The following is a 46,201-nucleotide window of genomic DNA, read 5'->3' on the forward strand; positions in this document are numbered from 1 at the left end:
TATTAAAGGTTAGGGAGCGCAATGGTTCATTTCGGTTGAATTTGGTCTCTTTATTCATCCGATTATTTTCATTGCCGCCTTTCACCGGAAAACCAAACGGTTCTCCGGAAACAATAAAAAGTGGGCCGAGCGGTTTCTCATTTCCGCCAAGGTCCTCTTTGCCCGGACGCAGCTGCGTTTCTAGGGAGGGAGACGGCGTCATGGCTCTCAGCTGTGCCGATGGCCGAAAGACCGGCCGACACTCTGCGCGCTCGCACGCACTGGGCGCACGTTCCGCATACGCCGCGCCAAGCACCATGACGCAGCCGTTCGCGCTCGCCGAACGCCCTCCTTCACAACAAAAATAACGGCCGCAGCCAGGAGCGCGGCACCCGATACGTCGAATGAAATAGAGCGAACTCAATCGCTCAATATACGGCAAGGGAGGAAAAACTGTCTGAGGCACCCATTCTCGAGCTCCGCAACGTCACGAGGAAATTCGGCGGCCTGACTGCGGTCGACGATCTCTCCTTTTCCGTTCGGCGCAACAGCATCCATGGCCTGATCGGGCCGAACGGGGCGGGCAAGACAACCACGTTCAGCCTGATCAGCGGCTATTACAAACCAACAAGCGGAAGCATCTTCTACGAGGGCGCGGACGTCTCGGGCGTCAAAACGAGCCACCTCGCGCAGCGCGGCCTCGTCCGCACCTTCCAGGGCACCACGCTCTTTCACGAGTTTAGCGTCTTCGAGAACGTCCGGATCGGGTGCCATCGCGCCGCGCGGTCCGGGCTCCTTTCGCGCATTACAGGCTCCGATGCGGCTCTCGAGCGCGAGGCCAATCGGCGGGCTCAGGAAGCGCTCGAGCTGTTCGATCTCGGGCCCTACGCCGACGAGCCCACATCGCGGCTTCCACACGGGCACCAGCGTGCGCTCGGCATGGCTGTGGCGTTCGCGGCCGCGCCCACGCTGATCCTGCTCGACGAGCCGTTCACCGGCATGAACCCCGAAGAGACGCGCCGCATGATGCAGCACGTGCGGCGCGTGCGCGACGAGCACGGCATCACCGTCATGCTGGTCGAGCACGACATGCAGGCCGTGATGGGATTGTGCGAGCAGATCACGGTCATGAACTTCGGACAGCGCCTGACGGAAGGGTGCCCCGACGAGGTGCGGACCGACAAGCGCGTGATCGAGGCCTATCTGGGACGTGAAGACGATGCTGCTTGAGTTCCACGACATCCACGTCCACTACCAGAAGGTCGCGGCGCTCAAGGGCGTGAGCATATCGGTTCCGGCCGGCGGCATCGTTACCATCGTCGGCGCCAACGGGGCCGGCAAGAGCACGACGCTGCGCTGCATCTCCGGCCTCGTGCGCCCGTCCAAGGGCGAGATCCGCTTCAATGGCGAGCGCATCGATCAACTGCCGCCCGAAAAGATCGTCGCACGCGGCATCGCGCACGTGCCCGAGGGGCGGCGCATCTTCCCCGACCTCACCGTCGAGGAGAACCTGCGCATCGGGGCGTTCCTGCGCACCGACACGGACGGGATCGAGCGCGATCTCGAAAACATCTTCGAGCGCTTCCCTCGCCTGAGAGAGCGGCGGACCCAATGGGCGCGCAGCATGTCGGGCGGCGAGCAGCAGATGGTCGCCATCGGACGCGCGATGATGTCCGGGCCGAAGCTGCTCCTGCTCGACGAGCCGTCGATGGGCCTCTCGCCCGTCATGGTGCAGGAGATGGCGCGCATCATCTCCGACATCTCCGCCGCCGGCGTGCCGGTCATCCTCGTGGAGCAGAACGCGGGCCTCGCGCTCAAGCTCGCCTCCTACGCCTATGTGCTCGAGATCGGCAGCATCGCGCTCGAGGGCGCGGCGGCGGAGCTCAGGTCCAACGATCATGTGCGGAGGGCCTACCTTGGAGGATGAGGCACGGATCGTCCGCGAATTGATCGCCGGCGGCTGGAGCGACGCCGATCTCGAATGGGAGCGCCTGAGCCTGCAGGCGCTTTCAGATCTCGGCGAAGGCCGCGAGCAGGACGCGTTCGCGGCCATACGCGAAGCGCTCTATCTGGCCCGCACCTACTTCGCCTCCGGCGATCCCCGGCTCGCCGCAAGCCTGACCAGCCAGGCGGCCGCACTGGCCGCCGCGGACCCGAGCGCGGCCGTCGATGTCGTCGTAGGGGCCGCCAAGCAAGCCTGGCAGGACTGCGAAGACGCTCTCGAGAAAATGAGCCCGCCGCAACGAGCGCGCTCCTCGCTCTTTCATCTGCGCATGGAATATCGCCACCGCGCGACCTACGCCGAACGCTGGCGCGACGAGAACCGAAGGCAGCTTTCCGAGCTGCGCACATGCCTCGCAAGGGTGGAGACGCCGGTGGTGATCGAACGGGCCGAGGCGCGCGAGCGCATCGCGCATTGGACGCGCGAGCGCCCGACAAACCTCGACGACGGGGGACGGCTGCTCGCCGCATTCGTCCTCCTGGCCGCAAGGCCAGCTCACGGTGCTCCACGTCCGGAAGACAACGCAGGCCTGCGCTGAGACGGGGAGGAAAGACGAACGCGCGTGCAGGCCTTGTTCTGAAAACGACAATCATAAAGCAGCGGGAACGCCGGAGACGAACATCTCCATACGCAAGACCCGCGCACTAGCGGAGGAAACTGCGATGACGACTGAAACCAAGTTCCAAATAAGCAGAAGGTCGCTGCTTGCCAGCACCGCCGTCTCGGCGCTGCTGCCGGTGGTCGGCTTTCCACGGGTGTCGCTGGCGGCGCAAGACGTCGTCAAAATCGGCTTTCTCGCCCCCCTCACCGGCCCTGTCGCGGCATGGGGCAAACCGGGCCTCGACGGCTGCCACATCTGGGCCGACTGGGTGAACGCCGCGGGCGGCCTCGAGATCGGCGGCAAAGCCTACAAGGTCGAGATGGTCTCCTACGACGACGAGGACGACGCGGGCAAGGCACGCGTCGGCGCCACCAAGCTCATCCGCGAGAACGATGTCAAGTTCATCATGATGCTCGGCGGCAACTCCTGGCCCGGCGTCGAGGAGATCTCCGCACGCCAGGGCATGCTGTTCTCGACGCTGCTCCCGAGCGATCTTTCTCCGGACACCAAGTCCCTTATCGCGCCCTGCGAGGTGCATCCGATCTATAACGTCACCGGCGTCGACTGGCTCGCCGCCAACAAGCCGGAGCTCAAGACAGCCGTCGTCTGCGCGCAGGACGACGCGCTCGGCAAGCCGTCGGTCGCCACCTATCTCGCGGCCTTCGAGGCTGCCGGCATCAAGATGGCGAGCCCGCCGCTGTTCTTCGATCCCGACACGAAGGACTTCGCCCCGGTGATGACGCAGCTCCTGGCCAACAAGCCGGACATTCTGTGTCTCGACACCTGCTATGCCGACTACGTGCACCCGCTCATCGAGCAGGCCTTTCAGCAGGGCTACAAGGGGCAGATCATCTCCTGCACGCTCGACTTCTACCAGCGGCTCGTCGAGCGGACGTCGAAGGAGTTCATGGAAGGCGTGATCTTCCAGTTCCCCGACTTCGACGATCCAGCTCTCAACGATCCGCGCATCAACTTCCGCGAACCGAACAAGTTCTACGCCGAATACGTGAAGCGCTATGGCGCCACCGAATGGTCGGCCGTGTCGTGGGAATACTCGTCGATCCTCGACCTGTGGGCGGACGCGGCACAACGGGCCGGCAGCGTCGAGCCGGCCGCCGTCCTCGCCGCCATGAAGGAGGGCGGCAAGGGCAAACACGCCTTCGGCGAAGCGCGCTGGTGGGGCAAGGAACTGTTCGGCATCGACAACGCGCTCGTCGGCGAATGGCCCGTGGTGGTGATCCGCGACGGCAAGGCGACCATTGCCGAGTTCCGCTCCATCACGGACTGGTGGGACAAGAACAGCGAGCTGATGGTGAAGCACATGACCGATCTCGGCCAGATGTGGAGCCAGCGCACCTGAGCGGCGCCCGGGGCCGGGTACGCGTATCCGGCCTCTCCTGATCCATGGCTGCAAACGGGGAGCGATAAGAAGCGCCGATGTCAGGTTTCCTACTTCAAACTGTCTTCAATGCGTCCTACGCCGCAAGCTACATGGCGCTGATCGCCGTCGGCCTCGTGCTGATTTTCGGCGTCATGGGCGTCATCAATTTCGCCCATGGCGAGCTCTACATGGCAGGCGCCTATACCGTCGTCTTCCTCTATGCGGGCTTCGGCTGGCCATTTCTCGTCGCCATCGCGGCGGGCCTCGTCTTCGTCGGGTGCCTCGGCATTCTGATGGAGCTCACCCTCTTCCAGCCTCTGCGAACAAACCCGCTAGGTGGGCTGATCGCTTCAATCGGCTTCCTGCTGATGATGCAGTCGCTCGCCGTCCTGGGTTTCGGGCTTCGCAACCAGCACATCCCGCCGGTGTCCCAGGGCGGCATAACTTTGGGAGACGCGTTCCTCACTTATGAGCGGCTTTTCGTGATCGTTGCCGCCATCGGTCTCCTCGGATCGCTTTGGATCTTCCTCAGGCGCAGCAAGTTCGGCTGGGCGCTCCGCGCCTGCGCACAGGATCGGGAGGCCGCAACGCTGCAAGGCATCTCGATCAACCAGACGGCGCGCTACGCGATGTTCATCGGCGCAGGCCTCGCCGGCGTGGCGGGTGCACTAACGGCGCCGCTCGTGCCGCCCTCTCCCTACATGGGGCACACCGTGATCGTCACCGCCTTCATCATCATCATCGTCGGCGGGATCGGAAGTCTCGAGGGTGCGGTGGTCGCCGCCATCCTCTACGCCTTCGTCCATACCTTCGTCACGACGTTCTACGACGGCGTCATCGCCAACATCGTCGGTCTTTTGCTCATGCTCGCGGTTCTCGTCGTCAAGCCGCAGGGCCTTTTCGGAGTACGGGAACGTGCTTGAGAAGAACTCGATCGGCCCCATGGGCCTTCTTGCCATCCTCGTGCTCGGGGCCCTCATCATCGCGGCGCCGCATCTCCTGAGTTTCTCGCAACAGGAGCTGCTGGTTCTTCTCACCATCAACGTTCTTGTGGTGGCGAGTTACAGGCTTTTGACGCTCACCGGCGAATGGTCCCTCGCGCACGTGGTGATGATGGGCGTGGGCGCCTACGGCAGCGCGCTTTGCGCGAAGAGCCTCGGCTTTCCGGTGCCCATCGCCATGATCGCGGGCGCCCTGGTGGCCGGCGCGACGGCCGGCCTCCTGAGCTTCCCGCTCTTCCGCATGAAGGGCTTCTACTTCCTGATCGGCTCGTTCGCCGCCGGCGAAGTGATCCGGCTCATGTGGAAGCGTTTCACCGACCCCTTCGGCGGGCCCAAGGGCATCCAGCGCATTCCGGGCTTTCCGGAAATCGATCTCGGGTTCGTGCGCATCGATTTCTTCGATCCCGCGAACTACTATTATTTGGCACTCATCGTCGTACTCGTCTCGCTATGGGTGCTCTACCGGGTCGAGAGATCGCGCATCGGGCTCACGTTCCATGCGATCCACTGGCAGGACAAGCTGGCGGAATCGGTGGGCGTCGATACCTTCCGTTACCGGATGCTGGCCTTTGTCATTGCGTCCTTCTTCGCCGGACTCGCGGGCGCGCTCTATGCGCACTACCTCGTCACCGTGAACCCCAACCAGTTCAACGTCGACACCATGGTCTACGTGCTGATCTGGGCCATCGTCGGGGGCACGACACGCTGGTATGGGCCGATCCTCGGTGTGGTCATCCTGACCTTCATCGACGAGATCATCCTGCGCTCGCTCGGTGCCGATCAGATCCGGCCGCTCCTCTACGGCGGTATCCTGATTCTCTCCATCCTGTTCCTGCCGCAGGGGCTCGAGAGCCTTGTCATCAGGGCTCAAGAGGCCTGGCGCGGGCGGAGCGCAAGCGAGAATGGGGTCGCGCCGGCCGCCTCGGCGACGGAACCGCGCTCATAGCCAAACCAGAGCCATTCCTCCCTGGCTCGTAAGCCGGATGGAATGGCTCTGGCGCTCTCTCCAGCGCCTCTCGATCCGAGAGGATCGCATGCTCCCAGACATCGAACGCGGATCGTTACGACGGGCCGCGCTTTTGCATTCGTTGGGCATTTCCCGATGTCGCCTGCGAGCAGGTTTCTTTCATAGCGCGCTGGCCCGTTTGCACATCGGCCGCCGGAAGAGTGGCGGCCGCTCCAGAGCCGTTCCGCTTTAGGTGGAATCGGGGAACGGCTCTAAGTTTTTTGCTTCTTCGTGCTTCTTATCGGACACCTAGCTTGCATGGCTCCGCCATGACCGGATCCCACTTTTCCGGACGTACTCTAACAGCCCAAGCCAAGTTGCGACCGGCGCGAGCAACGCGCCTTTTGATCCCGCACCCCTTCCTGCTCAGGCTCGCAAAAAAGAAAGAGCACGGCCGCATGTGCGACCGTGCTCCAGTTCGTACCGGAAGGAGAAGGAGGGGGAGGCCTCAGGCAGGTGCCCAAGGACTCCGCGGCACGAATATTTAGCCGATGACTTCGCGATCCGTGATCTTGGGGAAGGTCTCGTGACCCCAGACCTGACGCTCGCGGATCCACGGCTGCGCCCGCTGCGGGTTCTTGGATTCGAATTCCCGGGCAATGCGGTGACCTTCGAAGATGGCCTGTGCGATCAGCCCCGGCGCGTAGCAGTCGCCGGCCTGATAGATCGCCTGCACTTCCTTCTTCTCCCACTCGGACCGGCGAGCGGAGAGCTCGCGCCAGAGGCTGTCGTTGCAGATGCGGCCCGTCGCCACGACGATGGTGTCGAACGGCAACTCGACCACATCCGTCCCGGCGCGACGCGGCAGATCGCCAGTCTTCGGCCCTGCGTTGCGCTTGTAGCCATCGCGGTAGAGATAGTAGGCGGTCGCCTTGCCCGGCTCCACTTTCTCCAGCCAGTGGCTCGTGATCTCGTGAATTCCCTTCTCGTACATCATGCGATGCAGGTTCGGGGCCTCGAGCGTGAAGTGCGTGTAGGGAGCGATACCGCCAAGAGCCGTCAGGATCTTCACCTTCTTGCCTCGGTCGGCAAGGTACTCGGCGAGCGAGACGCCGGTGAAGTAGCCGTCTCCGTCGATGACGAGGACGTTGTCGCCGACCGGCTTGTTCTCCATCAGGAGTTGCTCGGGCGTGCAGACGTATGGCAGCGACGCATCGATGCCCGCAACCGGCGAGTGATTGACGAAGTTGTTGCCGTTGGTTGCCCAATGAGACCCCGTCGCCAGCACCACCTTGTCGGCACCGTAATCGAGGATCTGGTCGGCGGTCATCTTGCCGACACCGACATGCACGTCCACGTTCTTAAGCTTGTCGAGCTGCACCTGACGGTAGGTTACGACGCGACCCCACTCGGCAAGGCCCGGATACTTCACGACCTTGCGGATACGCCCGCCGATTTCACCCTCCGCCTCGCGCAGGTGCACGTCGTAGCCGCGCTCACCGAGCACGCGCGCGCACTCCATACCGGCCGGACCCGCGCCGACAACGAGGACCGAGCTCTTGGATGGGGTCTTCGTAAACTTTTCGGGATGCCAGCCGCGGCGATACTCTTCGTTGGCAGTGGCGTTTTGCGTGCAGATCATCGGCGGGCCGCCGATCTCCCAGCGGGAGATGCACACGTTGCAGCCGATGCACTCGCGGATGTCCTCGTAACGGCCTTGCTCAATCTTGCTTGGAATGAAGGGATCGGCGATCGACGGCCGGGCGAAACCGAGAATGTCGAGCCGGCCCTCGTGGATGCGGGCCGCCATGTCGTCCGGGCTCGTCTCACGGCTGACGCCGAGAACCGGCACCTTGGCCGCCTTCTTGGCGCCGTCCGTCCAATTGCGCTGGTGGCCCGCCTTGTAGAAGCGAGAGGGACCGGCGTCCTCGCCCCATTCTGCGATATCGCCGACGTTGAGATCCCAAAGATCTACGACACCCTCGCGGCCCGCCAACTCGACGAACTTCACGCCCTCGTCGAGAGCTTCGACGCCATCGACGCCATACAGCGTGTCGACAGCAAAGCGCGCGGCGATCGCCGCCTCGTGGCCGACGGCGGCCTTCACCTTACCCAGGGTCTCGATCCAGAAGCGGGCGCGGTTCTCGAACGAGCCGCCGTAGCCATCCGTGCGCTTGTTGTAGAATTTGGAGAGGAACTGCAGCGGCAGGTAGCTGTGTGCGCCATAGACGTAGACGATGTCGAATCCGGCCCGCACGGCGCGCTTGGCTGCTTCGACGTAGAGGTTCTGCAGGTGGTTGATGTCGTCGACATCGGCCTCATGGCAGTAGCTCAGGTATTCGAACTCGGAGGCCTGGGCCGAGGGACCGTAGGGAACGGCGCGCGATTCCATGCACGGCGCGTGGGCACCGCCGTACCAAAGCTCGATGCCGGCGAGCGCGCCATGCTTATGCAGGCTGTCGGTCATATGCCGGAGATTGATGACGTCGCCCTCGTCCCAGATGCGGGCCGAGACGCGGTGGCAGTCATCTGATTCCGGTGAAATGGAGCAGTATTCGGTGCACACCGCGCCCCAGCCGCCCTCGGCTTTCATGCCGCGGTGGCCGGCCTGCGTACCCGGCTTCTCGGACCCAGCGCCGATGCAATGGGGCACCTGATAAAAGCGATTTTTCATTGTCTTAGGGCCGATCTGGATCGGCTCAAAGAGAATGTCGTGTTTTGGGTTTCTCGCCATTTAGAATCCTCCCGACTGCTATGGAATTATGTTTTTGCGCAAAATGGACCATTGCGAACCATTTTGGTCCATTATTGTGTTATTTTTTATTTTATAGTTCTAAGGAATTGGCTTGCGCAACCTTCTTTTTTATACTGGCAAAACTTTTTAGGAGGAAAATGATGTGATTTTGCGGCGCAAGATCAGTATCTTCGATACATATGGCACCCAAATCGGCGCAAGCCTCCTCGCAGTATCAGCGGCTTATAATGGGTCTAATATGGTTCATTATGGTATTGATTTGTACATTGGCTGATTTATTTTGGCAGTGCAGCGAGGATGGAAACCGGCGGACCCAGCGCCGGCCAGCAACCGCCGAGGCGTGGGGATTGACGTGCAAGAGAACGGACACTGCATCCGTCTCCGCTCAGCGGCACGGGCAAGCCAGGTGCAAGGGAGCCCACGCCGAAAGCTGGACCAAGTTCGGAGGAGGAGCACAATGACGGCCCCACACACGTGAGAGCAAAGGGCCGTCGTTTTCCGCGTCAGACTCCGTCAGAGAGCCGGCGCGCAACCGTCATCGAAGTCAGGGAGGGATGACAAACATGGCTCACGACAGCGCGAACGATGCTCCCCCGTGGGAGCAGGACACCCACAATCATCCGCTGATCAAGGGGCGCGTGAAGGTTGCCGCGTGCGAGATATTCAATCAGATCCTGGCCGGCCAATACTCCTACGGCACGCGCCTCTCCGCGGAGCGCGAACTCGCCAACGAGCTCAAGGTCTCGCGGCTGGTCATTCGCCAGGCGATCGATTTTCTCGAAACGTACGACGTCGTGAAAAGACGCCCCAACAGCGGCACCTTCGTCACCTATCGCGCCTCCCCGCAGAGGCCCGAGGTTCGAAACGGCATGCACGCGCAGTCAAGCTACGTGGCCGACGTCAACTCGATCATCAAGTCGGCCTCGCCATTTGAAATGAACGTGATGTGCTCGATTCTCGAGCCCGAGATGGTCAGGCTCGCCGCCCTCTACATGTCGGTCCGCGACCTCGAGGATCTCCATTCCATTTTGGAGGAGATCGAGAGCATCGTGACGGACGCCGAGCTGTTTGCCGAGAAGGAGAAGCTGTTCATGACGGCGATTGCGGAAGGAACGCATAACCGCCTCATGATCACCATCTACCGGATCATCACGATGGTGAGGCGCCAGCCGCAATGGTGCATGACGCGCGTCCAGACGCTGACGCCGGAGCGAATTGCCGAGTGCCAAGCGAGGTTCCGGTCGATCTACCAGGCTCTGGCCAATCGCGACATCGAAAGTGCGGTGGAATTCATGAAGCTCATCATCGTGAGCTACCAGGACGACCTACTGAGCTCGTGATCGCAGGGCGTAAGCACTCTAGCGGCTCGACACGAGCCTCTGCTCGCGCTGGTCCCACATGAGGCCGAGGGCGCGCATGTGCCGAATGAGTATCGGGCCGTTCCGCTCCCACCAGTCGAGCGTCGACCCGAACTCCACGATGCGGGCCCGGCCATCCCGGATTACGACGACCGGCCAGTCGCCGACGAGAGCATTGTCGACGCCGAACAGCTCGCGCCCCCACCAATGCGCCTCGCCGAACACATGCTTGCCCCTGCCTCCGACCTTCATCATGGCCAGGACCGTTTGCGGGTCGCACGTGCGCGCACGCACGACCGCCGATTTCCACATTTCGAGGATGGATGCGTATTCCCACGACACGGCGCTCCACGTTCCAGGAAAGCGCCTGCAGAACTCCTCGTAAAACCTCCGGGGATCGGCGAAATTTATTCTCGGCGCAGCGAGCAGCGGATCGTCGAAATCTGGGAACTGGAAGACGAACCTGCTCATGAATTCCGGGCTCGTTTTTCTTACGAGCTCCGGGTAGTCGTCGCAGGTGCAGGAGATGATACGCCCTGTAAAACCGTGGCGGAAGGCCTCGATCGTGATGGCGTGGACGAAGGGCGTATAGGCAGTGTCCAGGCAGAGGATGTCCGGCTTCCGCGCGAGAAGATCGGCGACGATGGATGAGAAATCCGTGGTCTCGACGGGGAAGAACCGCTCTCCAACACAGCGGATCCCTTCAGCCTCGAACGCCGCGCGGTAGGTCGCGATGGACGGCAGGGTCTGCGCATCGTTCTGGGTGCACAACGCATAGGTCTGGAGCGAAGGGTCGCTGCGAGCAAGCCAGGAGACACCCGTTACGTTGTAGATCGGATGAACCTCGCAGGGCGCCAGAAGCGTGCGCGCATCGGGCGAAAGATCGCTCGGAAAAAGCGTCGTCACGAGCGATTTGCGCTCGTTGATGAAATCCCGGAGCGGACGCGAGAAATCCCGCGCCCCGAGCATGATGAGCAACTGGATGTCGTGGTCTACGTAAAGACGGCGAGCGCCCTCGAGCGCCTTCTCGTGGTTGAATTCCGTATCGAACGGAATGATGTCCACCGCGTAGTGCCGGTCGCCGACCTTGAGGCCGCCGCGGGCGTTGAGCCATTCCTTCCATATGATGCAGCCATGATAGCCCGGCTCGCCCCAGGATTTCAGTGGCCCCGAGAGGGGGGCAAGAAAGCCGACATGCAAAACACCCTTTTGGGCTACGGACTGGCGAGGAAGGACGAGCGACAGGGTGGAGGTGAGCGGGCTTCTGAATCGCATGGGGCTGGGTCGCACTTATCGAGCAGGTGAGCCTGATCCGGTGGTGACATGATGCCCATCAAGGGAGCGGGGTCTCAATCGTCGTGCACACCTCTTTGAACCGGCGATCAAAGGCCGCGCCCGCACCGCTTCAGCGCTTGAGCGACCTTTATCATCCTCCGGCGCGACCGGCCACAGAAACACGCCGGGCCATCCGGGCCATCGCCCCAACCATAAGGCATAAAGAAAGGCCCCACGCTTTATGGGACCTTTCTATTGTTCAATCCTGCTCAAGCAGGAGAACGACCTTGTCGTCGTCAGGATCAACGATCGCGATCTGATCCTCAACAACGAAATAGCGGCAGGCGCCGAGCTTACCCACACGCTCGACCACAGGATTGGGGAACGCCTGCAGCTTGATATCGTGGGGCACATCCCAGCCGACCGCCACGCCAGAGACGTCCACCTCATCCATGATCCGGACGGACTGGAGAATGGCGGTTCGATCTCCGTCGCTCAGTGTGAGATCCGCGGCGCAAGCGCCGCCACCACGCGTGTCGCTAGCGTGGGTCCTGCCGCCCGACGCCGGAAGAACAGCAACGATCTCATACGTATCCGGATCGCAGATCACATAGTCGTCCTCGACATAGGCGACCAGATAGCCGCGATACTCCGGCACAATCGCGATCACGGCAGCGGGAATGGGCGCAAACGCCCATCCGCGCGGCGCATGAGCGCCAACACGGATGTCGATGTCGACCTTTGTCTCATGCTTCAGATCGTGATCGGAGCGGAATGCCGATTGCACACGGTCGCGTTTCTCGCCCGAGAGCTGGACATTCTTGGCCTCACCCTTTCTCTCGCCCGCGTCGCCCTTCTCCGAAGCCCGCTTTCGCGCCTCACCTTTGGATTCGGCTTCGTTCTTTGATTCGCCTGTGCGCCGCTCGTCCTTCCGCTGGGCGTCGTTCTTACCATCGCGGTCGGAACGGTCAGCATTCTTGCGATCTCGTGTTTCAGCGTCGCGCGTAGACTTCGCATCAGACTTGTCATTGCTGCGCTCGGCCGCACGATCCGGCCGTTCGTCACTATGTTTCTGGCCAGGTTCGTGACGTCTCGTCCGATCGGATTTTTCGGAGTCGACTCGTCGATTTCCCTGGTCTGATTTCTCTTGGGCTTTGCGTTCGCTCGCATCAGTGGGCATTCCTTCGCGTTCCCCGCGGGCACCATCGCGGGAGTGTTCCGTCGGCGCCGCGTCGCTAGCGGGCGCGCGCTCAAGGTCTTGCGATCCGGATTTTTGTTTATCGTTCATGTCCTGCGCCGATACGCAGAGCGTTCCGGCCAGCAGCCAAGCGGCCACGAGGCCGAATGATTGCAGCTTCATCATCGAGCTCCTTTTTTATCCGCACTTCATCCGCTGGCCGGCACAACGGGATTGTTCCCTAAGCGGGCGAGAGCCAGGCGGGTTCCATGTTCGTTTCCAGACGCACGCGAGGCGGCTCCTTCGCTCCGGCGGCATGTGGAACGCTCGTCGCCGGCATACGTTGTGCGACCGAGGTCGGGGCGTTATCCGCCTTACAGGGAAGCGATGATCATGAAAGCCGTAGCAATCGCCCTCGTGGCCATGAGCGCCACATCCACCTTGGCCTTCGCCCAGGACGCCTACATCGTGGATGAGGATGACACGTACGTGGACTCCCCCGATCTTTATGCAGATCCGGATCCTGATCTTGCTGTCGGAACTCGGGTTTATGGTTGGACGGAAACCAGACCGGACGACTGCGGCACGTTCAAATACTGGAACGGCGACTATTGCGCCGACGCCCGCTTTGAACCACCCCGGACCGAACCCGCGGAGTAAGCCGCCGCTGCGTGAATGAGGTTGGCGGGCGCCGCACGGGGTCTCGCCGCTGCAATGATGAAGCGAAAGTAGGAACAGAAGGCCGCCAGGTGGGGGGATGGTGGCCTTTTGGCCTCGGTCCCTGCAATGGCTGGCTGGGGCGGGAGGGTTCGAACCTCCGCATGGCGGAATCAAAATCCGCTGCCTTACCACTTGGCTACGCCCCAATGGAAAGGGCCGTCCTACACGCTGTCGCGCGGGCTCGCAAGTCGGCTCGGCTGCGTCACGGGTGTTCTCCGCTTGACGCCGGACGACGGCAAAGAAAAAGCGCAACGGTCGCTTGCCCTCTCCCGGCGCGGTCGCTATAAGTCCGCCTCGTCCCCCGGCCCCACTCAGCAGCCGGGGGCTTCTTTAAGCCGTCGAGGACATTCAGTCGGGCGGAGCGTAGCGCAGCCTGGTAGCGCACTTGCTTCGGGAGCAAGGGGTCGGGAGTTCGAATCTCCCCGCTCCGACCAATGTCCTCAATCGGCACGGAACGTATCAGCCGACAATTTGGCACGCAGACCGCGGGAGACTTAATTCCGTGGCGGCGCGGGCTTTGCAGCCCGCGCGGATCAGGTCAACAGCACCCCTACTTCTTCTGCATGGTCTGCATCGCTTCCCCAACCAGTCGGCCAAGCTCCTGGGCCTGCAGGGCATAGGCTTGCATCTGCTGCTGCGCAAAGCGGCTCTGGTGGGCCAGGATTTCGGGGATGTCCTTGGCGCTCGCGAGATCGCTCGCCAACGCGAAGGCCGCCTCCGCATTCTGCTTCGCGAACTTGGTGGCGCGATCCTGCACCGCCCTGAAGCCCGCCGACATGTCGTTGGCCGGCAGAGACTTGGTCCAAAAGCTCATCGCCTGCGTCATCGCATCCATGAACTGGCCATAGGCCGCCCGGGCCTGGTCGACGTTCTTCTCGGCGAGATCGCGCACCTGCTGGGGAATTTCGAATGGATTCTGGGACATGAGCTTCTCCGGCTTTGGCTCCACGTCGGGGGGACCTCTTATTGGTAACGCCTAATGGCCCCCGCGCATACCGGCTTCTTCAGAGGCCGGCTCAGGCGTCATGGACTAGGTCACTCGGGAAGCGGGATGAATTCCTCTGCATCGGTTGGAACCGGAGAGAATCGGCGCGCCTTCCAGTCGGCCTTGGCCGCCCTGATGCGGTCTTTCGATGAGGAAACGAAGTTCCACCAGATGTGGCGCGGTCCGTCCATCGGTTCGCCGCCAAGCAGCATCAGACGGGCCGCGGATGTGGCGAGGATCGAGATGCGATCGCCGGGGCGGAAGACCAGAAGGCGGCCTGCACCGAACACATCGCCGGCGATGTCGATCTCTCCCGATGCGATATAGACGGCCCGCTCGTCATACTCGGGATCGAGCGGCAACACGGCGCCAGGGGCCAGGACCGCCTCGGCATAGAAGCAATCGTGCGGAAATTCGGCGGGCGAGCGGGCTCCATAAAGGGAGCCCATGACGAGGCGAACCCTCTTGCCCTCCCCTGTTATACGGGGAAGAGCCGCCGCGTCGTAATGGGTGAACGCGGGCGCGCCCTCCTCATGCGACTTGGGAAGCGCCGCCCAAGCCTGGATGCCGTAGAGGCTCGAGAGCGCAGCGCGTGCCTCCATGGTCGAACGCTCGGAATGGACGATGCCGCTGCCGGCCGACATGAGATTTAGCTCGCCAGGCTTGATTGCGCGCTCGGTGCCGAGACTATCACGATGCATCAGCTCGCCGGCAAAAAGGTAAGTGACGGTCGCAAGGCCGATGTGGGGATGCGGGCGCACATCGATGCCGTTGCGGATCAGGAATTCCGCCGGTCCCATCTGATCGAAGAAAATGAACGGACCGACCATCTGCTTGCCCGCGGCAGGCAGGGCGCGGCGCACAGCGAAACCGCCGATGTCGCGCGCACGCGGCACGATGATCTGCTCGATCGCATCGCACGCGGCCGCGTCGCCGGGCTTCGGATCGTCACAAGGCTGCCAGCTCATGGGGATGCTCCTCCGGGCGCGCCAATGTTCCCTCTTGCCTGACCCCCGCCCCAGGCTACCGTGGCGACAGATAGGACCCTGATGCGGAGACCACAAGACGACATGACGAATGAAGATTTGACCGCTTGGATCGATAGTGCGGCCGCCAACCTCGGCCTCGATATCGCACCCGAGTGGAAGCCGAACGTGGCAGCGTTTCTTCAGGTTGCGCGTACCATGGCCGGCCTCGTCGAAGGCACTGGAGCGGCAACCATCTCAGAGGCCGCGCCGATCTTCACGCCCCGTTGCACCGAATGACCCCTGCCGCGCTAAGAGGGGCGCGCGAGATCGCCCAGGCTGTGACGCGCGGGGATGCGTCAGCCAAAGACGTTGCACAGGCCGCGCTCGCGGCCATAGACGCCCGCGACGGCGAGATCGGCGCCTTCACCGACATCACGCGTGAGCGGGCGCTTTCCGAAGCGGATGCCGTCGATCGCGCGCGGGACGCGGGCGAGCCGCTCGGTCCGCTCCTGGGCGTGCCCTATGCGGTGAAGAACCTCTTCGGTGTCACCGGCCTTCCGACCCGGGCCGGATCGAAGATCAATGCCACCTATCCGCCTGCCATCGAGGACGCGCTCCTCGTCCAGCGAATGCGGGCCGCGGGAGCCGTGCTGCTCGGCGCGCTCAACATGGGCGAATATGCCTACGACTTCACGGGCGAGAACGCGCACTATGGCCCGTCACGCAATCCGCTCGACCCATCGCGCATGGCGGGCGGCTCCTCGGGCGGCTCGGCAGCAGCGGTGGCAGCGGGCTTCGTGCCAATTTCGCTCGGCTCGGACACCAACGGCTCGATCCGGGTGCCGGCGGCCTTCTGCGGCCTCTATGGCCTGAAACCGACCTACGGCCGCCTGCCACGCACCGGCACCTTTCCGTTCTGTGACAGCCTCGACCATCTCGGGCCCTTCGCACGCTCCGTCGCCGACCTCGCGCTCGTCTACGACGTCCTTCAGGGTCACGATGCTTCGGATCCCGTATGCGCGCGGCGCCCGATCGAAATGCTGGGATCCGAGATCGCCAAGGGACGGGATGGCCTGCGCATCGCGGTGGCGGGCGGCTACTTCCGCGCCGACGCAGAGCCGGGCGCCCTGGCGGCGCTCGATCGCGCGGCGAAAGCCCTCGACGCCGATGACGAGGTGGATATCCCGCGCGCCGCCGAGGCCCGCGCCGCCGCATTCCTGATCACCAACGCGGAAGGCAGCGCGCTTCATCTCGAAAGGCTGCGCGCATGCCCGGCCGATTTCGATCCCGATACGCGTGACCGCTTCCTCGCCGGCGCCATGCTGCCCGCATCCTGGTATGTCGCGGCACAGCGCTTCCGGCGCGTATTCGAGGCGGCGATGGCCGACCTGTTCGCGAGCTGGGACGTCATCCTCGCCCCGGCCGCGCCGACGAGCGCGCCGCGGATCGGCCAGAAGACGATCTCTATCGGCGGCAAGGACGTGCCGCTGCGCGCGCACATGGGCATCTACACTCAGCCGATCTCGTTTGTCGGCCTGCCAGTTGCGGCCGTCCCAGTGCGCGCTCCAGGCGCGATGCCCTATGGCGTGCAGGTGATCGCGGCTCCGTGGCGTGAGGATCATTGCCTGCGCGTCGCTGCCGCGCTCGAAGCAGCCGGCCTCAACGCGGCGTAGCCTCGCCGGAGAGCGCGGGGCTCAACGGTGCGCGCCGCACGCGGCGCAGGCTCGGCGACGGCGGTGCGCCGAAGGCCTGCCGGAAGGCCCGCGCGAAATGCGCCTGATCGAAAAATCCGGCGCGATGGGCGGCGTCCGTAAAGCTATGGCCGGCGACGATCCATCCGATGGCCGTCCGGAGGCGCTGCCACGTGCGGAAGCGGCGGAAAGGAACGCCGATCTCGCGCGTGAAGAGGTGCTGGAAACGCGATGGCGATAGGCCCGCCTTGCCCGCCATGTGCATCACGCCAGCCTCGTCCTCCGAGGCGGACGCCAACGATGCCACCGCGCATGCGATGCGCGGATCAAGGGCGTGTTCTCTTCCCGTCTTCGCAAACGTCAGAAGGCTGTCGATGGCGGCGCTCGTCCAACCGGCGCTGTCCCGCGCCTCGTAGATCTCGCGGATCGGCGCGATCTCGCCCTTGCCGCCAATCAGCGCTCCATCGCACTCCTCGGAGCCCGCAACGAGCGGGGCGAGCGCGTGAACGCCGGCTTCATCCGGCTCGAGATAGAGCACCGCCAGCGGCTCGTCAGCAGCGTCGAATTCGTAGGCACGGCCTGCCGGGATGACGGCCGTCCGGCAGGGTCGCCACGCGCCGCCCGCGATCCGGAGCCGGAACGGTGCGTAGAGGCCGGCGAGATAGACGGGCACGCTGTGGGCATGCGGGGCGTTGTAGCCGAGCGGCCCGGCGAACAGCGACCGGCCAGCATCGAGATGCCAGACGGGAAGCGGCCCGGCCGCGGGGTCGGAAGCGGAGGGATCCGCACGCGCCCCGGCGCATCTGGCAACACGTTCGTACAAGCGCGAACCGCCTCCAACCGCTAACGTCAGCCCTTACGCATAGCAAACGGGGAGCCATCATCTCAATGTCCATCCACGATCTTCGGCCGAGCCGCCGCTCCGTTCTCGCTGCCGCGGCGGCAGCCGCAGCCGCTCCGCTCGTGCCCGGTCTCGCCTTACCGGCCCATGCGGCCGCGCCGCTGCTCGGCAGCTGGCAGCCGCGACACTGGCGCTACAGGGTCGGCAGCTTCGAAGTGACGACGATTGCGGATTCGGAGGCGTTCATCGATGGTCCCTTCCCGCTCATCGGCGGCAACGCCGCGGAGGAGGATGTGCGGCGGCTAATGCGCGACAACTTGCTGCCGGAGGGGCGCTATCAGCCGGGCTTCTCGCCGACGCTGGTCAACACCGGGCGCGAGATCGTGCTGTTCGACACTGGCAACGGCGAGAACGGCTTCGTGAAGCGCCCTGATGGCGGGTGGCTCGCCGCCAATCTCGCACCAGCCGGCTTCAAGCCCGAGGACATTGACGTCGTGGTGCTCAGCCACGGGCACCCCGATCACGTCGGCGGCATCATGGAGGGCGGCAAGCCGCTCTTCCCCAACGCTCGTTATATCATGGGCCAGATCGAATACGATTTCTGGGCCCCGGAGGATAAGCACAGCGGCGATCTCGCAGGCATGGCCGCGGTGTTCCACGCCAACACGAAGCCGGTGCTGGAGCGATTCACGTTCGTCAAGCCCGGCGACGAGGTTGTGCCCGGCATTCGCGCCATCGAGGCCTACGGGCACACGCCCGGCCATCTCAACTTCCTGATCGAGAGCGATGGCGCGGCCATCTACTTCTGGGGCGATTGCGCCCACCATCAGGTCGCCTCGCTGGCGCGGCCAGACTGGCACTGCGTGTTCGACATCGACCCCGAGCAAAGCGCCGTGACGCGAAAACGCATCTACGACAAGGTCGCCACCGACCGCCTCCCGGTCATCGGGTATCACATGCCGTTTCCGTCGGTCGGCTATGTTGAGCGGGCAGGTGCGGGCAGCTATCGGTGGCTCCCGCACAGCTATCAGCTTAGCCCCTGACGCGGCGACGACGGGCGCTGCTACGGCGCACACCCCCATCCTGCACGCAGCGCGATTGCACCTGCCTCCGCGAAACGCTGCGTGCGCGCGCAAGTCCGTTTGGTGATCGGCCATTCGGACTTGCGGAACCTTGAGGGAACGATTAGGGTACATTCACGATTTGTTTTGGTGAGTCTCGCTCGTTCCTGGGAACAGCGTCATCAGCAGATTGCTGATCGTCCGCCATCTGCGTGAGACTCAACCGAATAGCGGCCCTGTGCGCGGCCGCGCTGTTCGAGGGTACCAAAATCCATTCATCCGGCGCCCCGACGACCGGTGCAGGCACGGAGGCAAAATGCTCACTTCGAAGCAGAAAGAGCTGCTGCTTTTTATCCATGAGCGCATGCAGGCTGACGGCGTGCCGCCATCCTTCGACGAAATGAAGGATGCGCTCAGCCTGAAGAGCAAGTCAGGCATTCACAGGCTGATCACGGCACTCGTCGAGCGGGGTTTCATCCGCCGGCTGCCCCATCGGGCGCGCGCGATCGAGGTCCTGAAGTTGCCCGAAAGCGCCACCGTTTCGGCGGCCGCGGCGACCAGCGGCGGCGAGCCCCAGCGGCGCATCGGGTTTCAGCCAAGCGTCATCGAGGGCGCGAAGGCGCGCAACATCATTGCGCCCCCCTCGCACATGCTCGACAGCCGCACCGTGTCGGTGCCGGTGATGGGCCGGATCGCGGCGGGCGTTCCGATCTCGGCCATCCAGAACCACACGCACGATATCGCCTGCCCGCCGGATCTCCTCACCAACGGCGAGCACTTCGCACTCGAGGTTAAGGGCGATTCGATGATCGAAGCCGGCATTCATGACGGCGATACGGTCATCATCCGCCGCTGCGACACGGCAGAGAATGGAGACATCGTGGTGGCGCTCGTCGAGCAGGAGGAGGCAACGCTCAAGCGGCTGCGCAAGAGAGGCTCGACGCTGGCGCTGGAAGCGGCGAACCCCGAGTTCAAGACGCGGATCTTCGGCCCCGATCAGGTCGACATTCAGGGGCGGCTCGTGGGACTCATCCGCCGCTATTGATCGCGGCCTGTCTGTCGCGCAAGTGAGTATGGCTATGGTTCGGCGCCGTGGCGTCTCTGCTCCGTAGTCCTTGCCCTTCGCCAGAGCGCTTCCGGAAAAACGGGAACCGTTTTCCGGTGACGATTGGGCCAAAAAACACTTAGAGCCGTTCCTCGAGTCCGCGTGGACCGGAACGGCTGTCACCGGTCACAGCCATCAACGTGAAGCCCGGCCGGAGACTTGCGGGCGCAGCTGAGCGGGCGGCTGGGTCCAAGGGCGTGTGCCGCGGCGATCTCGTACTGTTTCGATATGCGCCGCGCGTATTGTTCCGTCATCATCCCGCACGAGGCGGATGGCATGCGCGCCGTTACGCAGAAGGGCCCTGCGGTCGATGAGGGCGAGAGCCGGCGCGCATCCCGGGGGCGGCCGCAACTCGGTGATCACGACGGGAGACCGGCGGCAGTCCTCGGCGAGGGCGGCCGCATGACGCGAAACCGCGACGCGTGTGCCCTTCGTCTCGCCAACGCAGCCGGTGCCATCACAACGGAAAAGACGGCCGCGCAAGGCTTCGCGCGGCCGGCGTCCGTCTCCGTCATGCTGAAGCCAGCGCGAGAGATCGAAGTTTCCGGAGCGCGTGCCGGTGGCGGCGAGGCGTCCATCGGGCCCACGTGCGGCCACGAGCGCCCCGCCCCGACCGGCCAGGATGTCGGGACGCTCGCCGCCACCTGCGAGGGCCAAGCCCGCGCCTATGGCAGCGACGCCGAGGAGACGCCAGCGCGTCTGCCACAGCGTGAGCCACAGCCCGCCGGCGATCAGGAACCCGAAGCTCGCGGCCGGTATCTCAGGGACATGGAGGACCGCGCCGGGCAGGCTCGCCACCCAGTAGGCGGTCGCAGTCATGAGATCGATGCCGAGCCCCATGGCCCAAAGCGCCAAAGGCTCGAGTCCGAACGGCATCAGCACAAGCGCCATCAGCGCTCCCGGCATCACCACAAGATCGCAGATCGGAAGCGCGATCAGGTTCGCGATCAGCGCATACTGCTGGCTGACTTGGAAATGGAAGATCCCGAATGGGGCCACCGCGAGGCTGGCAATGATCGTCGAGGCCACGATGCCACCGAAGAAGAACGCCACCGAGCGGAGTACGCTACGGCCCTGCGTCTCGGCGCGGGCGCGGACGGCCTCGTAGGCGGAAATTAGCGCGACGACGGCCGCGAACGACATCTGGAACCCGGCGTCGAGCAGGCTCTCGGGCATCAGAAGGAGCACGACCAGCGCCGCGATGGCGACGTTGCGCATGGCGATCGCCTGCCGGTCGAGCATGACGGCGACAAACATGATCGTCACCATGACGAAGGCCCGGAGCGTGGCGATCGAGCCGCCTGAGATCAGGAGATAGCAAAATCCACCGACGAGCGCCGCCCCGGCTGCCCATTTCTTGATGGGATAGCGCAGCGCCACGGCCGGAACGGCGGCGAGAAGCAGGCGGAGCGAGAGAAATACGGCGCCGGCCATGATGGCCATGTGCAGGCCCGAGATCGACAGAATATGGACGAGGCCTGAGTCGCGGTAGGCATCGTTCGTGGCGTCCGTGATGGCGCCGCGCTCGCCCGTGATCAGAGAGACGGCGATGGCCCCCGTTTCGCCCGGCAACGCCGTTGTCACCCGCTCACCGATAGCGCGGCGCAGGCGCTGGAGGGCGGCCCGTGCCCTCTGCTGCAGGCTTCCTTTGTCGGCTGTCGCAACGATCTTCGGAGCCTGCACGGCAAAGCCTGTGGCCCCGATGCCCTGGAACCAGGCCCAGCGCGCAAAGTCGTAGCCGCCGGGAAGCGCCGGAATAGCGGGTGGGCGCAGCGTCGCGATGAGGCGCACGCTGTCGCCCGGCTTGAGGTCCGGATGGGACGTCATCGTACGCACACGAACCACCGCCGGCCGCGCTTCGGGGGCAAGGCCCGCAATCGCCGTGACACGGATCGTGAGGCGCTCTCCGCGGGCGGCGCGGGGCTCGATCATCTCGACCATACCCTGAATGTCGGCGCGCGGAAGATCTCGGGCGAGCACGGGCGCCCGCGTCATTTCCGTGCGCACCTTGGCGGCTGCGAATCCGAGCGACGCGGCAAAAAGCACCGATATCGCCAGACGAAGGATTCCGCTCGCCGGACCGGCCGCCAGCAGGCCGCCGGAGATGAGCGGCACGGCGAGCGCCATCCAGGTGTCCGGCTCGGTCATGAGCGAGAAATAGGCCGCGATACCAATGCCAAATGCCACGGGCAGCCAGACGAACCAGCGTGCGCGCTCCCGCTCGAGTTGCCCCGCGATCAGTCCGCCACCGAGAAGGCACCCGGCGAGCACGCGCAGTGGCGCCGGCCATCGGCCCCCGCGCACGGCGCTGTCGCCCATGAGGTCCACGCTTTCCCCCCGCGTTCAACTTTTTCCCGAGATCTGGCCTCGGGGCGCCCTGGCATGCTACATGGCGGGCCGAACCTTCGGAATACGAGCCCTGATCTCTCATGACGGACACGCAACGGAGCGAGGACGGAGCACGAGTCGTCGTGCGCTTCGCCCCCTCGCCTACCGGCTATCTGCACATCGGCGGCGCCCGTACGGCGCTTTTCAATTGGCTCTACGCCAAGGCCAAGGGGGGCAAATTCCTCCTGCGCATCGAGGACACGGACCGCGAGCGCAACAATCCCGCGGCCGTCGCCGCCATTCTCGACGGTCTTTCCTGGCTCGGCCTCGCGTGGGACGGAGAACCCGTCTCGCAGTTTTCCCGCGCAAGCCGCCACCATGAGGTGGCGATGACGCTGCTCGAGGCCGGCACTGCCTATCGCTGCTTCATGACGCCGGCCGAGATCGATGCCATGCGCAAGGAAGCAGAAGCGCAGAAGCGGCCCTTCACCGTGCAATCGCCGTGGCGCGACCGGGCTCCCGAGGAGGCGCCCGCAGGCGCGCCGTTCGCCGTGCGGCTCAAGGCGCCGCGCGAAGGCGAGACCGTGGTCGAGGATCATGTGCAGGGCCGCGTCGTGTTCCAGAACAAGGAGCTTGACGACCTCATCATCCTGAGGAGCGACGGCAGCCCGACGTACAATCTCGCAGTGGTGGTGGACGACCACGACATGGGCGTCACCCATGTGATCCGCGGCGTCGATCATCTCACGAACACGGCGCGCCAGACGCAGATCTACCGCGCCATGGACTGGCCGGTGCCGCAGTGGGCGCATGTGCCTCTCATTCACGGTGCGGATGGCGCGAAGCTCTCCAAACGCCACGGCGCGCAAGGCATCGAGGACTATCGCGCCATGGGGTATCTGCCCGAAGCGCTGCGCAACTATCTCGTGCGGCTCGGCTGGAGCCATGGCGACGACGAGATCATCGCGACTGACGATCTCATCCGTTGGTTCGACATCGACGCCATCAACAAGAGCCCGGCGCGCTTCGACTTCAAGAAGCTCGACGATCTCAACGGCCACTATCTGCGCCGTACGGCAGACCCTGAGCTCCTGAAGGCGATCCAGGATCTTCTCCCGCATCTCGACTTCGCCGCGCTCCGCTCTCTCGCGCTCGATCCCAAGGAGCCGCCGCGCTCCGATGTCGCGCTGGCGCACGAGGTCGGAAAACAAGTGCCGAGCCTCGCTTCCGGCGCCGATCTCGCACAGCGCTTCGAGGAGCACGGCTGGGACAAGCTCGCTGCCGCCCTTCCGGCGCTCAAGGAGCGCGCGAAGACGCTGGCCGAGCTCATCGGCCAGGCGCTCTTCCTCGTCGCCGAACGCCCGCTCAAGCTCGACGACAAGGCGCAGAAGCTTCTCGACGGCGATGGCAAGGCGACCCTTGCGGCGCTGCTGCCGCGGCTCGAGGCTTCACAGGATTGGACGGCGACAGCGCTCGAGACGCTGGTGCGCGGCTATGCGGAAGAAACCGGCACCAAGCTCGGCAAGGTCGCACAGCCGCTGCGCTCGGCGCTGACAGGGCGTACGGTGTCACCTCCCGTATTCGATGTCATGGCAGTTCTCGGGCGCGAAGAGGCGCTCGCCCGCGTGGGCGAGCAAATTGGCTAACGCTTTCGTAAAACGCTTGCCATTTCATCGTTCCGTGGAACGGCGTATCCGCTATACTGCGGCGCAGCAACAATCCCCGCGGCCGGCCATGGCGGGCTGTTCGCCAAGATCGGACGCAATCCGGCACCTGCCCCAAGAGGAGAAGCGGCATGAGCGTGCATGACACCTCACCACCAGGCACAGGCATGACCCGTCAGGCAGAACTCGTCCTCGACGGGAACAGGGTGCCTCTCGAGGTGCGACGCGGAACCATCGGTCCGGACGTCATCGACATCGGGCACGTGTACCGCGATACGGGCTGCTTCTCTTACGATCCGGGGTTCACCTCGACCGCGAACTGCTCGTCGTCGATCACCTATATCGACGGCGACAAGGGAGAGCTGCTCTATCGCGGCTACTCCATCGACGAGTTGGCGGAGAATTCAAACTTCCTCGCTACGTGCTACCTGCTGCTGCACGGTGAGCTGCCGACCAACGACGAGTTCCGCGTCTTCCGGCGCACCATCACGCGGCACACCATGGTGCACGAGCAGATGACGCGCTTCTTCAGCGGGTTCCGCCGCGATGCGCATCCTATGTCGGTCATGGTGGCGGTGGTCGGTGCGCTGTCGTCGTTCTATCACGACTCGACCGACATCAACGATCCGAAGCAGCGCGAGACCGCCAGCCACCGCATGGTCGCCAAGATGCCGACCATTGCGGCCATGGCGTACAAGTATTCGATCGGCCAGCCGTTCATCTATCCGAGGAACGATCTCGACTACACGTCGAACTTCCTGCAGATGTGCTTCTCGGTGCCGTGCGAGCCTTACATCGTCAATCCGGTGGTGGCCCGCGCACTCGACCGTATCTTCATCCTGCACGCCGATCATGAGCAGAACGCATCCACCTCGACGGTGCGCCTTGCCGGCTCCTCGGGCGCCAACCCGTTCGCGTGCATCGCGGCCGGCATCGCGTGTCTCTGGGGGCCGGCGCACGGGGGTGCCAATGAAGCGGCGCTCAACATGCTCGAGGAGATCGGCACCGTCGATCGCATCCCCGAGTACATCGAGAAGGCCAAGGACAAATCCTCGGGCTTCCGCCTGATGGGCTTCGGCCACCGCGTCTACAAGAACTACGATCCGCGCGCCAAGGTAATGCAGAAGACCGCCCACCAGGTGCTCGACGAGCTCGACAAGCGCAACGAGCCGCTGCTCAAGGTGGCGATGGAGCTCGAGCGGATCGCACTCGAGGACGAGTACTTCATCGAGAAGAAGCTCTATCCCAACATCGATTTCTATTCCGGCATCACGCTGCGCGCGATGGGTTTCCCGGTGTCGATGTTCACCGTGCTGTTCGCGGTGGCGCGCACCGTCGGCTGGATCGCGCAGTGGAAGGAGATGATCGTGGATCCCGAGCAGCGCATCGGCCGCCCGCGCCAGCTCTACATCGGACCTGCACGCCGACCGTTCCCGAAGCCGGCCGAGTGAGTCTCCCGGAGGGGCGCCGGCCCCTTCGCGCTCAAGCTTCCCCCATCCTCCGGCCATCCCTCGCATAATCCACGACGATCCGCGCGGCGGCTGCGCTCGGGCTGCCGCTCTCGATGTGCATCAGCTCGGGAATACGCGCCAGCGCCGCGCGTTGGCCCTCTCTTTCGGGCGTCTCGGAAAAAAGCGGCCTGAGAGCGGCTGCAAGGTTCTCCGGGCTGCTTTGCTCCTGGTGCATCTCGGGGAAGGCGTTCTCTCCAAGCACGAGGTTCGCGAGCACCGTCGTCGGCGCCTTGATCAGCCGGCGCAGAAAGGGAGCCGCCACCGGATCGACGCGATAGGCGACGACCATCGGCGTGCCGGCAAGTGCAAGTTCGAGCGTCACCGTGCCCGAAGCCGCGAGCGCAGCCTGCGCCAACTTGAAGGCTTGGAACTTCTCTTCCTCGCCCTCGACGATGTGCGCCGGCAACGGCCAGGATCGCAGGCCCCGTTCCACCAACGCCCGCACGTGGGCGACACACGGCAGGATCACGTGTGGCTCGATGCCTCGCGCCACGAGGCAGCGCAAGGTCTCCCCGAACGGCTCCATAAGGCGGCCGACCTCCGACGTGCGGCTGCCCGGCAGCACGACGATGACGGGGCGCGCGGGATCCAGTCCGAGCCGGGCGCTGAGCGGGCCGGGATCGAGCGCAGACAGCCAATCGAGGCGCTCGATAAGCGAATGACCGACGTAGCTGCAGGGCGGGCCGCCGAGGCGGCGGTGGACGCCTGGCTCGAACGGCAGGATCGCGAGAACATGGTCGACGTAGGCGCGCATCTTGCGGGCGCGCCCCGGCCTCCACGCCCAGACGCTCGGGCTTACATAGTCGAGGATCGGTATGTCGGGCCGGCGCTTGCGGATGCGTTTCGCGATCGGATGGGTGAACTCTGGGCTGTCGATAATGACGACGGCGTCGGGCTCGAAGGCGATGGCGCGATCGACGGTGGCGTGGACGCGGCTGACGATCCGCGGCAAGCGGCGCAGGATCGAGAGTGGCCCCATGACGGCGACATCGGATAAGGGAAAGTCGGAGGCGAAGCCGCCCTCGCTTTCCATCTTTTCTCCACCGACGCCGGCGAGCCGCAGGCGATCGCCGAGCTCATCGCGCAGCGCCGCGATCAGCTTCGCGCCGAGCGCATCGCCGGAATGCTCCCCCGCGACGAGAAAGATCCGCACCTCGCGGGATGGGCGAGGCAAAGGCACGGCCTGGTCCATCATCATGCACTCCCACCAGCGTTGCGGCGCACGAGGACGAACACGTCTTGCTTATCGGCGGCAGCGATGGCGCTTGCCAAAGTCTCGCCGCCTGCCAGGCCACCCGCTGCTGCGATGCCGGCGTAGCCCGCCGCCGCCGCCGCGTCGACCACATGAGGCGTGAGATGCGCAAGCGTTCTCAGGCCGACGACGCCGCGCCGACGATGCGTCAGGCTCGCCCACTGCCGCAGGCCCGCCGCACGCTCGACAGTTGTCACGACACCCTCCCCGCCAGCCTCGACCGCAAGCACATGGTTGCGCACCACGACGGCCGCCTGCCCGGCCTCATCGACGACGGAGGCGAGCGCGTCGATGGCCGCCAGTGCCTTGGCGGTGTCGAGAACGGCATGGCCGCGTGGCGAAACGCGCCCGAGCGGCTGCAAATCTTTCGCCGCCGAACGAGCCGCGGTGCCGGAATCAAAGCGGCGCGGGGAGATCGCCCCCTCGCCGTCCCGGACGCCTTCAACGAACATTCCAAGCGACTCCGCCCGTGCGATGGTGCGCGTCCGGTCGGCCACCAGCACGCCTCCCGCCTCTACTGCAATGCCTGCTAGGCCTGCCGCGCGGACGCCGTCCACAGTCGCCGGCCCAATAGCAGGCATGTCGACCCGCAGGTCCTGCCCGGGCTTCGAGCGCTTGACGAGGACGCCGCGGCCCTGCGCTCCCTCGCCTCTGACGCGTCCAATCATACGGTCGGTTCCCTCCACACCTTCGATGGCCAGCAGGCGCCCGTTGCGGACGATCACGCCCTGGCCGATGTCGTAGGCGCCAAGAGCGCGGATCACGGCGAGGCCCTTGGCGATATCGGACTGATGATCCGGTGTCGCGCGCACCAAGCCCAGCGGCCCCTCGCCGACGACCAGCTCGGGCGCAGCTTCCGCCGGCCCGACGACGCGGAGCCCCCGCTGCTCGAAGAAGCGCACGACGCGACGCAGAACGCTGTCGTCACCGCCGGAAGCGACGATACGGATGAGGTTCGGGAGGTAGCGGAAGAAGCCGAGGTCGGGTTTGAGTCCGGCAAGCTCCGGGCGATGCACGTGGCCGACGATGATGAGCTCGCTGGCGCGGCACGCTTTAAGCGCCCGCACCATGGCACCGATCTGCCCCCAGTTGACCACCGTCACCGGGTGCGGACCGAAGTCGCCATCCGCCTCGCCGTCGATGGCGACGATGGAGACGGCGATGCCGCGCTCCGCCGCGCTGTCGGCGATCTCCCGCGGCAGGCCGCCGCCGCCGGCCAATATTCCAAGCCGTCGCGTGCCGCCGTCCATCTTACCCCTGCTGCCTGTCGCCCGCTCGATGGCATGGCTATAGACAGGCTGCGGGCCGCAGACAACGGGCGGCGGCGCATTATCGCTTTCCGACGCCCGTGGCCTGCGGCCCGCGGCATTCTTACGCTGGGCTAGAGTGCTTCCGGAAAAGTGGGAACCGGCCCCCGATTCCGGAACGACTCTAGGCTAAGTTCCGCGCATCAAATGTCGATGGCGTTATCCCGCTCCCATTGGGTGAAGTGGGTCGCATAGCTGTTCCATTCCTTCATCTTCATATTGATGTAGGCCTTGGAAAAGTCCTCGCCGAGAATGTTCTTCAGCGCCGCGTCGCCGTCGAACGCACGGATGGCGTCGAGAAGGTTCAGCGGCAGCCGGGGCGCATCCTTCACGGTGTGCCCGTCCTGGTACATGTCGATGTCGAGCGGCTTGCCCGGGTCGGCCTTGCGCTCGACGCCGCTGATGCCCGCCGCGATGATCGCCGCCTGCATCAGATAGGGGTTCACGGCCGTATCGGGCAGGCGAAATTCGAAACGCCCCTTGCCCGGCACGCGCACCATATGCGTGCGGTTGTTCCCGGACCACGTGACGCTGTTCGGCGCCCAGGTCGAGCCCGAGGCGGTGCGTGGCGCGTTGATACGCTTGTAGGAGTTGACCACCGGGTTGGTGATGGCGGTCATCGCCGCCGAGTGCTGGATGACACCGCCCATGAAGCTGTAGGCCATCTTGGAGAGGCCCATCTCGTTGGACTTGTCATAGAACGTGCTCGTCTTGCCGGTCTCGACATCCCAACCGGAGATGTGGGCGTGGCAGCCATTGCCGGTGAGCGTGGGGAACGGCTTCGGCATGAAGGTTGCCCGCATGCCGTACTTTTCTGCGATCGTCCGCACCATGAACTTGAAGAACGCATGGCGGTCCGCCGTCGGCACGGCATCGTCGTAGATCCAGTTCATCTCGAACTGGCCGTTGGCGTCCTCATGGTCGTTCTGGTACGGCTCCCAGCCGAGCTGGTACATGTAATCGCAGATCTCGGAGATCATGTCGTAACGGCGCATGATGGCCAGCTGGTCGTAGCAAGGCTTCACGGCCGTGTCGTAGCTGTCGGCGAGCTGCGTGCCGTCCGAGTTGATCAGGAAGAACTCGAGCTCGATGCCGGTCTTGATGCGGACGCCAAGTTCAGCCGCGCGGGCGACAACGTTCTTGAGAACGACGCGGGGCGCCTGGCCGACGGGCTTGTCCTCCATGATGCAATCGGCGGGAACCCATGCCACCTCGGGCTTCCAGGGAAGCTGGATGAGGCCCGAGGGGTCGGGAATGCCGAGCGTATCGGGATGCGCCGGCGTCATGTCGAAGCCGCCCGCGAAGCCAGCGAAGCCCGCGCCGCCCTTCTGGATGTCGGCGATCGCGGTCGCCGGCACCAGCTTGGCGCGCTGGAAGCCGAAGAGATCCGTAAACGAGATCAGAAAATAGCGGATGCCGCGCTCTTTGGCGATCGAGGCGAGATCCTGCGTTGCACGAATATCGTGCTCTTTGCCGATGGTGGCGAGATCGTGTGTCATGCCTGTTCCCCAACTTGGGTTGACGCTTCCTCAGGAGTTTTATTTTTCGGGTTATGGGCCCGAAGGTATTTTTCTTAGGCACAGATAATTCGCCCCCGGGCCTGTACCGGCCCGGGGGACGTTTCGCTCAGAGATTGTTCTGCCCTGGGATCCAGTTCGTGCCCGCCAGCGGCACCCTGGCCATGGCCGCCGCCTCGATGGTCAGCGCGCAAAGATCCTCGGGCTCGAGGTTGTGCACGTGGTTGTGGCCAGCGGCGCGAGCGATGGTCTGGATCTCGAGTGCCATCACCTTGAGGTAGTTGGCGAGACGACGTCCGGCGCGGATCGGATCGAGACGCTTGGAAAGCTCCGGATCCTGCGTCGTGATGCCGGCAGGATCGCGTCCCTCATGCCAGTCGTCGTAAGCGCCGGCCGTGGTGTGCAGCTTCCGATATTCGGCCTCGAGATCGGGATCGTTGTCACCGATGGCGACGAGCGCCGCGGTGCCGATGGAGACCGCGTCGGCGCCGAGCGCCAGCGCCTTCGCTGCATCGGCGCCATTCCGAATGCCGCCCGACACGATGAGCTGCACCTTGCGATGCATGCCCAGGTCCTGCAGCGCCTGGACGGCGGGCCGAACGCAGGCGAGTGTCGGCTGGCCGATATGCTCGATGAACACCTCCTGCGTGGCGGCCGTGCCGCCCTGCATGCCATCGATCACCACCACGTCGGCGCCGGCCTTGACTGCGAGCGCGACGTCATAATAGGGACGCGCGCCGGCGACCTTGACGTAAATCGGCTTCTCCCAGTCCGTGATCTCGCGGAGCTCGAGGATCTTGACCTCGAGATCGTCGGGTCCGGTCCAGTCGGGATGGCGGCACGAGGAGCGCTGATCGATGCCCTTGGGCAGCGAGCGCATTTCGGCGACGCGGTCCGAGATCTTCTGTCCGAGCAGCATGCCACCGCCGCCGGGCTTGGCGCCCTGCCCGACCACGACCTCGATGGCATCGGCCCGACGCAGGTCGTCCGGGTTCATGCCGTAGCGCGAGGGCAGAAGCTGATAGACGAGCGTTTCCGAATGGCCGCGCTCCTCGGGCGTCATGCCACCGTCACCGGTGGTGGTCGACGTTCCGGAGAGCGTCGCGCCGCGGCCGAGGGCCTCCTTCGCGTTCGCAGAGAGCGAGCCGAAGCTCATGCCGGCAATGGTAATCGGAATCTTGAGCTCGATCGGTTTCTTCGCAAAGCGCGTGCCGAGCGTGACGCTCGTCGAGCAGCGCTCGCGGTAGCCCTCGAGGGGATATCGCGAAATCGACGCGCCCAGGAACAGGAGGTCGTCGAAATTCGGGACCTTACGTTTCGCGCCGCCGCCGCGAATGTCATAGATGCCGGTCAGCGCAGCCCGCCGGATCTCCGACAACGTGTAGTCGTCGAACGTGGCGGACATACGTGGCGTCGTTGGAGGATTATGGTAGCTCATCAGTATGCGTCCGCGTTATCGATGTTGAAGGTGTAGAGCTTGCGGGCGGAGCCGTAGCGCTTGAACTCCGAGGTCTTCACCCCATTGACGCCGGCCTTGTCGAGAAGGGCCTGAAGCGCCTCATGATGCTCGGGGCGCATCTCCTTCTCGATGCAGTCGGCACCGAGGCTCTTGACCGAGCCGCGCACGAAAAGGCGCGCCTCGTAGATGGAGTCGCCGAGCGCATCGCCGGCGTCGCCCAGCACGACGAGATTACCTTTCTGCGCCATGAAGGCCGACATGTGGCCGATGTTGCCCTTCACGATGATGTCGATGCCCTTCATCGAGATGCCGCATCGCGCGGATGCGTCACCCTCGATCAGGAGCAGGCCGCCGTGCGCCGTGGCGCCCGCATATTGGCTCGCGTTGCCTTTCACGACCACGCGGCCCGACATCATGTTCTCGGCAGCGCCCTGGCCGGCAGAGCCGTGCACCACGACGGTTGCCTGCTTGTTCATGCCGGCGCAGTAGTAGCCAACGGAACCGTGGATGTTGACCGTGACGGGAGCGTCGAGACCGACGGCGACCGCATGCTGGCCACGCGGGTTAAGGACTTCCCATTCCGTCTCGTTGGATCCGTCCTTAATTTGATGCAGGCTCGAATTGAGCTCGCGCAGGGACGTGGTTTCCAGATCAATCGATCGCATCGTGTCAGCGCTCCCAGAAGTAGACGGTTGCCGGCTCGGGTTCCCAAACCCTCGCGTTCTCGATGCCGGGGAGCCCGGCGAGCGCGCGATACTCGGATCCGAATGCAACGTATTGGTCGGTCTCGGCCAGCACGGCGGGCTTGCATGCAATATGATCGCGCACCACGCCGAAGCCGTCCTTCGTGCCGACGACGAAGGTGAAGAAACCGTCGAGATCATCGAGGCTTTTCTCGAGCGCCTGACCCAGGTTGAGGCCCTGGTTCATCCGCCACGTCAGGTAGGCCGCAGCGACCTCGCTGTCGTTCTCGGTCTCGAACGTCATGCCGTCGCGGCGCAGATCGCGGCGAAGGTTGTTGTGGTTCGAGAGCGAGCCATTATGCACGAGGCACTGGTCGGCGCCGGTCGAGAAGGGATGCGCGCCGAGCGTCGTCACCGCGCTCTCCGTGGCCATCCGCGTATGCCCGATGGCGTGCGTACCGCTCATCTTGGCGAGTTCGAATTGCTTGGCGACCTCGGTCGGGTAACCGACCTCCTTGTAGATCTCGATCGTCTCGCCGCGGCCCATGATACGGACGTTGGGAAATGAGGCCCGGATCGCGGACTGCACGGCATCGACCTTGTCAGCCGGGCACGTCAGCACGGCGTGCGTCGACTTCACGTCGAGATCGACCGTGGCGCCGATTTCCTTACCGAGGGCGGCAGCGAGACCGGCGAAAGAGTCATCGGGTGTATCGGATTGCAGCGTGATCTTGGCCTTGCCGGAGCTCGGCGCGCCGTAGACCGCAAAACCGGCCGAGTCCGGCCCACGCTCACACATGGTTGCGAGCATCCCAGCCGTCAGCTCGCCGAGCCGCGGCTCAAGGGCCTTGTCCTTTATGAACAGTCCCACAATTCCACACATTGTTGGCGGTTCCCTATCGTTTTTCCTGCGGCAGATTAGCAGCAGCGGAGAACCGTTTCAACTAAGAAGAAACTTTTTTTCCTGTTGAGATAGCCTGACAAGCACGCGTCCGCCATGCTTCAAAGTTCAGCCGCGCGATCCTGTAGGCGTCGGGGATGGAGAGCGCCCAGACGAACAGGCCGCCGGCCGAACGCCCCACGAACGAGTGATCGGGCGTCGTCGTGTGCCAGGACACAAGCGCCAGAAGAAGCGAGAAAAAAGCGAACCCGAACCCGCGCTGCGGCTGCCCGATCGCCACATGTCCGCTCCCCGGCAGCACGATCGCGAGCGCAAGGACGGCATAAGGATGCATCGGCCGGCGATCAGGTTTCATGATGCTGAGCCTCCCTTTGCCTATGGGTCACGAACAGGCGCATCGTCTCCATTGCAGCGAGGAGCTCCGACATCGTTCCGGCGGCGACGGCGGCATCGTCGAAAACGGCCTGCCGCAGCAGCAGGTAGTCGCCTCGCCGGGCTTCGCCGGCCTGCCGGATCATGCGCAGCCCCTTGCGGGTGACGGCAATCTCCTTAATGCGCGGATCTGCAAGCAGCGCCGCCATCGGCTGCGCCAGTCTTTCGAGCAGATGCACCGCGCTCGCGTTTTCACCGCGGATCATGATCTCTTGCGGAAAGGTATCCGGCGTCTCGAGCACGTGGTGGAAACGGCCCGTCAGACTGTAGAATTCATAGCCGGACGGGCGCACCAGCACCGCAAGCTCCGCTATTCCTTCGATGGGCGTGAGGACGGTCAGTTGCAGCCAGAGCTGCGGCAGCCGGCGAATGGTCATGCCGTCGCTGATCAATCTTGCGTCCACGCGCCGGCCATCCCGCCAGCCGGAGAGCCGTGGAAAGCCGTCTTCGCCGTGCGTGAGCGATGGATCCTCAAGAACCTGCACACACGCGTCGAGCAGACCGCGCCGCTCGGCGAGGCGGACGCGATGCGCCCGCACGGCCAGCCAGCCGAATGCCGCTAGGGCCAGAGAGAAACCGAAAGCGCTCGAAACGAAAGGCACGGCGAGGCTCCGTTTGGATTAGCCACGATGCCCCGGGCACACGCGGTGCCGCATGGCGTGCCCGCTCAGTATCGCACCGGCTTCGGCCAAGGCATCGTGAACTGAGCGCCGCGATGCACGTATTTGTAGCGATGCAGCGCGAACCATAACGAGGCGACCATGTAGAACACGATCATCGCGACGAGCTGCGTTCCATAGCCAAGGAAAACCGCGAAGTACGTCGCCATGCACAGGAGCAGAAGCACGAGCGCCGGCAGCGGATGGAACGGGTGTACATAGCCGCGCTTGATGACGCCGAGCGGCCACTTCTGCCGGAACATGATCACGTTGAAGGCCATGAAGGTGTATTCAAGCAGGCCTGATAGGATCGAGAAGGTGATCACCTGATCGAGCGGGGCGAAATACGCGAACACGAGCGCCACGGGCACCAGGAATACGATCGAGCGGTACGGCGTGCGGTACTTGGGATGCACGGCGCCGAACGCCTGGGGAAGGTAGCGGTCGCGTCCCATCGAGAACCACGCACGCGAGGCATCGTTGATGCAGCCGTTGGCCGAAGCGAGCGTCGAGAAGATGGTGCCGATGAAGAGCAGAACCATAAGGAGCGTCGAGTTGGTGAGGCGCGCTGCGTCGAACAGGGGCGTCACCGCCTGGCCGAGGTATTCCCACGGCATGAGCCCGGCGCAGACATACCATGTCATGGTCGCCGCGATGAGCAGCGTGATGATGCCCGTCATGGTGCCGAGCGGAAGGGCGCGCGCGGGCGAGCGAACCTCCTCGGCAGCCTGCGTCGTGCCTTCGATGCCGAGGTAGAACCATAAGCCGAAATGCAGCGCTGCGAGCACGCCGAGCCAGCCGTATGGAAGCCCTGTCAGCAGCTCGCCGTGCTTCATGTAGACGTCGCTCCAGGGCTGGACGGCGAGGAAGAGCACCCAGATGGCGACGAAGGCCACGGCCGTGATCACGAGGCTGAACGTGAGCGTTGCGTAGACGCCCCGATAGTTGAGCCAGGCGAGGAACATGATGGTGAGCACGATGAATGGTTTGTCGTGCGTGTTCTCGAAACCGGCCATGGTGCCCACCGTCTGCACGAGATAGCCGAGGGTGATGGCGTTGGCCGCCTCCAGCATCGTGTAGGCGAAGACGAGATAGAGGCCGACGTTGAAGGCCATGAGAGGCCCGATGATGTGCTTGGCCTGGGCATATTGGCCGCCGGCGGCAGCGACCGTCGAGGTCACCTCGGAATCGATCATAGCGACGCAGGTATAGAGCAGCCCCGCCACCCAGCAGGCGATCAGCGCGGCGACGGCACCGCCTTTGCCGACCGCGAAGTTCCATCCCATGTACTCGCCGACGAGCACGATGCCGACACCGAGCGCCCAGACGTGGCCGGGCCCCAGCACGCGCAGCAGCGAGATGCGCTCGCTTTGAGCGCCGCTCGGCTGGTTCACGGAGCGCCCCCTTTGCGCGGCGGCTCGATGTCGAGCGCATCCTCGATCTCGCCTTCCTTGGACGAGGTGAGCAGCTCTTCCGAATAGGTCCGGTCCGTGCGGATCAGATCGATCAGCATCCAGAGCCCGAGGATCGCGGAAAGACCCCAGGCGGCATACTCGAGCAGTTCGAAATTATTCACGCCTGCCATTCCCGATCATTTGTCGTTGAACCGCTCTTCGATCACGTCGCGGTATTCCTTCCTCGACCAATGGAAGACAATGAAGAAATAGGCGACGATGAAGAGCACGGTCAGCCCGAGCTCGACGGGGCTGAAGTTGTAGTTGAACCGCGTGGCGATGAGATCCGCAGCCGGCAGCCGGCCGTCGCGCGCCTCCGTGCCGTCGGTGTAGCCGAGCTTCTCCCATTGCGCCTGCATGGTGGCATTCTGCTGCATGCCGGCCCATGTCGTGTCCTTCTGCTCGAGCACTGTTTTGCCGGCCCCGGCGAGTCCCAGGTAGATCGGGATGAAGAGCGCCGCGAGCACGAGGGCGAGCAGAAAGAACGTGTCGAAGGTCTGGCCGATCTTGGATTGGACCGGAGGCTGGTAGGGGCCCTTGGCCATGGCACTCACCCCTTGGCCCGTTTCATTTCGTCGAGGTAGTGGATGTCGAGCCCGTAGATCGGCTCTTTGTCCTGGCCATAGTGGGCGATCATCGAGAGAATGGAAGCGGTGTTGAACAGCAGCACCAAGCCACCCGCGATCGCGAGTGCATAGAGCACCCCGCTCTCGCTCTGAGTCATGGACAGCTGCCAGAAGGTAAAGGCATAGACGCACCACAGTGCGAACATGGAGCCGAAAGCCCAGATGCGATCGCCCGCAAACATCTGATCCACACGCGGGTCCGGCAGTTTGTGCTGCATGATGTCCCTCTCCGCCGTCTGCGTTTCCGTGCGTTGCCTCCCAGGCAACTTTTTATATGAAAAAACAGTGCGACCGTGCGCCGCAATTTGTCAAGGCGGGTGCGTGCTGGCGGGTAGCGGCCCGGCCGTTCGAAACGTGGCCGATCGTTTTGGGCAGGCGCCTGCGGCACATTCCGGCGAAGTGAGCGAAACAGGTTACCCACCAAGGGCTTGGAGCACACTCCAGCAGCACTGCCGGCTCGCACAAAGTGCAAACACCACCGAAGTCTGGAAATTCTGAAAGTGCCCTCGTGCTGGCGCGACGTCCGCCGGATCGTCTGATCCCGGGCGGTGAGCCATCGCTCGCTTTTCGCAAAAGGAGGAGTTGCCAGGCGTCGAACGAACGTGGTTCGATGCGGTCGCCGACAGTGCCTTGGTGCCTCGTGCCAGGGTCGGGCGCTGCATCGAGCCGGGAGCCGGCCTGCAGAGAAAGGGCGCATGACCGACAAAACCGCAAGCACTTTGAAGAAGGCCGCCTCCACGAACGCGGCGGCTGTGAAGCAAGTGCGCGACAGGGGACCCAAGAGCCGGGCCCTGTCCCCCCAGGAGTTTTCAGAAATTATGGAGACGGCTCCTGCGCGGGAGCAAGATCCTCACGCCCTGCAAGGCTCACGCGACAGCATGCTCGAGGCCGCGATCGGCCGTGAGGTGCGCGCCTTCCGCAACAAGCTCGGCATCACCGCCTCAGACCTCGCCAAGGCCGCGGGGCTTTCGCTCGGCATGCTCTCTAAGATCGAGAACGGCGTTACGAGCGCGTCGCTGACAACTCTGCAGCGGCTATCCAAAGCGCTCGGCGTGCCGGTCACGGCACTGTTCCGGCGCTTCGAGGAACGACGCGATGCGGTGTTCGTCTCCTCGGGGGAGGGCCTTCTGATCGAACGCCGAGGTACCCGGGCGGGCCACCAGTACCAGCTCCTCGGACACACCGGCGGCACCTCGAGCAGCGTCGTGGTGGAGCCGTACGTGATCACGCTGACCGAGGAATCGGATGTGTTCCCGCTCTTCCAGCACGCGGGGCTCGAGCTGATCTACGTGCTCGAGGGCGAAGTGGTCTATCGCCACGCGGATAAGCTCTATCCGATGAAGCCCGGCGACAGCCTGTTCTTCGATGCCGATGCGCCGCATGGGCCCGAAGAGATGATCAAGCTGCCCATCCGCTTCCTGTCCGTCATCAGCTACGCGCGCGAGCGTCTGTAAAACGCGATCACGATCAGGACGCGCAATCCGGGTCCGAGCCGTCAGGACAGCGCCGCCTGCAAACCGCGTACGAAGGCGGATAGGCCGGTCATGCGGTCGCGGCGCAGCCGTTCTGCGGCGAGTATGGCGTGCAGGGAGCTGCTGCTTTCGGCAAGATCGTCGTTCACGATCACATAGTCGTACTCGGCCCAGTGGCTGATCTCCGAGGAGGCTTCTGCCATCCGCCGCGCCACCACCTCCTCCGGATCCTGCGCCCGCTGACGCAAACGCGCCTCGAGCGCCTCCGCCGACGGGGGCAGCACGAAGACGCGCACGAGATCGCCGGCCATGCGTTCCGAAAGCTGCTGGGTGCCCTGCCAGTCGATATCGAACAGAACGTCGCGCCCCTCGGCTACGGCCTTTTCGATGGGTGCACGGGGTGTGCCGTAGTAGTTGCCGAATACGGTCGCCCATTCGAGCAGGGCCTTCTCGGCAATCATGGCCTCGAATTTCGCCTCGTCAACGAACCAGTAATCCTGGCCATCGATCTCGCCGGGCCGCGGCTTGCGCGTGGTCACGGAAACCGAAAGCGCGATGTTGGGGTCGGCGTCCAGCAGCTTGCGGGACAGCGACGTCTTGCCGGCGCCGGACGGCGACGACAACACCAGCAGCAGCCCACGCCGCTCGACCCTCGGATTTCCGCTCGCCATGGATCCTTTCCTCTTCCCCGCCTGACAGTGCCCGCGCGGGGTTAGAGCATGTTTTACGGCGCGCGAAAACATGGCCTCGGAACGACAGGCGCCTCTCCCGAAGGCTTAAGCACGCGTTAACCGCCGCTCCCTAGTGTCGGGCCCGTTCGGTGTGCGTTGCTTAGAGGTTTACCTTTGGGGGCGCCACTGTGGCGGTGGTCCGGCGGCTGGGCTTGATCCTGTTCGGCTTTGCTATCGCGACTCTCGTCGCGGCGCTTTCGCACGTCCCCCTCGCGGCGGCGGCAGAGCCCTTGGACGCCTATGAGGCGCAGGCTCAACCTTCACTTCGCGATTCTCTCTACGACCTCGATGATATTACCGAGGACGACGGCGATGAGCCGTCGCCTGCCGGGGATTCGTTATCCAGCCCAGGCGACCTGGAGCTTATGGACGGCGCAGCCCCTCGCCTGTCCGCCGACGGCGTCATCGAGCTCGCCGAGCCGGAGCCACCCGAGGACGGCGCCGATCCCACGCGCGACACGCGCCCCGCGGCCGATCTCGACGTCTTCCGCAATCCGCCGGCCGGCTACGATCCGCTCCTGTTCGAGATCGAAGACATCGTGCCCGCAAAGACGGACCGGCGCCCGGCCCGGCTCGCCCGCTTCGAGCCGTACGATCCGATCGGCATCCGCATCGGCAGCTTCGTGTTCTTTCCCGAAGTGGAGATCGGCGGGCTCTGGACGGACAATGTGCTGAGCACCCCTGATGCACACGCCGACATCGCCGCCGAGATCCGCACCACGGCGCGCCTCGTCTCCAACTGGTCGCGCCACGCCCTCGAACTCAGAGGCACCAGCTTTTCAACCTTTTACGACGACTTCGCGTCCGAGGACGATCGCGCCTGGGGCGTCGAGGCGCGCGGGCGCATCGACATTACCCGGCGCACAAACCTGCAGGCGATCGCACGGCACGATGTAAGCCAGGAATCGCGCACCGCCATCGACGCCAGCCAGACCGGCGACCGCGCCAATGTCACTCTCGACCGCGCGGAGACAGCTCTCAACCATCGCTTCAACCGGCTCTCCGTGCAGCTTCGCGGCGCCGTGAGCGATGTCCGCTATTCCGAAACGGACGGCATGAGCAACGCCGATCGCGATACGCTCGAGACGACCGAGGCCGTGCGTGCGGCCTGGGAATTCAAGCCGACGCTCGCGGTCTTCGCCGAGCAGGAGCTGAACCAGCGCGACAAGCGCGCGCTGCCCTGGGACGGCATCCCGCGCGATTCCCGTGGCACGCGTACGCGCGTTGGCCTCGACTTCGGCGCAACAGGCGCCGTGCTGCGCGGCACGATCAGCGCCGGCTATGGCCGGCAGCGTCCCGACGACCACCGGCTCTCGGATGTCGAGGCGTTTCTTCTCGACGCCAACCTCGCCTGGCGGCCGAGCGAGATCACCTCGTTCCTGTTCACGGCCGAGAGCGATATCTACGAGACCACGGAGGTGGAATCGGGCGGCGTCGTCTCGCATATGATCGGGCTGGAAGCGCGCCACGCATTCCGCCGTCACCTCATCGGCTCGGCCGGGCTCGCCTATACTCACTACGATTACGACGCGACGCCCTTCACGGAGCGCCAGTGGCTCTCCTTCCTAGCGCTCGAGTACTATGCGAGCCCGGCGCTCGTGCTGTTCGCGCGCTATCAAAACCTCGACGTCGCAGCCAACGGGCTCGACGGCGATTACAACGTCAACGAGGTCCGCGTCGGGGCGCGGCTGCGCAGATAGCTCGGCCCGTTATGCTCACGGGGAGAGTTGCGTCTCAAGTGCTGAGCATTAGTCTTTTTTCGAAGTCGATTCGTCTCTAGAGTCGTTCCGGTCTAAGTGGAATCCAGGAGCGGCTCAAAATTTTTGTTTTCGTGCTTCTTTCCGGACACTTTAACTTGCATGGCTTCGCCATGACCGGTTCCCACTTTTCCGGAAGCACTCCAGGAGACCGCACAATGTCAGACCGCACTCAGCTTGCCGTCGGCCGCCACAAGGTGCCGATGCCGCGCCTGATGAAGCGCTCGCTCCAGATCGTGATCGCGGCGGCGCTCACCGCGGCCGTCGTGCTGTTCGTGATGATGCTCAACGGCTTCCTTGTGGGCCGCGGCGGCTCGCTTGGCGGCATCGACGTTTGGCTCGCCTTCATCAAGCGCAGCGACATCATCGGAACCATCATCCTGACGGCGCTCGTGACGACGGCCTTCCTCTACTGGCAGCGCGACAAGGAAGGGCGGTAGGTTTCATACCCTACCGCTCCTCTCACACGACCGGCGGAGGGCCGTGCGGCGTCGGATAGCTGGGCTCGGGCACCAGCACTTCCGGCTTGCGAGGCGTCATCGCCATGCGCTCCTTGGCGAGCGCCAGCGCCGCCACATAGTCGGGCTTGCCGCTACCGAGGAGCGGAAGCGCTTCAACCAACAGAATGTCGGCGGGCACCATGAGCTCGCTCGCGCCTTTCTGCCGCGCGAAGCGGGAAAACGCCTCGCGCGTCGCCTTGCCGTCCGTCGTCATGAGCACAAGACGCTCACCTTTGCGCGCATCCGGCAGCGCCACGACGATGCTCGTCACTGCCGGCCACAGCTCAGTGGCCAACGCTTCGACCGCCGACAGCGACACCATCTCGCCTGCGATCTTCGCAAACCGCTTGGCGCGTCCCTTGATCGTGATGAAGCCCTGCTCGTCGATGGAGACGATGTCGCCCGTATCGTGCCAGCCGCCGGCCGGCGGTTCGAGCACGCCGGGGTTCTCGGCGCGCAGATAGCCGAGCATGACGTTCGGCCCGCGCACATAGAGCCGGCCTGCGCCTTCGATGCCAGGGACCTGCTCGAGGCGCGCCTCCATCAGCGGCGAGAGGCGCCCGACCGTGCCCGACTTGTTGGCGAGCGGCGTGTTGATGGCCAGCACCGGCGCCGTCTCTGTGACGCCGTAGCCCTCGAGGATGCGCACGCCGAACTTCTCCATGTAGATCTGCCGCGTGCGCTCCTTCACCGCCTCCGCGCCGGCGAGGATGAGGCGCACCCGCGCAAAGTCATAAGGGTGTGCCGTGCGGGCGTAGCCGTTGAGGAAGGTGTCGGTGCCGAAGAGGATTGTCGCGTTGGAGCCGTACACGAGCTCCGGCACGATGCGGTAATGCAAGGGCGTCGGATAGAGATAGACCGGCACGCCGGCGACCAGCGGCATCACCAGCCCGGCCGTGAGGCCGAACGAGTGGAACACCGGCAGCACGTTGAACACCTTGTCCTGGCCATTGACCGCAACGCGCGTCAGGCTCTGCGTGGCGTTGGCCAGCATGTTCCGGTGCGAAAGCACGACGCCCTTGGGCAACCCCTCGGAGCCCGACGTGAAGAGGATCGCCGCCGGATCGTCCGCCGCGCGCTCGGCCTGGGCACGCGTTCCGGCCAGAAGCCCGCGCACCTTGTCGGCGAAGGTGATGGTGGCGCGGACATCCTCCAGGTACACGACGCGCCGGGTCTCGGCGAGCTTGGCTGCGACCGCTTCGAGATGCGCCTTTTCGACGAACGTGCGGCTGGTCAGCACCACATCCACCTTGGCTGCGGTGCAGGCCGCGTCGATGTTCTGCGGGCCAGCGGTGAAGTTCAGCATGGCCGGCACGCGCCCGATGGTCTGGAGCGCGAAGAACGTGACCGCAACGCCTGCCGAGTTCGGCAGCATAACGCCCACCGCCGCGCCTTCAGGCGCGAGTGGCGCCAGCTTGGCGCCAAGCACTTGGGCGCCAAGCACGAGCTTGCGATAGGTGAGCTCTGTGCCAAGCGGGTCTTCGATCGTGGGCTTGCCGGTATCCCGCGTCGCCTTGGCCTCGATGAGCGCCGAGAACAGCGTCTGGTCGAGGTTGGCGGTCTTGACCGCCGTCTCCACCATCAGGTCCTGCAGCGCCATGCCGGCCGCCTGGCGGCGCGCCTTGCCCTTGAGGTCCTCGGGCACCGGCAGCTTCACCGGCGGAAGGATCGTGACGCGGGTTTTCGGAAACAGCGCCTTCTTGCACTGGAAGCGATTGAGATAGCCGAACAGGGAGCGCTCGGGGCCATCGATGCGCACCGGCACGATCACGGCATCGGCCTTGTCGGCGATCATCGCCGTGCCGTCGTAGACCTTCATCAGGCCGCCGCTCACGGTGATGCGGCCCTCGGGGAAAATAACCAGCGTCTCGCCCGCCTTCACCGCGTTGATCAGGTGGCGCATGCCGAGCGGACGCGTCGGATCGATCGTATGCGCCTTCACGACCCTGAGGAACGGCTTGATCCAGCCCTTCGCCGCCATACCCGTGTCGATGGCGAAGGCCGCGTGCGACGGCAGGATCGAATGCATGATCGGCGCGTCGAGCAAGCTCACGTGGTTCGGCGCGATGATGGCGCGCGTGCCTTCGGGCGGCAGGTTCTCGTAGCCCCGCACCTCGAGGCCCATGAACGTCTTGAACAGGAATGCGCCGACGTCCTGCACGCCTTCCTTCCCCCAGGCCCACAGGATCAGCGCCATGGCGGCGAGGTTGCCGAGACCGAGCAAGGTCAAGAGAAGCACGAGGCCAACGCCGTTCAACTGCAGGAGCGCAACGCCGAGGCTGCCCGCTGTCATGAACAGCGCCGAGAGCACGTTGCAGGCGCCGATGGTGCGCGCACGCTCCGCAACCGGCGCCCAGAGCTGCACGGCGGCAAACGCCGGCACGATGAAGAGGCCACCCGCAACGGCGAGCGCTGCAAGATCGACGAGCACGCGCCAGCCCGTCATGCTCTGGAGCAGCGCGCCGACGGTCAGCACATCGTCCGGCCTCGTGAGCCGCGCCGCCGTCCAGGCGAGATCGAGCGCGAAGAGCCCCATCAGGAGCGCGCCGATCGGCACCAGCGCCAGGTTGGGGCGCGTCCTGCTGGCGCGCGCGGCAAGCGCCGATCCGACGGCGATGCCGATGGTGAACACGACGAGCGCCAGGATGGTGACGTTCTCGCCGCCACCCATGGTGTCCTTGATGAGCACAGGCAGCAGCGACAGCGCCACCATGCCCACCAGCCAGAACCAGGATACGATGAGGCCGCCGATCCAGAGCCGCCGCTCGCTGCGCAGGTGGCGAAGCAGCGCGACGGTTGAGGTCCATGGATTCCAATCGATGGCGAGGGAGGGGTCCGCCGCGCCCATCTGGGGGATCAGCGAAGCCGAGAGCCAGCACAGCACCGCAAGCCCGATGACAAGCCCCGCCAGGACCCACTCGCCGCCCACGCTGCCGGCTGCGAGGCCGCCGCCGATGGTGCCGATCAGGATGGCGGCGAAGGTGGCGCTTTCCACGAACGCGTTGCCCGCGGGCAGCTCCCGCGGCGCGAGCAGCGCTGGCAGGATGCCGTACTTGATGGGGCCGAACAGCGCCGCGATGATGCCATAAAGGCCCAGGGCGACGAACAGCACTGGCACCGAGTTGAGCACGAAGCCCAAGCCCGCGACCATCGCCACGGGGATCTCGGCGCGCTTCAGCTTCTCCGCCACCAGCGCCTTATCATAGCGGTCGGCGAGGCCACCGCCGATGCCTGACAGGATGAAGAACGGCGCCACCAGGACGGCGCCCGCAAGCGCCACCAGCGCGCCACCCTCTTCGGATCCGACCTTGAACAGGATCAGGATGACGAGGGCGTTCTTGACGAAATTGTCGTTGAGCGCGGATAGGAACTGGCACCAGAACAGCGGTGCGAAACGGCGGCTCGTGATCAGCGCTTGGAACATGGGGCAGAACTCTGGCGAAAACGGGCCATGAGAGGCCCTCAGGATGAGGCAGTCATAATGCCGAAGCTCAGGGCCCGATCATGGTCAAACGGCGGCCCTTTGCGGAAAGAGCATGGCGATGGGCCGCAGTAAACGGCCACCATATAAAAAAGATTCTGAGTTGCATGCGCTGCAGTCACGGCGGCCTTTCCCGCCAGTCTCTGCCTTCTCGGGCCGCATTCATTGACTCGCGTGGCTCCCAGGCGGATGCTCAAATAAGGAGAGGAGCGGCATGCTGGCGTCTGGCATCATCGCACGTGCGCTCCTAACTCAAGGACTTGGAAGATATTTGGACAGTACGCATGGCTCTTTCCACCCTCACCCGCCTGACCGAGATCACGGTCAACGGCCGCGCCATCGCGAGCCCGGCTGCAACGCTCGCAGAGCTTCTCGTCGCTGAAGGGTTCGCGGACGACATTAAGGTGGCGACGGCGGTCAACGGTGACTTCGTGCCCGTCCGGCTCCGCGCCGAAACTCGCCTCGCCGACGGAGACCGCATCGAGATCCTGTCCGCCCGGCAAGGCGGCTAAGATCTAAGATCATAGACACCAGGGCACGATGAACGAGACCCAGCCCCTCCGCTCTCACCCGCGCAGTCCGGCGCCGGCTCCGCTCGTGTTCTACGGGCAGAAGATCGGCTCGCGGCTGCTGCTTGGCACCGCGCGCTATCCTTCGCCGCAGGTGATGGGCGACGCGGTCAGCGCCTCGCGCGCAGGCATTGTCACGGTTTCGCTCCGGCGTGAGCAGGCGCGCGGCCAGACCGGGCAGCGCTTCCTCGATCTCATCCGTGCGCTGCCTGTGCGTATCCTGCCCAACACCGCCGGCTGCCGCACGGCCAGGGAGGCGATCACGACGGCCGAGATGGCGCGCGAGCTTCTCGAGACGGACTGGATCAAGCTCGAGGTCATCGCCAACGACGACACGCTGCAGCCGGAGCTGTTCGGCCTCGTCGAGGCGGCGGAAGAACTCTCCAAGCGCGGTTTCCAGGTGTTCCCTTATACGACCGAGGACCTCTCCGTAGCCGAACGCCTCGTCGCCGCCGGCTGCCGCGTGCTGATGCCATGGGCCTCGCCGATCGGCAGCGCGCGCGGGCTTTCCAATCCGCACGCGCTCAAGACGCTGCGCGCCTATTTTCCGGACGTGCCGCTGGTGGTCGACGCGGGCATCGGCGCGCCGTCCCACGCCGCCGCTGCGATGGAAATGGGTTTCGACGCGATCCTGCTCAACACGGCGGTGGCACGGGCGCATGATCCAGTGCGCATGGCGGCGGCGTTCGCGGCCGCAATCGAAGCCGGACGGCAAGGCTACGAAGCCGGCCTCATCGAGCCCAGCGAGCGCGCGCAGCCGTCGACGCCCGTTGCCGGCACGCCCTTCTTCGATTTCGATCCGTCCCATTCCGGCGATGGACGCTGAGAGGCTCACATGGCCCCTATCGGTGCCCCGGACGTCTTCTACCCCATCGTGCCGAGCGCAGCCTGGGTCCGGCGCATCGTGCCCCTCGGCGTGCGCACGCTGCAGCTTCGCGTCAAGGACCAGGACGAGACGGTCGTGCGGAGCGAGATCGGCGAGGCTTTGGAAATCACGGAACGGGCCGGCTGCCGGCTGATCGTCAACGACTACTGGCAGGCAGCCATCGACCTCGGCGCGACCGAGGTTCACCTCGGCCAGGAGGATCTGGCGGAAGCCGATATCGGCGCCATCAAGCGGGCCGGCATCGCGCTCGGCATTTCGACCCATAGCGAGGAGGAGCTCGCAATCGCGCTCTCCGCCGATCCCGACTACGTCGCGCTCGGGCCGATCTACGAGACGAAGCTCAAGGTGATGGCGTGGGCTCCGCAAGGGCTCGACAAGATCGGCACCTGGAAGCAGCGCATTGGCGCCCTGCCGTTGGTCGCCATCGGCGGCATCACGCCGGAGCGCGCGGGCGCCGTCATCGCGGCGGGTGCCGACAGCGTCGCTGTCATCACCGATTTCATGACCGCTCCGCACCCTGAGGCTCGCGTCCGCCTCTGGCTCGATTGGGCCGCGACGGTGCGCGCCTGACGCTGCTGTTGGCCGCCTCCCGCTACGGCAGCGGCCGCCAGCCGGGATGATCGAAGCGACGCGCGTAGATGCTCAGTGAATCGTCGATGATGAGAATGCCGTCGATCGCCAATGCCGGATCGTCGCCAGCAACCTCGCTTGCGCCCTGCTCGATATAACCCGCGAGCTTCTCGATCTCGTCGCGCGCTTCGCCTGCCATCTGCGTTTCTGCCTTGAGTCTGCCGACGGACGCCTTGACGTGCTCATGAAACGCGCGGGCATCGGCCGGCAGCAGGCGGCGCTGCAAGATCTCTGTGCGCACTCCGAGCGTCAGGTCACGGATCGCCGTCATCTCCGTGCGAATGACATCGTCCGTTGCGAGCCGCCCGCCGTCGGCATGCGCGGCATATACCGACAAGAGCATCGACAAAGCGAGCCACAGGCTGCGCATGATCCATCCTCGACGCTTGCGCGCGCGCTCACGCAAAGTTCACGCGCGCGTGAGATTCTGATTGACTACGTCCGTAGTAGTACTACCGTATCCCGCAAGTTCGGGACACGCTCCCGGGCCCAGGGAATGGAATCTCCCTCATAACCGCCCGATGGCCGATGATTCC

General features: G+C 64.6%; 43 protein-coding genes, 2 tRNA genes, 1 pseudogene and 1 riboswitch. Of the genes and pseudogenes, 22 read left to right on the plus strand and 24 right to left on the minus strand.

The features are described 5' to 3' along the window. The coding region (locus tag V7P99_RS09895) for a hypothetical protein (protein ID WP_333794650.1) at window positions 1-202 on the minus strand (202 nt) is incomplete at its 3' end. Window positions 203-543: 341 nt separating this feature from the next. On the opposite strand from V7P99_RS09895, the pseudogene V7P99_RS09900 reads away from it, so the two are divergent. The 7 genes and pseudogenes from V7P99_RS09900 to V7P99_RS09930 all read left to right on the plus strand — a co-directional run. Beyond that, window positions 544-912 (plus strand): annotated as a pseudogene (locus V7P99_RS09900) (ATP-binding cassette domain-containing protein); the annotation flags it as partial. A 6-nt stretch (window positions 913-918) separates the two neighbouring features. Further along, entirely contained in the window at window positions 919-1,209 is a 291-nt protein-coding gene (locus V7P99_RS09905) for a hypothetical protein (protein WP_333794651.1), read from the plus strand. Beyond that, the gene (locus tag V7P99_RS09910; RefSeq protein ID WP_333794689.1) at window positions 1,202-1,906 is read left to right on the plus strand and encodes an ABC transporter ATP-binding protein; all 705 of its coding nucleotides are present in this window, start codon (window positions 1,202-1,204) and stop codon (window positions 1,904-1,906) included. The genes V7P99_RS09905 and V7P99_RS09910 overlap by 8 nt, the downstream gene beginning before the upstream one ends. Beyond that, window positions 1,896-2,519 carry a hypothetical protein gene (locus tag V7P99_RS09915; protein WP_333794652.1) on the plus strand — a complete coding sequence of 208 codons (624 nt, stop codon included), beginning with the start codon at window positions 1,896-1,898 and terminating at the stop codon, window positions 2,517-2,519. Before V7P99_RS09910 ends, V7P99_RS09915 begins: the two co-directional genes overlap by 11 nt. A 124-nt stretch (window positions 2,520-2,643) precedes the next feature. Next, on the plus strand, window positions 2,644-3,942 hold the full coding sequence (locus V7P99_RS09920; RefSeq protein WP_333794653.1) for an ABC transporter substrate-binding protein: 1,299 nt from the start codon (window positions 2,644-2,646) through the stop codon (window positions 3,940-3,942). 77 nt (window positions 3,943-4,019) lie between these two features. Continuing rightward, a complete protein-coding gene (locus V7P99_RS09925) occupies window positions 4,020-4,886 on the plus strand; it encodes a branched-chain amino acid ABC transporter permease (RefSeq protein WP_333794654.1) in 867 nt (288 codons plus the stop codon). Next, a complete protein-coding gene (locus V7P99_RS09930) occupies window positions 4,879-5,910 on the plus strand; it encodes a branched-chain amino acid ABC transporter permease (RefSeq protein ID WP_333794655.1) in 1,032 nt (343 codons plus the stop codon). The genes V7P99_RS09925 and V7P99_RS09930 overlap by 8 nt, the downstream gene beginning before the upstream one ends. Before the next feature lie 544 nt (window positions 5,911-6,454). Here V7P99_RS09930 and V7P99_RS09935 read toward each other — a convergent pair. Further along, on the minus strand, window positions 6,455-8,644 hold the full coding sequence (locus V7P99_RS09935) for an oxidoreductase (RefSeq protein ID WP_333794656.1): 2,190 nt from the start codon (window positions 8,642-8,644) through the stop codon (window positions 6,455-6,457). A gap of 584 nt (window positions 8,645-9,228) precedes the next feature. On the opposite strand from V7P99_RS09935, the gene V7P99_RS09940 reads away from it, so the two are divergent. Further along, window positions 9,229-10,005, plus strand: a complete 777-nt coding sequence (locus tag V7P99_RS09940; protein ID WP_333794657.1) for a FadR/GntR family transcriptional regulator — start codon at window positions 9,229-9,231, stop codon at window positions 10,003-10,005. Between the two features lie 18 nt (window positions 10,006-10,023). Here the strand turns inward: V7P99_RS09940 and V7P99_RS09945 are convergent, their stop codons facing one another. Then, a complete protein-coding gene (locus V7P99_RS09945) occupies window positions 10,024-11,298 on the minus strand; it encodes an ABC transporter substrate-binding protein (RefSeq protein ID WP_333794658.1) in 1,275 nt (424 codons plus the stop codon). A 259-nt stretch (window positions 11,299-11,557) separates the two neighbouring features. After that, window positions 11,558-12,661 (minus strand): DUF1236 domain-containing protein, encoded by a 1,104-nt coding sequence (locus V7P99_RS09950; protein WP_333794659.1) that lies wholly within the window; start codon window positions 12,659-12,661, stop codon window positions 11,558-11,560. A 207-nt stretch (window positions 12,662-12,868) separates the two neighbouring features. Between V7P99_RS09950 and V7P99_RS09955 the strand changes: the two genes are divergently transcribed. After that, on the plus strand, window positions 12,869-13,135 hold the full coding sequence (locus tag V7P99_RS09955) for a hypothetical protein (protein WP_333794660.1): 267 nt from the start codon (window positions 12,869-12,871) through the stop codon (window positions 13,133-13,135). A gap of 131 nt (window positions 13,136-13,266) precedes the next feature. Here the strand turns inward: V7P99_RS09955 and V7P99_RS09960 are convergent. Continuing rightward, a tRNA-Gln gene (locus tag V7P99_RS09960) sits at window positions 13,267-13,341 on the minus strand. Window positions 13,342-13,552: 211 nt separating this feature from the next. Between V7P99_RS09960 and V7P99_RS09965 the strand changes: the two genes are divergently transcribed. After that, window positions 13,553-13,629, plus strand: a tRNA-Pro gene (locus V7P99_RS09965). 116 nt (window positions 13,630-13,745) lie between these two features. Here V7P99_RS09965 and V7P99_RS09970 read toward each other — a convergent pair. Both V7P99_RS09970 and V7P99_RS09975 read right to left on the minus strand, forming a co-directional pair. Continuing rightward, window positions 13,746-14,120: a phasin family protein gene (locus tag V7P99_RS09970; RefSeq protein ID WP_333794661.1), complete on the minus strand. Its 375-nt coding sequence runs from the start codon at window positions 14,118-14,120 to the stop codon at window positions 13,746-13,748. A gap of 110 nt (window positions 14,121-14,230) precedes the next feature. After that, window positions 14,231-15,148, minus strand: coding sequence for a pirin family protein (locus tag V7P99_RS09975; RefSeq protein ID WP_333794662.1), 918 nt, complete (start codon window positions 15,146-15,148; stop codon window positions 14,231-14,233). A 102-nt stretch (window positions 15,149-15,250) separates the two neighbouring features. Here V7P99_RS09975 and V7P99_RS09980 point away from each other — a divergent pair, with 102 nt between their 5' ends. After that, window positions 15,251-15,445, plus strand: a complete 195-nt coding sequence (locus tag V7P99_RS09980; protein ID WP_333794663.1) for a DUF4089 domain-containing protein — start codon at window positions 15,251-15,253, stop codon at window positions 15,443-15,445. Then, window positions 15,442-16,821, plus strand: coding sequence for an AtzE family amidohydrolase (locus V7P99_RS09985; protein ID WP_333794664.1), 1,380 nt, complete (start codon window positions 15,442-15,444; stop codon window positions 16,819-16,821). Before V7P99_RS09980 ends, V7P99_RS09985 begins: the two co-directional genes overlap by 4 nt. Here V7P99_RS09985 and V7P99_RS09990 read toward each other — a convergent pair. After that, window positions 16,808-17,662: a helix-turn-helix transcriptional regulator gene (locus V7P99_RS09990; protein ID WP_333794665.1), complete on the minus strand. Its 855-nt coding sequence runs from the start codon at window positions 17,660-17,662 to the stop codon at window positions 16,808-16,810. The genes V7P99_RS09985 and V7P99_RS09990 overlap by 14 nt on opposite strands. Window positions 17,663-17,727: 65 nt before the next feature. Between V7P99_RS09990 and V7P99_RS09995 the strand changes: the two genes are divergently transcribed. Both V7P99_RS09995 and lexA read left to right on the plus strand, forming a co-directional pair. Further along, window positions 17,728-18,723, plus strand: a complete 996-nt coding sequence (locus V7P99_RS09995; RefSeq protein ID WP_333794666.1) for an MBL fold metallo-hydrolase — start codon at window positions 17,728-17,730, stop codon at window positions 18,721-18,723. Window positions 18,724-19,057: 334 nt separating this feature from the next. Beyond that, on the plus strand, window positions 19,058-19,786 hold the full coding sequence (lexA, locus tag V7P99_RS10000) for a transcriptional repressor LexA (RefSeq protein WP_333794667.1): 729 nt from the start codon (window positions 19,058-19,060) through the stop codon (window positions 19,784-19,786). A gap of 195 nt (window positions 19,787-19,981) precedes the next feature. On the opposite strand, the gene V7P99_RS10005 is transcribed toward lexA, so the two are convergent. Further along, window positions 19,982-22,165 carry a ComEC/Rec2 family competence protein gene (locus tag V7P99_RS10005; protein ID WP_333794668.1) on the minus strand — a complete coding sequence of 728 codons (2,184 nt, stop codon included), beginning with the start codon at window positions 22,163-22,165 and terminating at the stop codon, window positions 19,982-19,984. A 110-nt stretch (window positions 22,166-22,275) separates the two neighbouring features. Between V7P99_RS10005 and gltX the strand changes: the two genes are divergently transcribed. Together gltX and gltA are read left to right on the plus strand one after the other, a co-directional pair. Then, complete coding sequence (gene gltX, locus V7P99_RS10010) at window positions 22,276-23,820, plus strand: glutamate--tRNA ligase (protein WP_333794669.1); 1,545 nt, start codon at window positions 22,276-22,278, stop codon at window positions 23,818-23,820. 185 nt (window positions 23,821-24,005) lie between these two features. Then, the gene (gene gltA / locus V7P99_RS10015; protein WP_333794690.1) at window positions 24,006-25,289 is read left to right on the plus strand and encodes a citrate synthase; all 1,284 of its coding nucleotides are present in this window, start codon (window positions 24,006-24,008) and stop codon (window positions 25,287-25,289) included. Window positions 25,290-25,320: 31 nt separating this feature from the next. On the opposite strand, the gene lpxB is transcribed toward gltA, so the two are convergent. From lpxB to V7P99_RS10075, 12 genes are all read right to left on the minus strand, one after another. Next, entirely contained in the window at window positions 25,321-26,547 is a 1,227-nt protein-coding gene (gene lpxB / locus V7P99_RS10020; RefSeq protein WP_442909893.1) for a lipid-A-disaccharide synthase, read from the minus strand. Next, window positions 26,544-27,851 carry a UDP-2,3-diacylglucosamine diphosphatase LpxI domain-containing protein gene (gene lpxI / locus V7P99_RS10025; RefSeq protein ID WP_333794670.1) on the minus strand — a complete coding sequence of 436 codons (1,308 nt, stop codon included), beginning with the start codon at window positions 27,849-27,851 and terminating at the stop codon, window positions 26,544-26,546. The genes lpxB and lpxI overlap by 4 nt, the downstream gene beginning before the upstream one ends. A 200-nt stretch (window positions 27,852-28,051) precedes the next feature. After that, window positions 28,052-29,407 carry a type III glutamate--ammonia ligase gene (gene glnT / locus V7P99_RS10030; protein ID WP_333794671.1) on the minus strand — a complete coding sequence of 452 codons (1,356 nt, stop codon included), beginning with the start codon at window positions 29,405-29,407 and terminating at the stop codon, window positions 28,052-28,054. 127 nt (window positions 29,408-29,534) lie between these two features. After that, window positions 29,535-30,863 (minus strand): FMN-binding glutamate synthase family protein, encoded by a 1,329-nt coding sequence (locus V7P99_RS10035; RefSeq protein WP_333794672.1) that lies wholly within the window; start codon window positions 30,861-30,863, stop codon window positions 29,535-29,537. Beyond that, window positions 30,863-31,549 carry a GXGXG domain-containing protein gene (locus V7P99_RS10040; RefSeq protein ID WP_333794673.1) on the minus strand — a complete coding sequence of 229 codons (687 nt, stop codon included), beginning with the start codon at window positions 31,547-31,549 and terminating at the stop codon, window positions 30,863-30,865. The genes V7P99_RS10035 and V7P99_RS10040 overlap by 1 nt, the downstream gene beginning before the upstream one ends. Window positions 31,550-31,553: 4 nt before the next feature. After that, on the minus strand, window positions 31,554-32,450 hold the full coding sequence (locus tag V7P99_RS10045; protein WP_333794674.1) for a class II glutamine amidotransferase: 897 nt from the start codon (window positions 32,448-32,450) through the stop codon (window positions 31,554-31,556). Between the two features lie 61 nt (window positions 32,451-32,511). Next, complete coding sequence (locus V7P99_RS10050; protein ID WP_333794675.1) at window positions 32,512-32,823, minus strand: hypothetical protein; 312 nt, start codon at window positions 32,821-32,823, stop codon at window positions 32,512-32,514. After that, window positions 32,813-33,502, minus strand: a complete 690-nt coding sequence (locus V7P99_RS10055; RefSeq protein ID WP_333794676.1) for a hypothetical protein — start codon at window positions 33,500-33,502, stop codon at window positions 32,813-32,815. Before V7P99_RS10055 ends, V7P99_RS10050 begins: the two co-directional genes overlap by 11 nt. Before the next feature lie 65 nt (window positions 33,503-33,567). Continuing rightward, on the minus strand, window positions 33,568-34,953 hold the full coding sequence (locus V7P99_RS10060) for an APC family permease (protein ID WP_333794677.1): 1,386 nt from the start codon (window positions 34,951-34,953) through the stop codon (window positions 33,568-33,570). Next, complete coding sequence (locus V7P99_RS10065) at window positions 34,950-35,144, minus strand: hypothetical protein (RefSeq protein WP_333794678.1); 195 nt, start codon at window positions 35,142-35,144, stop codon at window positions 34,950-34,952. The genes V7P99_RS10060 and V7P99_RS10065 overlap by 4 nt, the downstream gene beginning before the upstream one ends. A gap of 6 nt (window positions 35,145-35,150) precedes the next feature. Continuing rightward, a complete protein-coding gene (locus V7P99_RS10070; protein ID WP_333794679.1) occupies window positions 35,151-35,558 on the minus strand; it encodes a hypothetical protein in 408 nt (135 codons plus the stop codon). 5 nt (window positions 35,559-35,563) lie between these two features. Further along, the gene (locus V7P99_RS10075) at window positions 35,564-35,857 is read right to left on the minus strand and encodes a hypothetical protein (RefSeq protein WP_333794680.1); all 294 of its coding nucleotides are present in this window, start codon (window positions 35,855-35,857) and stop codon (window positions 35,564-35,566) included. 600 nt (window positions 35,858-36,457) lie between these two features. Between V7P99_RS10075 and V7P99_RS10080 the strand changes: the two genes are divergently transcribed. After that, window positions 36,458-37,093 (plus strand): helix-turn-helix domain-containing protein, encoded by a 636-nt coding sequence (locus V7P99_RS10080; RefSeq protein WP_333794692.1) that lies wholly within the window; start codon window positions 36,458-36,460, stop codon window positions 37,091-37,093. A gap of 41 nt (window positions 37,094-37,134) precedes the next feature. Here V7P99_RS10080 and gmk read toward each other — a convergent pair whose 3' ends face one another. Then, window positions 37,135-37,782 carry a guanylate kinase gene (gene gmk / locus V7P99_RS10085; protein WP_333794681.1) on the minus strand — a complete coding sequence of 216 codons (648 nt, stop codon included), beginning with the start codon at window positions 37,780-37,782 and terminating at the stop codon, window positions 37,135-37,137. Window positions 37,783-37,970: 188 nt separating this feature from the next. Here gmk and V7P99_RS10090 point away from each other — a divergent pair, with 188 nt between their 5' ends. Together V7P99_RS10090 and V7P99_RS10095 are read left to right on the plus strand one after the other, a co-directional pair. Then, complete coding sequence (locus V7P99_RS10090; protein ID WP_333794682.1) at window positions 37,971-39,542, plus strand: outer membrane beta-barrel protein; 1,572 nt, start codon at window positions 37,971-37,973, stop codon at window positions 39,540-39,542. Window positions 39,543-39,757: 215 nt separating this feature from the next. Next, complete coding sequence (locus tag V7P99_RS10095) at window positions 39,758-40,039, plus strand: hypothetical protein (protein WP_333794683.1); 282 nt, start codon at window positions 39,758-39,760, stop codon at window positions 40,037-40,039. Between the two features lie 22 nt (window positions 40,040-40,061). Here the strand turns inward: V7P99_RS10095 and V7P99_RS10100 are convergent, their stop codons facing one another. Continuing rightward, window positions 40,062-43,523, minus strand: coding sequence for an acyl-[ACP]--phospholipid O-acyltransferase (locus V7P99_RS10100; protein WP_333794684.1), 3,462 nt, complete (start codon window positions 43,521-43,523; stop codon window positions 40,062-40,064). Between the two features lie 341 nt (window positions 43,524-43,864). On the opposite strand from V7P99_RS10100, the gene thiS reads away from it, so the two are divergent. The 3 genes from thiS to V7P99_RS10115 are packed head-to-tail and all read left to right on the plus strand — an operon-like array spanning window position 43,865 to window position 45,605. Beyond that, the gene (gene thiS / locus V7P99_RS10105) at window positions 43,865-44,092 is read left to right on the plus strand and encodes a sulfur carrier protein ThiS (protein ID WP_333794685.1); all 228 of its coding nucleotides are present in this window, start codon (window positions 43,865-43,867) and stop codon (window positions 44,090-44,092) included. 28 nt (window positions 44,093-44,120) lie between these two features. Then, on the plus strand, window positions 44,121-44,975 hold the full coding sequence (locus V7P99_RS10110; RefSeq protein ID WP_333794686.1) for a thiazole synthase: 855 nt from the start codon (window positions 44,121-44,123) through the stop codon (window positions 44,973-44,975). Window positions 44,976-44,984: 9 nt separating this feature from the next. Beyond that, complete coding sequence (locus V7P99_RS10115; RefSeq protein WP_333794687.1) at window positions 44,985-45,605, plus strand: thiamine phosphate synthase; 621 nt, start codon at window positions 44,985-44,987, stop codon at window positions 45,603-45,605. Window positions 45,606-45,627: 22 nt separating this feature from the next. On the opposite strand, the gene V7P99_RS10120 is transcribed toward V7P99_RS10115, so the two are convergent. After that, window positions 45,628-46,035: a hypothetical protein gene (locus V7P99_RS10120; RefSeq protein WP_333794688.1), complete on the minus strand. Its 408-nt coding sequence runs from the start codon at window positions 46,033-46,035 to the stop codon at window positions 45,628-45,630. 113 nt (window positions 46,036-46,148) lie between these two features. After that, window positions 46,149-46,201, plus strand: a riboswitch (Fluoride riboswitch). This riboswitch is flagged as partial in the annotation.

The organism is Hyphomicrobium sp. (assembly GCF_036780825.1).
GTDB lineage: Bacteria > Pseudomonadota > Alphaproteobacteria > Rhizobiales > Hyphomicrobiaceae > Hyphomicrobium_C.

Excerpts from the sequence above, each read along its gene's own strand:
- gmk (WP_333794681.1), bottom strand. The coding sequence starts at position 37,782 with ATGGCGAGCGGAAATCCGAGGGTCGAGCGGCGTGGGCTGCTGCTGGTG.
- gltX (WP_333794669.1), top strand. The coding sequence starts at position 22,276 with ATGACGGACACGCAACGGAGCGAGGACGGAGCACGAGTCGTCGTGCGC.
- V7P99_RS10095 (WP_333794683.1), top strand. The coding sequence starts at position 39,758 with ATGTCAGACCGCACTCAGCTTGCCGTCGGCCGCCACAAGGTGCCGATG.
- V7P99_RS09945 (WP_333794658.1), bottom strand. The coding sequence starts at position 11,298 with ATGCGATTCAGAAGCCCGCTCACCTCCACCCTGTCGCTCGTCCTTCCT.
- glnT (WP_333794671.1), bottom strand. The coding sequence starts at position 29,407 with ATGACACACGATCTCGCCACCATCGGCAAAGAGCACGATATTCGTGCA.
- lpxB (WP_442909893.1), bottom strand. The coding sequence starts at position 26,547 with ATGATGATGGACCAGGCCGTGCCTTTGCCTCGCCCATCCCGCGAGGTG.
- V7P99_RS09935 (WP_333794656.1), bottom strand. The coding sequence starts at position 8,644 with ATGGCGAGAAACCCAAAACACGACATTCTCTTTGAGCCGATCCAGATC.
- V7P99_RS09975 (WP_333794662.1), bottom strand. The coding sequence starts at position 15,148 with ATGAGCTGGCAGCCTTGTGACGATCCGAAGCCCGGCGACGCGGCCGCG.
- V7P99_RS10075 (WP_333794680.1), bottom strand. The coding sequence starts at position 35,857 with ATGCAGCACAAACTGCCGGACCCGCGTGTGGATCAGATGTTTGCGGGC.
- thiS (WP_333794685.1), top strand. The coding sequence starts at position 43,865 with ATGGCTCTTTCCACCCTCACCCGCCTGACCGAGATCACGGTCAACGGC.
- lexA (WP_333794667.1), top strand. The coding sequence starts at position 19,058 with ATGCTCACTTCGAAGCAGAAAGAGCTGCTGCTTTTTATCCATGAGCGC.
- V7P99_RS10110 (WP_333794686.1), top strand. The coding sequence starts at position 44,121 with ATGAACGAGACCCAGCCCCTCCGCTCTCACCCGCGCAGTCCGGCGCCG.
- V7P99_RS10070 (WP_333794679.1), bottom strand. The coding sequence starts at position 35,558 with ATGGCCAAGGGCCCCTACCAGCCTCCGGTCCAATCCAAGATCGGCCAG.
- V7P99_RS09920 (WP_333794653.1), top strand. The coding sequence starts at position 2,644 with ATGACGACTGAAACCAAGTTCCAAATAAGCAGAAGGTCGCTGCTTGCC.
- V7P99_RS09985 (WP_333794664.1), top strand. The coding sequence starts at position 15,442 with ATGACCCCTGCCGCGCTAAGAGGGGCGCGCGAGATCGCCCAGGCTGTG.
- lpxI (WP_333794670.1), bottom strand. The coding sequence starts at position 27,851 with ATGGACGGCGGCACGCGACGGCTTGGAATATTGGCCGGCGGCGGCGGC.
- V7P99_RS09970 (WP_333794661.1), bottom strand. The coding sequence starts at position 14,120 with ATGTCCCAGAATCCATTCGAAATTCCCCAGCAGGTGCGCGATCTCGCC.
- V7P99_RS10045 (WP_333794674.1), bottom strand. The coding sequence starts at position 32,450 with ATGTGTGGAATTGTGGGACTGTTCATAAAGGACAAGGCCCTTGAGCCG.
- V7P99_RS10115 (WP_333794687.1), top strand. The coding sequence starts at position 44,985 with ATGGCCCCTATCGGTGCCCCGGACGTCTTCTACCCCATCGTGCCGAGC.
- V7P99_RS10080 (WP_333794692.1), top strand. The coding sequence starts at position 36,458 with ATGGAGACGGCTCCTGCGCGGGAGCAAGATCCTCACGCCCTGCAAGGC.
- V7P99_RS10040 (WP_333794673.1), bottom strand. The coding sequence starts at position 31,549 with ATGCGATCGATTGATCTGGAAACCACGTCCCTGCGCGAGCTCAATTCG.
- V7P99_RS09950 (WP_333794659.1), bottom strand. The coding sequence starts at position 12,661 with ATGATGAAGCTGCAATCATTCGGCCTCGTGGCCGCTTGGCTGCTGGCC.
- gltA (WP_333794690.1), top strand. The coding sequence starts at position 24,006 with ATGACCCGTCAGGCAGAACTCGTCCTCGACGGGAACAGGGTGCCTCTC.
- V7P99_RS10100 (WP_333794684.1), bottom strand. The coding sequence starts at position 43,523 with ATGTTCCAAGCGCTGATCACGAGCCGCCGTTTCGCACCGCTGTTCTGG.
- V7P99_RS09995 (WP_333794666.1), top strand. The coding sequence starts at position 17,728 with ATGTCCATCCACGATCTTCGGCCGAGCCGCCGCTCCGTTCTCGCTGCC.
- V7P99_RS09980 (WP_333794663.1), top strand. The coding sequence starts at position 15,251 with ATGACGAATGAAGATTTGACCGCTTGGATCGATAGTGCGGCCGCCAAC.
- V7P99_RS10050 (WP_333794675.1), bottom strand. The coding sequence starts at position 32,823 with ATGAAACCTGATCGCCGGCCGATGCATCCTTATGCCGTCCTTGCGCTC.
- V7P99_RS09940 (WP_333794657.1), top strand. The coding sequence starts at position 9,229 with ATGGCTCACGACAGCGCGAACGATGCTCCCCCGTGGGAGCAGGACACC.
- V7P99_RS09955 (WP_333794660.1), top strand. The coding sequence starts at position 12,869 with ATGAAAGCCGTAGCAATCGCCCTCGTGGCCATGAGCGCCACATCCACC.
- V7P99_RS09905 (WP_333794651.1), top strand. The coding sequence starts at position 919 with ATGGCTGTGGCGTTCGCGGCCGCGCCCACGCTGATCCTGCTCGACGAG.
- V7P99_RS09925 (WP_333794654.1), top strand. The coding sequence starts at position 4,020 with ATGTCAGGTTTCCTACTTCAAACTGTCTTCAATGCGTCCTACGCCGCA.
- V7P99_RS10035 (WP_333794672.1), bottom strand. The coding sequence starts at position 30,863 with ATGAGCTACCATAATCCTCCAACGACGCCACGTATGTCCGCCACGTTC.
- V7P99_RS10065 (WP_333794678.1), bottom strand. The coding sequence starts at position 35,144 with ATGGCAGGCGTGAATAATTTCGAACTGCTCGAGTATGCCGCCTGGGGT.
- V7P99_RS10120 (WP_333794688.1), bottom strand. The coding sequence starts at position 46,035 with ATGCGCAGCCTGTGGCTCGCTTTGTCGATGCTCTTGTCGGTATATGCC.
- V7P99_RS10005 (WP_333794668.1), bottom strand. The coding sequence starts at position 22,165 with ATGGGCGACAGCGCCGTGCGCGGGGGCCGATGGCCGGCGCCACTGCGC.